We start from the raw sequence: 57671 nt of genomic DNA, 5'->3' as shown, positions 1-57671 counted from the left end.
GTCAAATCTGGTGCAGCTGGCGACGGCGGAACGTTGTCCCGATCCAGCAACCACGAGGCGATCTGGTGGAACAGCGGTCCGGCACTAGCTCCGCCGCCCCCACCATCGAGGACGCCGCGTTCTGGCTCATCCAACATGATCGCAACGACGAAACGTGGATCGTCCACGGGCGCGATGCCTGCGAAGGTGATCCAATAAGCGGAATTGGAATAAGCCCCGGTGTTCGGGTCGACCTTCTGCGCGGTTCCCGTCTTGGCGCTGATGTTATAGCCCTCAATATTGGCGTCCGGCGCGGTGCCGTTGTTGACGCCCGCTGGATCTGCCTGCACCGTAGCGCGGAACATATCAACCACGGCCTCTGCGGTTTCTTTGCTGACTACGCGCGTCTTTTCTGGTTTATCGTCGCTGGTCGAAGCGTCAGTCTTTTTGTCGTTCGCACCGTTGCCGTCATTTCCGTCGTTGCCGTCGGCCGCAGTTCCTGCGCTACCAGCGGCATCGTCGCTATTGTCCTTATCGTTGGCGTTCTTGTCGTCGCGGTCGGATTTGATGATGCGCGGTTCAACCCGTTCACCACCATTAGCCAGCGTTTGGAAAACCGATGCCATCTGCAACGTGGTCCACGACATGCCTTGCCCGATCGGAAGGTTCGCAAACGTCGAACCCGACCATTGTGAGCGCGGTGGCCGCAGCCCTGAGGACTCATTAGGCAACTCGATGCCCGTGGTTTCACCGATCCCGAACTTATTCAGGTATTCGTCGAACTTATCCTGGCCGAGCCTTTCTGCAAGCTGCAGCGTGCCGACGTTGGACGATTTACCGAAAATACCGGCCGTCGTATACGGCAACGGACCATGCGGCCAAGCGTCATTGACCGTGACATCCGCGACCTGGATGCTGCCCGGTACCGTGTGTACCTCATCTGGGGTGGTCAACCCCTCTTCAATCGCAGCAGCTGCCGTAATGATCTTTGCGACGGACCCGGGCTCATAAGGGAAAGAAATCGATCGGTTATCGAAGTGCTTGCCTTCTTCTAATTGCTTTCCGATATCACCATTCGGATCAATGGTATCGGTATTCGCCATCGCCAATACTTCACCCGTTGTGGCATCAAGCACGACAGCTTCGGCTGATTCCGCCAAAGAATTACGCTTGGCCTGCTCCAACTGCTGCTGCACATACGTTTGCAGATCCAAATCCAGCGTCAACTCAATATCTTTGCCGTCGACAGCTGGGGTCTCGTCACGCAAGGTACCGGGAATGACCTGTCCATTGGTGGAGACATCTTCTGTCGATCGGCCGTTAATGCCGGACAGCTTCGAATCACGTGAGGCCTCCAAACCAAACTGGCCGGTGCCATCCATCGAGACCCGCCCAACAACGTTTTCGCCGATCGCGCCGTTAGGATATTGCCGAATATCCTGGTGATCTGCTGCTACACCATGGAATCGCTCGGAAATTTCGGCGGCAACATCCGGGTCCACATTGCGCACGAGCACCTCATACTGAGTGTCCGCGTTGAGCTTATCCAGCAGGTCTTTCGACTTGAGATCCTGCTCATCATCGGAGGCTTCTTCGATAATCTTCGGAATCTCTCGAGACATTTCGCGCAGCGTTGTGCGGACGTACTCATCCTTTTGCTTGTCGTCAAGACGCTCATCAGATTCTAATTGCGCCTGCTCCCGTAGTTCTTTGCGCAGCGTGGTTGGCGAAACAGTCAGCGAGCGCGCCTGCATGGTGTAGGCAATCTGCTTGCCTTCCCGATCCAGCACTGCGCCGCGTCGAGCCGGGTCAACATAAATCCTTGCACGCTGGTCTTCAGCGCGCGCCGATAAATCTGGCCCCCAGACCACCTGCACCCAGGCAAGGCGCCCAGCCAATACCACAGCAAAAACAAGTAATAATGCCGCGATCAACCGCAAGCGCTTATGCATCAGCATGCGCTGCGCTGGTTGCGGCGTGCGCGAAGAACCTGGGCGTGCCGAACCATTCGGACTATGAGGGCCACGCTGCGCAGAAGATGTCACGGCGGAAATGTCACCTTCCTAATTAGCGGAAATTGGGCTGGTACGGCGCCTGTAATGGAGCTTGATTGTCGTGGTTTTCTGGGTTTTCTCCACCTGAGCGAGCCGCATCTGGGTCGCCAGCACCCGATTCGTTCGGGGCTGGTTGCTGGTTGCCTTCCACTTCCGCGGCAGCTCCTTCTGGGGCTTGCGGGGCACCAGCTTGCGGGTACGGAATGCCACGACGGCCTTCCGGAATTGACTCCAGTCGCTCACGCAACTCACCAATGCCGTCTGGATCACTCGAAGCTTGCCCCGGACGAACAGGCTCACCGTTGACATCAATAATAGGACGAGTGTCTGCCGAAGCCGGGCGATCTTCCACAATGTCGCCATTTTCTTCCCGACGCAGGATACCCGGCGACTCCGGAATCTCCAGCCCCTCGTCAACCGCATGCCCTGCGATCTCTGCCGCGGAACGCACGTTTTCCAGATCACGATGCAGCGTTTCTAGTTCGTTGTTCAGCTGGCTTTCTTCCGCGGTCAACACCTGCACACGGAAAGTCTGCTGCGTAGCAATACCTGACAGCCAAATCGCGAAAACGATGCCACCGACCATCATGGCGATAGCGACAATAGACAAGCGGGCGCGCGTCGTCACGCGCTTGACCGGATTTACCCTACGGCCGCGTACGCTAACAACCTGTTGCGAACCCAACCGGTGCGGGCCCTTGCCAGGTTGCGGCGAATTCTGCCGTCCACCGCTGCGCGATGGGCGTGACGGCTCAGCATAACCGACTGCCCCAGCAGCTGCCTGGCCGCTGCGAGCACGGACACCAGCCTGCCGGTTGGCTCGGGTATATTCTGCCCGGCGCGGCAGCGTCGCCGTGCCATTGCTAGAGGAACGATCCGCGGCGCTGCGCTGGCGTTCATCAGTATTGGTATACATCTCTAGACACGACCTTCCGAGTCCACCGCGGATGCGGCTTGTTGATCTTGCTGTGGGTTGTGCTCCGGCAATTTTTCGACAGCGCGCACCCGCACCGACGCTGCGCGTGGATTATCCTCGATTTCTTGCTGGCTAGCTTGTTCCGCCCCGCGAGTAACCACACGGAACTTCGCGGCTGTGCCCGGTAAGTCCATTGGTAGCCCTGCTGGGGTTTTCGACTGCGAAATATCACGGAAATGCGATTTGACTAGGCGGTCTTCCAAGGACTGATAACTCATGAACACCGCTCGGCCGCCATCCCGCAGCAAGCCGGTAATCATTGGCAGCGCGTTTTCGATGGCCGCCAGCTCCTGGTTCACTTCAATGCGCAGCGCTTGAAACGTACGCTTTGCAGGATGACCCCCACTACGACGTGCCGGTGCCGGGATGGTGGCATACAGCAGCTCTACAAGACGCTGGGAGGTCGTAAACGGTTCCTTGTCCCGCTCACGCAGCACCGCAGAGGCGATCTTGCCAGCAAATTTCTCATCGCCATACGTTTTCAAGATACGTGCGAGAGCACCATGCGAATACGTATTGAGGATATCCGCCGCAGTCGTCGGCGCCGAAGCATCCATACGCATATCCAGCGGCGCATCTGCCTTATAAGCGAAACCACGCTCCAGCTGGTCTAGTTGCATCGACGACACACCGAGATCAAACAACGCCCCAGTGATTCCCTGCTGGGCGGCGTCGACAAGAAGTTCAGGATTACCCGCATAACTCGCATCCGCTGCGGCAGCTTCCGAAGCATCCGTTGTGACTGCGGCTAGCTTGTCGCCAAATTCATCAAAACGGCACTGTACCGCGCACACGCGATCCAGGTACGGCTGCAAACGTTGCGTGGCCGAGCGTAAAGCATTCGCATCACGGTCAAGACCGATCACGCGCAACTGGGGAAACTGCTCGAGAAAAAATTCCGTGTGCCCGCCTGCACCCAAGGTGCCGTCGACAAGAATTCCGGTGCCACCCGAAGCTTCGATAGCAGGGGCCAGCAATTCCGCCATCCGCTCACGCATCACTGGGACGTGACCGTGGTCCTGTACCGGCTGCGCCGAACTCGCTTCCGCGGAATTAGCTGCATCAGTTGGGTGTGCCATGGCGACTGTCCTCCCCTCGCGCGATAAACGTCGTGATGATGGGGTGCATACAGGGCTCTGTTCGAGGCAGGTTTCTGATGTCGGGGAAGTACACCAGAGGCATCCGCCTCAAACAGAGTCCTTATACACACTCCGTGCGCTGCCTTAGAGAAGGCCAGCCAGCACTTCGTCAGCGTCGGCTGCGGAATACGCAGCTTCGGTCTGTTCTTGGTATGCGGCCCAGGACTCTTTATCCCAGATCTCGAGAAAATCCACAGAACCTACGACCACGCATTCCTTGGACAGGTTTGCATACTCGCGGTGCGCCGCTGACAAGGTAATACGACCATTGCCGTCCGGACGTTGTTCATCCGCGCTTGCTGCCAAGTTACGAATGAACGCGCGTGCCTCCGGGTTGGTACGTGAGACCGTTGCCGCTTTGCGTGCGCGAGCAGCGAACTCTTCCCGGGGATAGACCGCCAAAGAGTGGTCCTGCCCCTTCGTTACCATAAGCCCACCGGCGAGTTCGTCTCGGAATTTCGCCGGTAGTGTCAGCCGCCCTTTGTCGTCGAGCTTGGGAGTGTATGTGCCGAGAAACATTCTCGGTAACCTCCTGTCACTCAACTCCTCCGGTACACGGGTTTTCTCTGACCGTCACTTCCTTGTTCGTGCATACAGATTCACGCGTCCATGTCTGACATATCTGCGCGTTTACAAGATTGGTCGTGTCGGCTAAGCCCACTGTACCCCACTTTGCCCCACAATCAACCCCAAACACGTCGGCAACACGCGCAACACCGCCAGTATGGGCCTATTCATGCAGGTAGCTGGCATTAAATTGGGTGGGGGAAAATTCCTCAGATGCGCTGTGGACCACCGCTAAAACACCACCATTGTTTCGGGGTTTAGGCAGCCGCAACGCGGAACACAACAAGCCTAAGGGATTTAACTCTGAGGGCTCTGCCAGGGGTTCTAGCTGCGGCTACGGCCTGAGTCACTGCTGCCCGGTCCAGCAACGCAGCCAGCAGACCAGCACCGTGGGGCGAAGTGGGAATGGTGGGGCAAAGTGGAGATTATGGGTGCAGCACCCACGTGGTGGGGCAAAGTGGGGGGGCATGGCCGCAGCACATAGCGAAAACAGTTAGGCACGAGAAAACCCCACGATAACCGTGCAGATCACCATGGGGTTAAGCCCGCGTAACGCTAGAAAACGCTTAATTCTCGTCAAAGCGAGAGCGGAAGCGCTCCTCCATTTTGTCGCCCAAAGTGCGCTTACCATTAGCGGCGTTGTTATTGCGCACAGATTTAGCAGCCTTCGACTTCCCGCGCGAAGAGCCCGAGGAAGAATTCGACAGCGAAGCCGCGGAAAGCTGACTGTTGGAGTTCCCATTACCACGCAACATCCATACACCAGCACCGAACATCACCAAAAACCCGACGATGCTAATGGCGATATACCAAAGGCTAAACTGCGCGGCGGCGGCGCCACCGATGACAGCAACCAGACCGACTACTGCTAGCGCGACGCCACGGAGTGTGAGTCCCCCGCCCTCACCAAAACCAGTGAAGGGCGAATCATCTTCGGAAACTGAAGAGCCAAACTTGGGGTCCTCAGCAAGCAGCGACTCCTCAATCTCACGGAGTGCTTGCTGCTCTTGCTCAGACAGCGACACGGTGGTTCCTCCTGGTGGGGCAATAGGCATCCCATACGGCTTGCCGTCGGCGCGCATGGACACTTCTCACTAGCTTTTCTCTCTAGTTAACGCCCAGACTATCGCTATTGTTCCCGTAATTTCTACTTTTTGCGAGACCTCATCACACCAGATCGCGCCGAGCATCACAGTTGGCGCCATATTAAGCCGCAGTACGTTCCACCAGCGTCTGCGCAGCAACCTCAACGAGAAATTCATCCACTAATTTCAATAATGACATCACCTGCAGCTCCGAGATTTCTGCGCCCAGGCCAAGCCCAATATCCCGGCACACCCTGGAATACGGCTGAAACCGGTGGACCCACTGCTTCCCTGCGGCATCAACCAGCGCTAGCTGCTCCCATGCGCTTGTCGGCTTCCGACGGCGTTTCCCCACCGGAGAAACTGCAACCCGCGCACCAGCCAAACGGAGGCCAGCCCAGTAAGCGAATTCCAGTGCCTGGCTAGCATCACCATCGCGGAGGTAGGCACGCGCCTTACCCATCAGCATTTCCGCGCTTGCTACCAGCTTGCGGTGCCGGGTTAGCGCTGCAGAGTCCACTCGAGCACTGCCTGCCCCAGCACGAGAAATAGTGGCTCCAGAACGGCGCGTACGTGGCTGCATTCCACCCCGGCGCAAGCTGGCAGTGTGGTTAAATTTAGTGGTTGCAGAAATAACTTGTGGCATAGTGTTCAACCTCGCTCTATATTTCGCTGCTACGTCGTTGCTATATCGTGTCGCTGCTACATCGTGTGAAATTGAGACTATGCCCGGCCGCTCACACCCACCCTGCCGGATACGCAAATCTGTTCGAAAGAATATCGCCAACCCCATGAAGATCGAATACCGCCGCCTATCGCCACAGGAATTTTCCCTGCTAGCACCCGAATTAGTCAGCATTTACCTTGCCGCAATGGAGTATTCGCCACACGTCGCAAGCAACCGGATTAAAGCCTGGCGGCGTGACATCTTCCACCCCGGGTTTAGCGCCATCATTGCGGTCGTTGGCGACACGATCATTGGGGTGGCCTACGGCTTTTTGGGCTACCGCGGTTACTGGTGGGACAACCATCTGCGCACGTTTTTAGAACAGGCTGGAACCACCAACAAATACCGCCCGCAACTCAGCAGTTACGCCGAGCTCGCCGAATTGCACGTACTGCCACAAATGCAAGGCCATGGCGTCGGCAAGCGCCTTTTAAGTCGACTGGCCTGGAATATGCCAGCCGATTACCTTTTGCTTTCCACACCAGAAGTCGCAGACGAATCCAACCGGGCATTTGGCTTATACCGCTCACTCGGCTTTCGTGACATCGTCCGCCACGTGCACTATCCAGGTGATCCCCGCGCCTACGCGATCTTATCTGCCCCACTCCCCTTAGCCGATACGTCCAACCAGTAGGCTCACAGGTACTGAAAGCATTGAAAACCAGCCAAGCTCAGCCAAGTCAAACCAGATAACGACGCTGACGCCCTGGCACCGACCACCCCGCAAGGATTTTTCCGTGGCATTCGAATTGCGTGATCAGAACGAGCCATTCTTAGCACTCGAGCAACTTCCCGACGCCGCGCACGGCGCACTCGAAGACTTTTTTGCTTCGCGACGCCGCGAGCTCAGCCACATCGGGGCACCGGTAACACAGGCGATCGACTATCTAGAACGCTTCGTGCTGGACGGCGGAAAACGCATCCGCCCGCTGTATCTCTGGGCGGGTTTCTGCGGCGCCCAGGCGACAGGATTAACCGCAAGCTCCGGCGCAGGCGAAGACCACGATGCTGTGATCCGCGCCGCGGCCTCCCTCGAACTCATCCAGGCCTGTGCGCTTATCCACGACGATATTCTCGATGCCTCCGAAACCCGGCGCGGCAAACCAGCTGTGCACCGGCAGGTCGCTGATACACACGACGCACAAGGCCTGCTCGGTGATGCCGGGCATTTTGGTACCTCAGTGGCGATTTTGCTGGGAGATATGGCACTGGCCTGGGCCGATGACATGTTCCGCGAATCCGGAATTTCCCCACAGGCACTACTTCGCGCGCAGCAACCTTGGCATCATATGCGGCAAGAAGTCATTGGGGGCCAAATGCTTGATATTTCCATCGAAGCTCATGCCGACGAATCCCGCACGCTGGCCGCCAATGTTAATCGCTTCAAAACCGCCGCGTACACGATTGAACGCCCCTTGCACTTGGGCGCGGCAATCGGCGGCGGATCCGAGGAACTCATCACTGCTTTCCGCGGCTATGGCCGGGATATTGGGATTGCCTTCCAGCTTCGCGACGACCTACTGGGTGTATTTGGGGACCCCGAGGTGACCGGCAAACCTGCTGGGGATGATTTACGCGAAGGCAAGCGAACAGAACTGATCGCACTGACGTTGTCGCGGGCCGACGAACGTGACCCACACGCCGCAGCTGATCTCCGACGCCTGTTGGGCACCACGTCCGATCCGGCAGACATCAACCGCATGCGGGAAATCATCACTGCTTCTGGTGCCGTCGATGAAATCGAGCGCGACATCGACCAGCTGCGTGAATCCGGTTTGGCGCAGCTGCGCGCGGTCAGCCTGCGCGACGACGTGCGCGCCAATTTGGAATCACTCGCAATCAAAGCCACGAGGCGTCACAGCTGATGACTGTTCGACTACCCATTCCGCGCCCACTATGGCTCGGGCTAGCAGCGACCGTATTGCTCACGGCCTCGTCATTTGGTGCGGGAGCCGTGCGCAACCGGGGCGGTATCCTCCACGAACTCGGATGGAGCTTTCTTACCTTCGGCCACGCGCGTGGGCTCGCCAGCGTGGTCTACTGGATAGCACTCTTCTTGCTGGTTTTCGCGTGGGCATTGCTCGGACGCCACATCGTCGGCAAGCCGTCGTGCGGTGAGCAAGACACTAAGGCGACACAGCCGGCTACCGCCTCCGTCGGCAAGCATATTGCGGTGTGGGTGGCCCCACTGTTATTAGCAGGTCCCTTGGCCTCCCGTGATGTCTATTCGTATCTGATGCAAGGCGCGATGCTGCGCGACGGCTTCGACCCCTACAACGACGGTGCGGCGGTTAATCCAGGACCATATTTGCTGGAAGTCTCCCACGATTGGCGCAACACCACCACCCCGTATGGGCCGCTACATTTGTGGACCGGTGAGATAATCACCAGCATCGTCGGCGACAATGTCACAGCCGGAATTATAGTTTATAAATTGCTCTCTATCCTGGGCTTTGCCGGAATTGTCTACGCCGTGCCCAGGATCGCCCGCCATGTGGGTGGCAATGCAGAACTCGCATTATGGATGGCTGCGGCAAACCCTGTGATGATCCTGCACCTGATCGGTGGCATGCACAACGAATCCGTGATGGTCGGACTGGTCTCCCTAGGGCTATTGCTGGCGCTGCGGAAAAAATTCCTGCTCGGCATCGCACTGATCGCGGTTGCGGTCTCACTCAAGGCTACCGCGGGCATCGCCCTACCATTCGTGGTGTGGATGATGGTGCGCCACTACACCGCGCTAGACGACCCACTGTGGCGGCGGCTACTCAGCCTACTGGTCACCGGCGTGGTTGCCGTGGCTGAAACCGTTCTCGTGATCGCGGCCGTGACCGTTGCTTCTGGGTCATCGTGGGGCTGGCTGACTGAAATCACCGGAAACTCCAAGGTAGTTAACCCACTGGCCCTGCCGACCCTGGTGACCGACGTGCTCGTCGGCGGGGTGCTCGGTTTAGCCGATATCGAGCTCACGTACAACCAGGTGCTCGCATTAACTCGCACAGTCGGCTCGCTGCTGATGCTGGCTGGGCTCGTCATCGCGTGGCTGGTATTTCGGAAAACCCAGCGCGCAACCGTCCAAGGCATCGTCGCCGCGTACTCGGTTGCCTTTGTGGCCAACTCCGTGACATTGCCCTGGTATTACGCCTCACTGATTTCGCTAGTCGGAGTCGCGCGCCCACCGATGTGGGTGTGGAAGCTGGCAACCGGCGCTTCGGTGTTTATCGGGTTGGGTTTCGCCGCTGGCGGCAACCATCAATTCTACAACCTGGTGTGGGTAGTGGTTACCGGCGCGGTGGCTTGGGCGCTGACGGTGCTGGTGTTCCCTCTTGGTGCGCGGGTCAGTTACCCAGCGGCGCCGGTGCAGCACGATCCGGACAAAATGCAGACGATTACAGAGCCAGTGCCTGCGCGCGGCGAATAACTTCGCGCGCCAAATGCCCGTGCAGCGCATCGATCGGGCGAGACGGCAAAGTCTCATCCGGGGTAAACAAATGCTCGAAAATCTCATCATTGCTGAAACCACCGTCAGAGAGCACAGTGATTATGCCAGCAACGTGCTTGCTGATCGCACCCTTGTCATTGAAAAATGCCGCAGGCACATAGCGCTTGCCCGAAAGTTCCACAGCGATGATGCGCTTGGCCGACAACAAGTCGTGCACCCGCGTGATGCGCAGACCGAGCTTGTCGGCAACCTCCGGAAGCGTCAGCAGCGTCTCGTCGGCAAGCAAAGTAGCTAGCGTTTTTTCGCTCAATTGTTTTTCGTTATCCAACACGCCACTACTCTACTACCAGCGCTCAACCACAGGTGCTCAGCAACCAATGCTCAGATACCTGGACTCTGCTACCTGTATGAAGCCGCAACGCTTATCCAGTCGGACCGCGGAACTCACTGCCCTGCTACACACTTCGCACCGGTTATCAGTCATACTGGAGACCATGACAAGGCTGGAACAAGGCGAGGTGCTGGAAGATCGCTACCGCATAGATCGAGCAATCGCACGCGGCGGCATGTCCACGGTATACCGCTGCCTCGACCTTCGCCTGGGGCGCGCAGTAGCCGCGAAAGTGATGGACGGCGACTACCTGGATGACCCCATCTCACGCGACCGTTTTACCCGGGAAGCACGCGCGATGGCACAACTGCGCCACCCCAATATCCTGGGCGTATACGATTTCTCGTCCGCCGGCGAACACGTCTATCTCATCACCGAGCTGATCACCGGCGGCACCCTCGGCGAGTTACTCGCAGAAACCGGGCCGCTGGATCCCGCCACCGCCACCGTGATGCTGCGATCCGTGTTACAGGGGCTTTCTGTCGCCCACGCGAAACGCTTAGTGCACCGCGATATCAAGCCACACAACGTACTGATCGACGCCGATGGTGGCATTAAACTTGCCGATTTCGGCTTGGTGCGAGCGATGAACAACACGCAAAAAACCTCGAATCAGATCGTCGGCACGGTCTCGTATATTTCGCCGGAGCAGGTCGACGGTGGCCGCATCACGCCCGCGACCGACGTCTATTCCGCGGGGATCGTGCTGTTTGAGCTGCTGACCGGCCAGGTGCCATTCGTTGGTGAGACTTCCCTGGGGCGCGCACTCGCCCGGCTGCACAATGATGTGCCAGCCCCCTCAGATTTGATCGACGGCGTGCCACCGCTCTTCGACGCCTTGGTGGCTTCTGCAACCACCCGCAACCCGGATGAGCGTTTCCGGGATGCCCGAGAATTTTTGGATGCGCTTGACGACGTCGCCAGTGAGCTGCAACTTCCCCATGTTGCCGTGCCAGTACCCGAAAACGCGGCGGCACACCGAGCCGCAGTGCACACACCATTTGCGGAATCTCCCCTGCCGGAAGCAACGGCACACTTGCCTCTCGCCGACGACGAGGATAAACCCGCTGGCATTATCCCAAACAGCTCCGCTAGCCGAGCCCCAAACGGCGTCCCCAACGACAGTGCCTCCAGCGACAACGCGCAACCGCGGGAAACGCTTGCCGACGGCACCGTCGCCGATACCCCAGGAAGACCCACTCCGCCAGCTGCGATGCCCGCAGGTTTCGGTGGCCCGGTAAGCCCAGCCGCGCCACCGGTTGCGCCAGTACCACCGCGGGCGCACAACGAAACACGGCTAGAAGGCCCCTTTGCAGACAAACCGCAGCCTCCGGCTCCACCGGCAGCAGCAAGCCCAGCGCCAAAAGAAAAACCACTCAGCAACCGCTCCACAGTGAAGCTGTTGCTGGTGGTTCTGGGAATGGCCGTGGCAACCGGCGCTGTCGCCGTTGCCAGCTGGTGGTTCGGTTCAGGCGGTTACGGCTATATGCCGCAGCTCTGGCTCTAGCAGAAATTGGTGTTCGCAGCGGTACAGCGCCCGCTAGAGTTGCCTACTACCGGTGAGCAGTAACTGCCGTGTGCCGCGGATTAATTACGCAGCATCTCCGCAACCAAGAAGGCCAGCTCAAGAGACTGCTGAGTATTCAACCGCGGATCCACTTTAGACTCGTAACGGCCAGGAAGATCGATATCCGTGATATCTTCTGCGCCTCCTAGACACTCCGTAACATCTTCGCCAGTCAGCTCGATGTGGATACCACCTGGATGAGTACCCAGTGCGCGGTGTACCTCGAAAAATCCCTGGACTTCATCGATGATCTTGTCGAAGTGTCGGGTCTTATAACCATTCGATGACGTGAACGTGTTGCCGTGCATCGGGTCAGACTGCCACACAACTTTGTGGCCTGATTCTTCCACGGCTTTAATCACACCAGGTAAAACGCTGCGGACTTTGTCGTGTCCCATGCGCGCCACGAAGGTCAGGCGCCCTGGTTCCTTATCCGGATCCAGTTTGTCGGCGTACGCCACGGCTTCTTCCGGCGTGATCGACGGGCCAATTTTGATACCGACCGGGTTGGCAATCAAGGCGCAAAAGTTAACGTGGAAGTCATCCAAACCACGGGTTCGCTCACCAATCCAAACCTGGTGCGCCGAGAGATCGTAGAGTTTGGTCTCATCATTTTCGTCTTTGCCTAAACGCAGCATTCCACGCTCATAATCGACGAGCAAAGCCTCATGCGAACAGTAAATATCGGCGGTTTTCAGGACAGAGTCGTTAACGCCGCACGCGTCCATGAAACGCAGACCACGCGAAATCTCATTCGCCAATGCTTGGTAGCGCGCGCCTGCAGACGATGTAGCAACAAATTTCCGGTTCCACTCATTCAACCGGTGCAAATCAGCAGTTCCGGAGGAGGTCAACGACCGAACCAAGTTCATTGCGGCCGATGAGTTAGCATACGCACGAATCATGCGGGCGGGATCATGGCGGCGGGCTTCTTCCGTCGGCTCCACACCATTAACGATGTCGCCGCGGTAATTCAGCAACCCATTACTGTCGTGATCAGCAGAACGTGGTTTCGCATACTGGCCAGCAATACGTGCAAGCTTGACCACCGGAGTGGACGCACCATATGTCAGGACCACTGCCATTTGCAGCAGGGTTTTGATGTTTCCGCGGATGTGCGGTTCAGTATTGGTCTCAAAAGACTCTGCACAGTCTCCGCCTTGGAGCAAAAAGGCTTCGCCATTAGCAACCTGGGCCAACTGCGATTTCAAGGAATAAACCTCAGGTGGCAGCACAATCGGTGGAACCGATTCCAGAATCTTCCGTACGTTATCTGCTTGGGCGCGATCCCACGACGGCTGCTGACCGGCTGGACGAGCAATTACATCTTCAAACCGCTCACGGATGCCATCCGGCAGCGGTGGAAGATCAGGGAGTACTTCTTTGGGGATATCTACTGTCCAACTCACACTTCCATTAAAGCAGAAGCACTGGAAAACGGCTAAGATATGATTCTTTGCACACGATTCTCGCGATCCAACGCGGCCACGTTCTGGCATACTTTAAACTTTTCCAAGTTGTGCCGTGCGTCGACAAGCGCGTCATGGTTACCCTTTGGCACATCCGGCAGTTTTGGCCGTCCCACCATTTCCCACAGCTGCTTTAGCTCGTGGGTGAAGCGCGGGAGATTTTGTGGTAAGCCACTCATATCACCCCACAGTTGCACCAGCACAACATGGTCATATGCACCTACCCAAGCCCACAAGTCAGGCCGCCCGTCGGTAGTGAGAAATCGCAGGACTTCTCGACGGATTTGTGCATTCGACTTCCACACCGACGCAGAACGCGGGGGCAATTTATTCAACACATTCTTGCGCACCCAAGCATTGGCGCGGTGCGGATCAAATTCTGTCGATACTGCGTAGTATTCCTCGCCGCGTTCGGAAACAATGCCGATCGAGACTAACTGAATTGTATTGCCGTCTTCGATAAATTCGGTGTCGTAAAAATAGCGCACGTTAAGCCCAATGTCTTCCTAAATCGACGGCAATGTTGTGAATACAAAGTTGTGGATATGAGATTGTGAGTGCGAAATTGTGCCTGTGAAATTGTGCCCGTGAACGGCAGATCTCATCACTCAGCAACGTTTTCCGACCGCACCGATCTAGCCCCACGCTTGTCAGCGACGACGCAATGGCACGAATAACAGCAAGACGATAAGCAGAACTGAGATAGGTCCGACGACAGTGGCATCCACACCAATTGACGCCAAAACCACGTAACCGATGATGGCCATCGTGACCGCGACCAGCCGGAAGATGGTGAGTTTATCCACGATATGCTTCCTTCTTTCTTAGCATGCTGCGCACTCGGCAGTGATACTACTCCCAGCGACGATCTTACTCGCGGCGCAGCAACGCCGACAATGGGGGCGGATACAGCAACCATCGTAGAGAGCGGATACGCGTGAGATATTTCAATAACGCCCCCGCTGCCAAGGCACCGAGCACGGCGCACACACACCAAAAATAAGTGTTACCCAAGGGAAAACTACCGAATCGGCTAATTTCATCCAGCTCCACATCCACAACCCAGAGGCGTTGATAGTGGAACATAGCCATAATGCCGAAGTGATGGCCGACGTAGAGCGGCAAAGTATTGCGTCCAAGTTTGAGCAGGACCACGCTCACACGAGGAAGCGCGGTCAGCACAACAGACAGCACAATAGCAGCTGGGAGGGACAACGCGTGCTGAACAATGCGCAAGAGTAGATCAAGTTCAAAATCACCAAACTCAATGATCCCCGGACCGTCCCAATAGATCGTGGAGCTGCGCATACTTCCCCATATCTCGGCACCAATATAGCCCATGAGGTACGCCGCGGTAACCCCGATAACAACCGGCACACGTTTGGCGTGCGCCGTAAATCGATGCACCGAGGCAGAAAAGTACGCAGCAAAAACAAATACGGGAAGATAGATGACCGATTTCGCGATCAGATGCCAATGCTCATGAAATGGCAACAACGCAGCGGGGATGAGAAAAGATACCAGAACAGCTGCCCACCCAGGCAAAGAACGCAGCAACCACAGGACGATATTGAACAAGATCAACGCGTATAAAAACCAGATCATCGTAGACCCAGAGACAAGCTGCAGCAGAAAATAAGTCGCGGGCGGCCACGCGGAATCATAGTCATGCATGACAATTACCTGGAAGGCAGCCAGCTCGAGTGGCACCCAAATAACATAGGGAACCAAAAGGAACCAAAGGCGGTGGGCGAAAAGTTGCCAGAAGCTATATCTGAATATTTTCGCAGCAAAAAGTCCGCTGACTAAGAAAAACAGCGGCATCCGTAAGGGGTCGAGAAATTCATTTGCTTGCGAAAGCCAGGTATCGCGAGCCTCGGGAATCGCCAGCGAAACATGGAGGACGATAACGCCCAAAATTGAGATTCCCCGGGCGATATCGGGCCACTTCAGTCGCTGCTTAGCCACTATCCTCCTGCCGCTGAATCACGCGCGGTTGGGTTCGGTACCCTCTGGATACCCATTGCCTGCCTGCAAGGAATCCTTCACTTCCGATGCGTAACGATCGACATATTCGGTACCGGTAAGCTCCGCCAGTTCGCGCATCACAAAGTCCGTAAATTCCCGCATTGTCTGATGGTCTTCCGGGTTCAGCCCGTGCTCATCTGCCCATTTATGCGGCGAAATCGCCTTACCAAAACGCACACCAACTCTGGCAGGACGTGGGATCCACGAACCGATGGGGTTGGCTTGTGCGGTATTGATCATCGCCACGGGAATCACGTCGACGTTCGTGGCCATCGCAATCCGCGCCATACCGGTGCGACCCCGGTAGATACGACCATCAGGGCTACGCGTACCTTCTGGGTAGATGCCAAGAATATCATCGCGAGCAAAAACAGTTTTTGCGGTATCGATCAGCGCATCACCGGCATCTTTTGCGGTGCGGTCGATGGGAACCTGTCCCACGGACGTAAAGAAAAATCGTTGGATAGCCCCGACAAATCCGGTTCCAGTGAAATATTCTTTTTTGGCCGGGAATGTGAGCTGACGCGGGCATATCAGTGGGAGGTAAAACGAGTCCATCACTGCCTGATGGTTGGACACGAACATAGCTGAGCCTTGACGTGGAACGTTGTCCAAGCCTTCGGTGAATGGACGATTCCATACCCGCAGCCAGGGGCCGATAAGCACGTACTTAAAAAAACGGTACCAGCCATTGTTCATGCCCTTGGTGTTTGTCCTCGCCACAGCTCGGATCCAGCCTTTCTAGCTAGTTTTCGCGGATTCTTCAGCATATCGTGATAAATGTGCCACCCCAACCATACCCGCCGCGGACCCTAGTTTTGCAATAGAAACCTGCGGGTGTGGCCGATGGGTTGCTGCGACCATGGACTCCCCCATCACCTCGTGGGCGCGAGGCAAAAACAGGTCATGATTACCCACTACACCGCCACCAAGAACAATCAATTCGGGATCGATGACATCTGCGACAAAAGACAAACCAATACCGAGCCAGCGAGCAAATTCCGCGACCACCGCTTGCCCCAACGGATCACCTTTGCGCGCAGCAGCCATAATTTCTTCGCCGGTAGAAGCGGTATGCAATAAAGAGCTGCGGCGATACTCAGGGCATTCGTCGGCAAGCTCTAACACGGTATCAGCCAGTGCCGTCCCCGAAGCATAGCGCTCTAAACATCCACGCTTGCCGCAGGAACACTTACGTCCACCAGGGACAACTGTGACATGACCGAATTCTGGGGCCATGCCAAAGGACCCGCGAAAAATCTCGCCTTGGTGCATGATGGTCGCGCCTATTCCAGTACCGACAGAAAAATAAACCCACGTTTCTGTCTCCTGTGCCTGCCCAAATACGTATTCACCCCACGCAGCGGAATTGGCGTCGTGTTCTAGGCGAACCGGGATTCCCAGGCGTTGAGTCATAATGTCGCGGACTGGAGCTTCGCGCCAGGGTAAATGCGGCGCAAATCGCACCTTGGTGCATTCAGGGTCCAGGAAACCCGCAACGGCAAGACCAACAGCGGAGATCTCATGGCGGTCCCGCAAAGTATCAACCAGGGCCACCAGCTTGTCGACGAGCACGCCTTCGCTGTTTGGAGTCAACGTTGCAGCGCGGTCCAATATCTGTCCTTGCGCGTCGACGACGGCGGCACGCATATTTGTGCCACCAATATCTACGCCGATCGTCAAGGAATTTGAGGCAATTGACATAACCATCTCACTATACTCCATCCATTTGGCGAAGCCGCGTTACGGACGGCAATCTTCCGATATGCTGGCGCCCTATCGCAACACAGAGAACCCGCGTCTTCTTAGAAGACGCGGGTTCAAAGCTGTGAAATGACCGCCGTTAAGTAGTTATTAACTAGTAGCGGGAAGCTCCAGTGATCGGCATGGAATCATACGGAACGACTTGGACGGGAACACCATACGTAGAGGCGTGCACTACCTTGCCGTCACCGATGTACATGCCGACGTGAGTCGTACCAGGGTAATAGCCGATGATGTCGCCAGGTTGCAGAGCATTGAGTGATACAGGGGTTCCTCCGGACAATTGTGCCTGCGAGGTACGCGGTATGCTCTTGCCTTGCTGTTGATAGGCCCAATGCATCAAGCCAGAACAGTCGAAAGAATCAGGGCCTGCCGCACCCCAGTTGTATGGCATTCCGAGCCGAGTCAATGCTGCCCCGGATGCTCCAGATCCTGCAACGCTCAACAGAGCTTCGCCGGCAGCCGCGAGGTCTACCGAGCCGCCACCGCCGAGAGCTGTGCGCTCCTCATCGCTCAGAGCGTTAACACGAGCTTCCAACTCGGCAATCTCAGATTCCAACGCGTCACGCTGTTCTTGCAGCTTCCCGCGCTGGAATTCCAAATCAGTTTTGTGGAAAATTGCTTCTTGCAGCTTAGCGTTGGCCTTGCTGGCACTACGAGCGGATGTTTTCACTTCATCCTGCAGCCGTTGGATCTCATCGGTAGCGCCACGAGACAAAGAATTCAGGAACGCTTGCCGATCAATCATTTCCTGCGGGCTTCCCGAGGCCAACACAGCTGAGGCGTCATCAATGGAAGTTCCGGTCTGCTTTGCTTGCGCAATCCGGTCTACTGTCTGTTGCAGTGCTTGGCGTGCATCCGCCGCCTGAGCCGCTTTCGCAGCGGCGTCGGCGCTAAGGGAATCAAGCTGCGCGACGCGCGAGGAGCGCTCCTCTAGGACGCCCTCAAGGTTTTTCAACTCTTCGTGCTTCCGGGAAAGCTCGAATCCCTTAGTTTCAATGTCGTGCTTGACGATTTCAATGTCGTCCGCAGAAGCAAAAGGTGCACTTAATGCGCCTCCACCGACGATAAGGGCGGAAGCAGTTGCGATGGCTAGGAAGCGCTGGCGCGACCGGAAAGCACTAGAAATCATGCGTTGAGTAACTTTCTTGATGAAGCGAGTAGACCAACGGCAATACTAGCGCTATGCACAGCGCAATGGCTAGTCCTGCCTGCTACTTAGAAACGAACGGCTGAGTGGATTGGCTGGAAGTGCAGTGGGCGCTCGCCAACCGGGCTACCGGCGTTCAAGGCGTCAATGATGGTGCCGTGGCCGGTATAGATACCGACGTGCGAAGCACCACCGTAGTACGCAATGATGTCTCCAGGTTGCAACGCGTCCAGGGACACCGGAGTTCCGCCTGCAGCCTGTGCCTGCGAGGTACGAGGGATGTTTACGCCTGCCTGCTGGTATGCCCAGCTAGTGAGACCCGAGCAGTCGAAAGAGCTAGGACCTGCAGCACCCCAGGCATATGGACTACCGACTGCCGAGCGTGCCGCATCAACGATTTGCTGCCCTTTCGAACTCACAGCATTCTGCGCAACCTGAACTGGGTTGTTTGCTTGTGGAGCTGGAGCCGGGGCGTTGTTCAGGAACTCCTGAGCACCAGGGATGTTCTCAACACCAGGAACATCGACAGTGAAGTTAGTGTTCGGGATGGTGAACTCGGCAGCAGTTGCCATTCCTGGCGCCATGACGGTGGATCCGACAACAACAGCGGATGCAGCAGCTACACGACGTTTGGTGGACAGGTTCTGCTTACGGTGTTTAGCCACGAAATATTCTCCAAAATCGGTTGAGTGTGCACTACAGTTTTCGTAGTTTCTGCTCAGAGCACCTTCGGCCTCAAAGTTGAGAGCTGGATGCCTGACTTAATGTCACAGATAGGTTACGAAATGACAACAAACGTTGTCGAATCGAGAGCCGGAATTACAGCCGTTACCGACTTGTTATCTACACGTTGCAAGATCGACATCATAAAAGATCTGATTACATGCGAACGAAACAGACGAAGAAGCAAAGAGAAAAATAACGGACTTACCAGGCATTTTCTGAAGAAGAGGCAAGTCAAAACAATCCAACCACCGGCAGAGAGAAGGCCCACAAGTGCCGAAAATTTAATTGAAGTGACTTTACTCATATTCCTACCGATAGCGATAAAATCTTCCCATTTGTGCACCATCAGCAACTTTTCCATAGTGCTGTAGGTAGAACTTCCGTGGAGCAGAACTGGACCGTCTCGAAATGTGTTAGCTGCGGTAATTTCGTCTCGACGTGGATTAAGCCCAGACAGGCGAGACGCAGCGCCTGTGTGGTTGGTTGGCGACCGAGGGACTCTGTAGAAAGATGGGTGCGCACAACTCGATACCGCATAGACGCGAGACACCCCGCCCCTAGGGATCCTAGGGGCGGGGTGGGTTCAGTGCACTAGGCGGTTCGCCTAGCCGGGTTAGCTCCGCCGGGAACTATAAAGCCATCTCAGTTAGTCGTCGAGATGTCCGTTACGGCGATCAGCCTCACGGTTGGCCTCGTTGAGACGACGAAGCATCTCTGCTTCCTCTTCGTGATTGTCATGCTCGATGCGACGCTTGCGTTCAGCAACGTCATCCGGGTCCGGGCTGAAGACACCAGGCGCGTTTTGATCTGCATAGCCAAGCTTGTTCAATTGCTTTGGAACAGCGGCACCAGCGTACTCCAGCGGGATTGGGTGACCATGCTCGTCTACAGGACCCAGCGGCTGGTGTACTTCAATAAACGCACCGTTAGGCAGCTGCTTAATGGTACCGGTCTCGATACCGTGTTCAAGTACCTCGCGGTCAGAGCGCTGCAAGGAAACGCAGATGCGGTAAGTCAGGAAGTAAACCAGTGGAGGAAGCACCACCAGGCCGATACGACCAAACCAAGTCATTGCATTCAGCGAGATGTTGAAGAAGTGCGCGACGTGGTCGTTACCACCGGAGATAGTGACCAACAAGAAGAACGTGATAGCCATGGCACCGATAGCCGTACGAGCTGGGACGTCGCGAGGACGCTGCAGAAGATTGTGGTGGGCATCGTCTCCCGTGGCCTTCTTCTCTAGAGCTGGGTAGGCAAACAGCAAGATGACCATGACACCACACATGAGTGCAACCCAGAATGCGGATGGGATCGTGTAACCACCGATGTATAGCTCCCAAGCGGGCATAATACGTGCCACACCGTCGGTCCAGAGCATGTAAACGTCCGGCTGCGAGCCTGCAGAAACCTGCGATGGGTTGTACGGGCCAATGGTCCAGAAACCGTTGATGGTCAACAAACCAGACATCAAGGCCAATACACCGGCGACGATCAAGCCCATACCGATGGCCTTAGTTGCAAACACCGGCATGATACGTACGCCAACGACGTTGTTCTCAGTGCGTCCAGGTCCTGGCAACTGCGTGTGCTTCTGGTACCAGACCAGCATCAGGTGGGCAGCGATCAGTGCCAAGATAATTCCCGGAATGATCAACACATGCAGGATATAGAACCTATCCAACATCAGTTCAGATGGAAAGTCGCCGTCGAAGATTGCCCAGTGAATCCAGGTGCCAATGATTGGGACACCAAGAATGATGGCGGACATGATGCGCAGGCCGACACCAGACAGCAAGTCATCCGGCAGGGAGTACCCCATGAACCCTTCGACCATGCCCAGCATGATGAGCGCACAACCGATGATCCAGTTCGCTTCACGAGGGCGACGGAACGCGCCGGTAAAGAACACGCGAAGCATGTGCGCGACCATAGACATCATGAACATCAACGCTGCCCAGTGGTGCATCTGGCGTACAAACAGTCCACCGCGCACTTCGAATGAAATATCCAACGCCGTCGCGTAAGCGCGAGACATCTCGACACCGTTGAGCGGCAGATAACCGCCATCGTAGATAACTTTGGTAATTGACGGGTCGAAGAACAACGTCAGGTAAACGCCTGTCAGCAACAAAATAATGAAGCTGTACAGTGCGATCTCACCCAACATGAACGACCAGTGGGTTGGAAAGACTTTATTGATCTGGGTGCGGACCATCCCAGAGATCGTGTAACGCGAATCGACGTTGTCCGCAATCTGTCCAAGTTTATTGCTCATTAGGATTCACGCTCCCAGAAAGCCGGGCCAACTGGCTCGATGAAGTTACCGCGAGCGATGAGGTAGCCCTCTTCGTCAACGGTGATGGGCAACTGTGGCAGGGCACGAGCCGCAGGTCCGAAAACTGGCTTTGCATATTGCATTGCGTCGAACTGCGACTGGTGACACGGGCACAGAATGCGGTTGGTCTGAGCCTCGAAAAGCGAGGTAGGACAACCGACGTGGGTACAAATCTTTGAATACGCGTAGTAATCGCCGTAATGGAAGTCTTCCTGATTCTCCCGTTCGACAACCGCCTTGGCGTCGTCGTGGCGAAGACGAATCAGCATTACTGCGTTGCGTGGTCCGTGAATTGAGTGCATATGGTTTTCATATACATCACGCTGTGGATCATAACGATCACCATCGTTGACATCGTTTTCAGCCAATGGGAATACGGTTTCCATCGCTGCCGCAGACAAATCTTCGGGACGGACACGGACAAGGCGAGAAACACCTTTGGTCTCCCAGTGGTTTCCAGATTGGCCTTCATGGTGTTCGGCAATCGCACCGGTGTCACGCGCCAAGTAAAGCTTTACGCCCTGATCGTGAAGAGTCCACCCGGAGGTCCACAAAGTTCCATCGCCGTTGTAGTTCATCTCATGGCGAACAGCCCAGGGGTTGCGAATCGCACCGCCCAGCGGAGCAATGACAACGAGACCTGCCAGAATTCCTGCTCCACCAAGCAGACCCTGCAATGCTTTTCGACGACCAAGAGTCGAGGTTTGCCATGCGTCGTTGAGCAAAGCGGTCACCGTCTGACGATCAACTTCGTCCGAAGGGCCGTCGTGCCGGTTTTGCACTGCAATTTCTTCTGGCACCATCTTTTTGACGATCATTACCACACCAATGCCGAGACACAGGATGGCAAGACCAGAAGTAAGACCAAGTAATGGCGTGTATACGGCGTGCAGGAACTGACCGGATTCGCCGTGTCCCTTGTAGCCCCATGGCCAGAACAGGTAGACGCCAAGGAAGGCGATTGCAGCAATGATGGCTATGCCGAAGAAGATGCCGACCGATATCGATGCGCGCTTCTCTGCAGGGTCGTTCTCGACCGGGAACCGTTCTTTACGATATGCGACGGTAACTTCATCGAGTTCCGTACCGAGTTGAGCCAATTCATCCTGGCTCATTCCCCGGAGCTCTTGTTCCGTGTAATTCTTTTTCTCGTTCGACATTAGGTACGCGATCCAATCCACATAGCTGCACCAACCAGAGCGGTGATGCCGATGATCCACATGGCCAAGCCTTCAGCAACCGGGCCCAATCCACCTACAGACCAACCACCGGACGAAGGCGACTCTTTCGCGTCTTTAATAAACGCGATAATGTCGGCCTTTTCGTCGTGGGTCAACTGCCGTTCAGAGAACTTAGGCATATTCTGCGGGCCAGTGAGCATAGCCTGATAGATCTCTTGCTCGTTGGCAGGGTCCAAAGGAGGCGCATACTTACCGGACGACAACGCGCCGCCACGGCCTGTGAAGTTGTGGCAGGATGCACAGTTCATACGGAACAACTCCGAACCGCGCGCCACATCTTCAGGCTGAATTTGGCCGTTGTACGAAGAACCGCGAAGTTCCTCCATCGCGATAGTGCCGTCGTCGTTGTATACGAGGTCAGGTCCCCCACCGTTAGCTGCTACGTACGCGGCCAAAGCAAGAGTTTGCTGCTCGGTATAACGCGGCGTTTTTCGCTCTGCCTGTGCATCGTTGGACATCATAGGCATACGACCTGAATGCACCTGGAAGTAAACGGAGCCTTCGCCAACGCCAATCAATGACGGCCCACGGTCAGGAACGCCCTGAAGGTTGGTGCCGTGACAAGTAATACAGGCAACTTCGTAGATGTCCTTACCTTCTTGAATCAAGGCTTGATCATCACGTTGTGCGGTAGCGACTTGCGCTTCCGGGGTCAAAGCGCTGGCAAGAATACCGGCGCCGGTGAGCCCCACAGACAATGCAGCTGCGCCGGCGAGCGTCCGACGCATCTTGCGTTTACGGCGCGAAGCGCCCGCTTTGCCGACAGTCGGATTTTCCCGCTGCGGCTCTGTGTTCGGGTTGGTATCCATCATTTCCCTTTAAAATGTCGAGAACGGAAAGTGAAGGGCTGTAGACCGTAATACGGCTAGCTACGGCCTACTGAACGAGGTAAATAACGATAAAGACGCCGATCCAGATGACGTCAACGAAGTGCCAGTAATACGAGACTGCCATCGCAGCGGTTGCCTGAGCAGGGGTGAACTTTGACTTCCAAACCCTAGCCAAAACAATGGCGAAAGCAATAAGACCTGCAGTCACGTGGAGCATGTGGAAACCAGTGATGATGAAGAACACCGATCCAAATACACTGGCCTGAATGGTCACGCCATGCGAGATCATCTCGTAATACTCGAATGCAACCATGCCCAGGAACACAACGCCCAAGGCAATAGTCACGGTGTACCACAGACGAAGCTTAAATACGTCGCCTTTCTCAGCCGCGAATACACCGAATTGCGAAGTAACAGACGAGGTAATAAGGATGGCTGTAATGATCGCGCCATAAATCACGTTGAGGTGATGGGTCTGCTCACTCCAGTCTCCCGCCTGTCCGTTAGCTCGCGATGTAAACCACATCGCAAACAATCCGGCGAAGAACATCAATTCCTGCGACAGGAACACAATCGTGCCGACGCTGACCATGTTTGGCCGGTTCAGCGACACGACACGTTGTGGTGCTGTCATTCCTGGGTTAGTTACTGCGCTCGTCACGCTCATTAGTATGCACCGTCCTTTCCTGAATTTCATCTCAACTCTCACCCATTTTCCCAGGTCACGTTAAGGCGACAGCCTGGGTGACTTACCGACGGGGGTAGCTAAAATACCCATGAAAATTTGGGAACTTTTTCTCGCTTTTTCCGACTACCTTTATTGGCAGGTCACTGGGCAATTATCCCCCATCGTATGCACTTCTCCACCGAAAGCTATATCCACACATAACTCAAATCGGGGGTAATAGGCCACCGTCCCAACCCCCAAACGTGCCGCAACTCACAGCATGAAAACCGAGCTAAAATGCCTGATCATACTTTTGTATGCCCCTAAAATTGCGCGAACTTATTCATGATCAAAACCCGTTGGAACTCTTGATTTGATTTCGTCACTGGACGATAAGCGAGTGCCAAGATAGTAGCCTGCCGGTTCATTAAAGCGCGATACCCCAGACAGCAAAAGCGCCCCACCCGTTCCTTTAACGGAACAGCTGAGGCGCTTAAACGGAGGCCGTGAAAGCACTGTCGAACTAGTGCTTTTCCTTTGGAAGTCCGTATTGCAGGCTCAACATAGTGCAGGCCCAGATAAGCATGACGCCACCGACCAGAATCAGCCAATAGTACATGAAAATCACGCCGAGACCGAAGACGAAGATAGCAATCGACATCCAGAATGGCCACATCGAGCCTGGCGAGAAGAAGCCAAGAACGCCGGCAGAATCAGAGATCTCTGCTTCTTCCCAGTCTTCCGGCAAGACGTCAGCTCGGGATTCAGTCACATGCAGATAGACGCCGAGCATGATGGCCATCAACGCAGCCAACAGCAGCGGAACGCCACCTGCCCAATCGTATCGGTGCATCCAGCCGTCGTCTTCGATCCACACGGTGCCGAAGACGTAGACCACTCCGGAGATTCCGAGGAAGACGGCGATTGCGTAGAACAGTTTCGCACTAGCGCGCATGTCTGTATTCTCCTTTGGTTTTACAGAGCGGTATTTGGATCCGCAGCGTTATCGCCATCGGCGGTTTCACGAGCGGAGTTGAATGGCTTGGTGGAGGTAGCGTAAGGAGCTTCACCGATCGACGCCAGAGCCTCTGAGTTAGGAGCGTCTGGGTTTGCAAGGCGGAATTCCATGTAGTCGGCAAACTTCTCTGGAGATACTGCACGAATCTCGAAGTTCATCATCGCGTGGTATGTACCGCACATTTCGGCACAGCGTCCAACAAAGGCACCTTCTTCTTGAATTTCTTCAATTTGGAATGCGCGTTCCTGCTGGTTGTTTTCTGGGTGTGAGTACACATCGCGTTTGAAGAGGAACTCCGGCACCCAGAATGAGTGGGACACGTCGCCGGAAGCCAGACGGAATTCGATTGCGGTGTTGGTAGGCAGAACCAATACTGGAATCTCATCCGTAGTACCCAAAGTCTCAATCTCGTTGTAATTCAGGTACGAATTGTCTCCGCTAGAACGACCATGCACTGGGTTGGCATTCTTCATATCTTCAGGGTCGTGCTGCGATTTTTCAGCAATCGCGGTGCGTTCTTCGTCTTCACCGTCGTAGTCCTGGCCATTTGGCGTGAAATTTCCGCCAACTTCGGCGTAGCCGAACTTCCAGTTCCATTGGAAAGCTGTAACGTCTACCGCAACCTCAGGCTCTTTGTCGTTGGCGACGACTTTCTGCTGCACCTGAACGGTAAAGAAGAACAAAGCCATCACGATGATGACCGGGATAATCGTCAAAACTAGTTCGACCGGAACGTTGTACTGCAGCTGTCGTGGGAACTCCCCCCGACCTTTCTTTTTGGCACGCTTGGCACTCCAACGGAAAATAGCCGTCAAGAACAACGCCCACATGATAATTCCGATAAACCAGGCCAGTACCCAGATCCAGATCCAAAAGTTGAACATGGAGTTCGCCTCTGGGGTAACTCCCTCTGGCCAACCCATGTGCAGGAAATTTGAGGCCGCGGCTGGCGGCTCGACGTCACAAGCGGCCAAACCGACCGTTGCGAGACCTAAGACGCCGCCAAGACCCAATTTCCGGCGCAAGCTGCGTTCATTACGCTGTCCCACGTGTGTTCTGCCTTTCTTTGCACACAATTGTCTGCCTACTGTTATAAGCATTCCTATTTAAGCAGCATAACTCAAATGCGCCGCATTCTTATCAGTTTCGCAGCAGCCTTACTCGAGTAAACACGCTAGCCTTCTGCAGGGATCGCTTCATTTCACTTACTTACGGGGTATGTGCTGCACAACGGGCACCTTTTAGGCAGTCCTAGACAGCGGACTTTACCCGTTTCTATATTTTTTATAATCCAGCTCACATTAAAAGGGCTTGGTATCATCCCAAAGTTTCACTCACTTTGAGGTAAACGGATAAGCCCATGTTGATTGCACACGCCTTCGTAGCAACTTTCGCCGGATGATTAACCGCTTAATCACTGTGGGCCGTAAAGTAGTCGGGGCACTACACCACCCAGAGGAGAAATTAACAATGTGTGGACTTCTCGCTATGTTGACGGCGCGTGGCGACGCTACTTCTTATGTCTCTGCAATGGAGGATGCACTTCCCTGCATGCGTCACCGCGGTCCCGATGCCGCAGGAACGTGGAATGATGATCATGCGGTATTCGGATTCAATCGTCTTTCTATTATCGACTTAGAACATTCCCATCAACCACTCCGTTGGGGCCCAGAAGACGAGCCCGAACGATACGCGATGACTTTCAACGGGGAAATCTACAACTACGTAGAATTGCGGGCAGAGCTGCAGGAAGCAGGTTATAGCTTCAATACCTCCGGTGATGGAGAACCGATTGTGGTCGGTTTCCATCATTGGGGCCCAGCCGTTGTAGAGCACCTTCGTGGCATGTTCGCCATCGCTATCTGGGATACACAAAGCCAGCAGATGTTCGTCGCGCGGGACCAATTTGGTATCAAGCCATTGTTCTACGCTACGACGCCCGCGGGCACGGTCTTTGCATCGGAAAAGAAATCAATCCTGGAGCTGGCCGACGCTATCGGTCTAGGCCTGGATCTTGACCGGCGGGCAATTGAGCACTACGTCGACCTCCAATACGTGCCGGAACCTGAATCCCTACACGCTAATATCAGGCGTCTGGAGTCTGGTTGCACCGCTACTATATCGCCGGCTGGCGAGGTAAAAGCTGAGCGTTATTTCCGTCCGCGGTTCCGCACCAAGCCTGTTCCTGCAGGACAGGAACAGCAATTATTTGATCGCATCGCGCACGCGCTGGAGGATTCCGTCGAAAAGCATATGCGGGCCGACGTTACGGTTGGTTCTTTCCTTTCCGGCGGCATCGATTCCACGGCGATCGCTGCGTTAGCAAAACGCCACAACCCTAACCTGCTGACGTTCACCACTGGTTTTGAACGCGAAGGTTATTCAGAAGTCGACGTCGCTGCGGAATCTGCGGAGGCCATCGGTGCAGAGCACATTGTCAAAGTGGTCAGCCCAGAGGAATACGCCGACGCTATTCCGAAGATCATGTGGTACTTGGATGACCCCGTTGCTGACCCATCCTTAGTCCCGTTGCACTTTGTCGCTGCCGAAGCTCGCAAACACGTCAAGGTTGTGCTTTCAGGTGAGGGAGCTGACGAGCTCTTTGGTGGTTACACCATCTACAAGGAACCACTTTCCCTCGCACCATTTGAGAAAGTACCAGGACCACTGCGTCGTGGACTGGGCGTCCTATCCCGCGTATTGCCCGACGGCATGAAGGGGAAGTCTCTGCTCGAACGAGGTTCGATGACTATGGAAGAGCGCTATTACGGCAACGCGCGTTCTTTCAATTTCGAACAGATGCAGCGAGTCATCCCTTGGGCACGGAAAGATTGGGATCACCGCGATGTCACGAAGGATATCTACGCGAAATCAGAAGATATGGATCCAGTCGCGCGAATGCAGCACTTGGATTTATTTACCTGGATGCGCGGCGACATCCTGGTAAAGGCCGACAAGATCAATATGGCGAATTCGCTTGAGCTACGCGTGCCTTTTTTGGATAAGGAAGTTTTCCGCGTGGCCGAAACCATCCCACACCAGCTCAAAATCAGTCACGGCACAACGAAATATGCGTTGCGCAAAGCCATGGAACAGATCGTTCCCCCGCACGTTTTGCACCGCAAGAAGCTCGGCTTCCCGGTTCCGATGCGGCATTGGTTGGCTGGAGACGAACTGCACGGTTGGGCGCAAGACCAAATCAAGGCTTCGCAGACTGACGACATCTTCGACAAAAACGCCGTCCTGGACATGCTGCAGGAACACCGCGCTGGCCAATCTGACCACTCCCGACGTTTGTGGACAGTACTGGCGTTCATGATTTGGCACGGCATTTTCGTCGAAAAGCGCATTGACCCGGAAATCGAACAGCGAGACTACCCAGTGCGGCTATAGCCCAAGACGGTTAGAGCATCATTTGCGAGCACTAACCCACGCAAAAGACCCTGAATCCACGGTTTACACCGGGATTCAGGGTCTTCTAGTATTTCTCAGCCCAGTCACGAGCATCTAGCGTGTGGCTCATCGCTCGCGCAATAGCTAACTGGTCACAGCGGCGAGATGGCCGCAAAGCTCGGTGCTCAACTGTGTTTGGCGCTAGTTGTGCTTGGGGTTAGTTGAACGAGTCGCCACAAGCGCAGGAGCCACCGGCATTCGGGTTATCGATGGTAAAACCCTGCTGTTCGATGGTGTCGGCAAAGTCGATCTTCGCGCCCATCAAGTATGGCACCGACATCTTGTCGACGACCAAGTTAATGCCGCCGACTTCATCGATCTTATCGCCGTCAAGTTCGCGGTCATCGAAATACAGTTGGTAGCGCAGGCCTGCACAGCCGCCTGGCTGCACTGCGATGCGCAGGGACAGGTCCGTGCGGCCTTCCTGCTCCAGCAAAGACTTAGCTTTTTCAGCCGCGGCGTCAGTCAGGATGACGCCAGTCGACGAAGTAGGGGCGGTCATAATAGTTCTCCTTCATGGTGAACGCTTGTTTTGCCGTTAGTCTACTCCCCTTTTTCCGATGCCGAAACCCGCCATGAATTACCCTGTGCTCATTGTTGTTACTGGCTGGCAAAGTTGTACCCTGTAAAACTGTGAAACTACCGTGGCAAAAACCTCAGCAGAATGAAGCCAGCGAATCCGCCGACTCCGCTTCCAGCACAGACGGTGCCGGTTCGCGAGATCGGTCTGTCTCAGCTCGGTCCAACTCAGCCCAGCCTGAATCAGCCGAGTCTGGGGCACACCAATCTGAACAGCCGGATTTGCCCAAGGGTTATACCCCGAAAAAGAACAAACCCACTCCTTCCCGTAAGGAGCAGGAGATTCGGCGCGGGGTACGGCGCGACCCCAACGGTGCGTCACCGGCACAGGCTCGGCAGCGTCGCAAAGAGTTAAAGAAGTCCATGTCCAAACAGGAATGGAAGGACTACAAGCGCGAAGAACGCCGAGAAAGCATGCGTCGACGCAAAGAACAGCAAGAACGTATGGATGCTGGCGATGAGCGTTATCTTTTAGCCCGCGATATCGGTCCGGTTCGCCGCTACGCACGCGACTGGGTGGACTCGCGCGCATTTTTAACCAACTGGGTCATGCTTATCGCACTCATCATTTTGGGTGCGACGCTGTTGGGCGGAATCAACCCTTACGTTGCAAATATCATCTCGTTGATCGGCATGGTCGTCATCGTTATTCTTGCTATCGAGGGCGTCATCTTGGGCAAGCGCTGCAATAATGCGGTGCGCAAGAAATTCCCCGACACCACTGAAACCGGCCTTCGTTTGGGCTTTTATGCGTATTCGCGTGCTACTCAACCACGCAAGTGGCGTTCACCAAAGCCACAGGTTGAACGCGGCGCAAAAGTTTAAAGCTTCGGCTTAAAGTAACTGTTTAAATTAACGGCAACGAGGTAGCTGCACCATGGTTTCTGACGCAGAGTTTGCACGTCCCGCTGAGGTGGATGCGCAAGCCGCAACCGCAGTCATCGCCGCAATGTCGTCGACTGAGCGGGGGCGGAGTTTCGGTCGGCTTACCGACGCTGCGGCATTCATGGCCGCCTGCCAGGGCAAAGTACCTGCAGAGCCGTTGCGCCAGCCGCGGGTCGTGATTTTCTACGCGCACGATGACGCTAGCGCAAACTCAGCCAAGGACATCGCTGCCGGTTCTGCGCCGGTCGCCACACTGGCGCGTACGCACGGGGCAGGGGTCCGCGTCGAAGAAATCCCCGCCGGTGAGTCCGCATTGCAGTTCGGCAGTGCCATTGCCGATTCCGAAATCGATGCCGGAGCAGATTTATTAATCCCGGGTGAGCTGGGCGAAGGGTTTTCTACCGAAGCAGCGGCGCTATTCGGCGCGCTAACGAAGACTGAGCCAGTTGCTCTCGCCAGCCTGGAGACATCGCTGACTACGCAACAATGGCAATGCGATGTCACAGCTATCCGCGACCTTATGTTTCGGTGCCGCACTGCGCACGCGGCACCACTGGAGCTACTCACTAAGTCTGGTTCGCCAGCAGCCCAGGCCTTGGTCGGCTTCGTATTGCAGGCAGCTGCTCGCAGAACACCAGTGCTTGTCGACGGCTGCTTGGCGACGGTGTGCGGCTTGGTGGCAGAAAAGATTGCTCCCGGCACCAGAGCGTGGTTGTATTCGAGCCAGCTCTCGCCCGAACCTGCGCACATTCAGGCAGTGCAGAAACTTGAGCTCACTCCCCTGCTGGCATTTGATCTCACCACGGGGCAGGGAACCGGTGGTGTGCTTGCCCTTTCGGCTCTTAATGCCGCAATTGAGCTTGTCAGCGACGAAGTGTACGCAATCACCGAAGCGATCAACGCACAAAACGACGACACTTAAGCCAATTTGTGGAGCCAGCCGTGCTCATCAGCAACTTCACCGCGCTGAATCCCGGTCAGTTTCTCGCGCAGGCGCATGGTGATCTCACCCGATTCCCCACCACCGATGGTGAAAGTATCGCGGTTGGTTTTCACTGTTCCAATCGGAGTGATTACCGCTGCGGTACCGCAGGCGAAAGCCTCAGTCATGGCGCCACTGTTCGCGGCTTGCCGCCACTCTTCCAAAGTAATGGTCTTTTCCACAACCTCAATGCCCATCTCACGCGCGAGCTGCAGGATAGAGTTTCGAGTCACTCCCGGCAGAATCGTGCCAGACAGCTCTGGGGTCACCAGTTTGCCGTCGATGATGAACATGACGTTCATTCCGCCCATTTCTTCGACTTTGTGCCGGTTGGCTGCATCTAAGAAAACCACCTGGTCGCAGTCGTGTGCACTCGCTTCTTGTTGTGCCACCAACGATGCGGCATAGTTGCCCGCAAATTTCGCGGCTCCAGTACCACCGGGTGCCGCGCGGACATAATCCTCAGAAATCCACACCGACACCGGCTTCACGCCGCCTGGGAAATACGCTCCCACCGGCGATGCAATAACTAAAAAGCGATAGCTCTGCGAAGGGGCTACTCCCAATCCCACCTCGGTGGCGATCAAAAACGGGCGCAGGTAAAGCGAGCCCTCTCCCCCGCCAGCCGGCACCCAGTCTTTGTCAACGGCGACGAGTTCTTCCAATGCCTGGACAAACAAATCTTCTGGGATTTCGGGCATTGCCATACGCTGGGCGGAATTGGCGATCCGTTGGGCGTTTTTGTCAGGCCGGAAGGTAACAACCGTGTCATCTTTGTGCCGGTACGCCTTGATTCCTTCAAAAATGGCTTGCCCGTAGTGGAACACGGTGGTTGCCGGGTCCAAGGTCAATGGTGCATATGGCGTGACCTCGAGATTGTGCCAACCCTGTTCAGCATTCCAGTCTGCGACCACCATGTGGTCGGTGAATTTTTTCCCAAACGCTGGGTTTGCGAGAATCTCTTCACGCTCAGCTTGCGGGGTCGGGTTTTCGTTGCGGGTTACTGCAAATTCGAAGTCGGTCATGGTAGCTAATGTACCCGCTGCCTGAATTAAAAGAGATACAGGGCACACAAGCCGCAGCATGCACCGCTAAATCTCGCTAGGCTGGTATGGCCTGAAACCGATTTGCACAAGCAATGTATTACGCGAGAAAGGAAAATATGGCTGACAAAAAGTTTGAGCTTCCAGCCCGCGGAAAAATTAGCACGGTTGAGCTAAATAAGAAGTTGCCGAAGAAGTCTGACGGCTTGGTCGTGGGCGTATTCCATGACGATAACGCGGTGGAGGCTGTCGAGACTGCTTGGCTCGGTGGAAGCCTGTTGCGCGAGGTCAACGACGCTTTGGCGACCGTCAAGGCAAAGGGTACAGCGAACGAGATCACTCGCTTGCCAGCTCCGAAGAAGCTAGATGCCGACGTCATCGTTGCGGTGGGTTTGGGCTCCCGCGACAAGCTTGACGACGAGGTGCTGCGTCGCGCCGCTGGCAGCGTATCCCGCGCGGTCAAGGACTTGGATTCCGTTGCAGTAGCGCTGTCCGACGACCGTGAGCAGCTGGCACCGGTCGTCGAAGGCCTGATTTTGGGCAGCTATTCCTACCCAGGCATCCGTGGAAGCAAGGACGATGGCGTCGACAAGCCAGAGGATAAGAAAAACAAGTCCGACAAGGACCCCGCCGCTTTCACTGTGCTTGGTGATCCGAAGAAAGATGCAGAGATCTTCCGCTTCGCACAGGTCGGCGCAGAATCGGTTTGCTTGGCTCGCGATTTCGTCAATGTGCCGTCCAGCCACAAATTCCCGGAATCTTATGCCTCGTTTATTCGCGGTTTCGCCGAGGACGCCGGTCTCAAAGTTGAGGTTTTGGACGAAAAGCAGCTGGAGAAAGAAGGCTTCGGCGGCATCTTGGCGGTAGGCCAAGGTTCTGTTCGTCCGCCACGCTTGGTCCGCCTACACCACCGCCCACGCAAAGCGAAGAAGAAAGTCGCGCTGGTTGGTAAGGGTATTACCTTTGATACCGGCGGTATCTCTCTCAAGCCAGGAGCTGGCATGGGCGACATGATCATGGATATGGGCGGCTCTGCTGCCGTTGTTGCTGCCACCGTCGCCGCCGCGAAACTTGATATCAACGTGGAGCTGACCACCACGGTTCCGTTGGCAGAAAACATGCCATCCGGCAACGCGATCCGCCCTGGTGATGTCATCACTCACTACGGTGGCATCACCTCGGAAATCCTCAACACCGACGCCGAGGGCCGCATCGTGCTTGCCGACGCCATCGCACGGGCCAGCGAGGATAAGCCAGACTACCTGGTCGAAGCAGCAACTCTGACCGGCCACCAGATGCTGGCACTGGGTAAGCAGACTTACGGCGTGATGGGCAGCGACGAATTGCGTGATCGCATTGCGGAGCTAGGCCGCACCGTCGGCGAAAAAGCTTGGGCAATGGCGCTGTTGGAAGAACACGCAGAAGCCATCAAGACCCCAGCCGCCGATATCCGCAATATCTCGGAAGACCGTTGGGGCGGCATGCAGTTCGCCGGCACTTACCTTTCCCAGTTCGTCGGCGCAGGCATCGAATGGGCACACCTTGATATCGCGGGACCCGCCTGGGCGGCTAGTGCTTCTGGCTATACAGCCAAGCGCGCGACCGGTGTGCCAGTGCGTACGTTGGTAGCTTGGTTAAACGAGGTTGCTAGCTAAGCACAGAACATCACGCACCGAGCATTAAGCTCCGAGCATCAAGCATCGCCGTTGCGCTGCTCCCATTGTTTGCGGCGCTCGGCTTGCTCTCGGCGCTTGCGCAGGATCCGTTCACGTTTCATTCGCTCGCGCATACGCTGTGGATATCCGGTTTCCTCGACGTCGTAAATTGGAACGTCGAGTGCCCGAGCCACAGCGTCTATTCCTTTTGGCCCTCCGATGCGGCGGCGAATGTAGTCGCCGGTGTCGTCGACAAGCACGATCGACATCTCGTTAACCACAGTTTCCGGCTCCACGAAACCTTCCACCATTCCGCGTCCGCTGACCCAAGAGACCAGTTCTGCGCGGTCTTTGTCACGGATGGTATCGCCCGGAGCGCGAGGGGGCTTGAGCTGTGATTTCGTAGAGTTCCGACGGAATAGGTTAAACACGGTTCACAATTCTAGGGGTAATGCACAAATGTGCGTGTTGACTCATTACACGAAGCACCGTTGATGGCGGTAGGCTGGGATGGCGTAGCTTCTATTTACTAACGACTTTAGAGGAGTCTCTCACACATGTCGCACTCCGTAGAGATGCCCGAGCTGGGCGAATCAGTCACCGAAGGCACCATTACTCAGTGGTTGAAATCCGTCGGCGACACCGTCGAAGCCGATGAGCCTTTGCTTGAGGTTTCCACTGACAAGGTGGACACTGAAGTCCCTTCCCCGGTCTCGGGTACGATCCTCGAGATCAAAGCGGAAGAAGACGACACTGTAGAGGTTGGCGACGTCATTGCCATTATTGGTGATGCGGACGAAGCCGCAGATTCCGACGATTCTGACTCCGACGACGCCGCTGATGCAGATGAGGCCGACGCTGCCGATGACTCCGCATCTGAGGACAAAGCAGACAAGTCCGACAAGAAGTCGGAGAAGAAATCCGGCGGCTCCGGCAAGACCACCGATGTGGAAATGCCAGAACTCGGCGAATCCGTCACCGAAGGCACCATCACCCAGTGGCTGAAATCCGTGGGCGACACCGTCGAAGTAGACGAACCACTACTAGAGGTTTCCACCGACAAGGTTGACACCGAAGTTCCATCCCCAGTAGCTGGCACCATCGTCGAAATCCTTGCCGACGAAGACGACACCGTCGAAGTTGGCGAGGTTATTGTCCGCGTCGGCGACGACAACGCCGCAGCTGGCTCGGATGACTCCGATGACGCTGACGATGCTGATGACTCGGCGGCTGACAACAAGTCCGCAGAGTCCGAGGACAAAGCAGACAAGTCCGACAAGAAGTCGGAGAAGAAATCCGGCGGCTCCGGCAAGACCACCGATGTGGAAATGCCAGAACTCGGCGAATCCGTCACCGAAGGCACCATCACCCAGTGGCTGAAATCCGTGGGCGACACCGTCGAAGTAGACGAACCACTGCTTGAAGTCTCCACCGACAAGGTTGACACCGAAGTTCCATCCCCAGTAGCTGGCACCATCGTCGAAATCCTCGCCGACGAAGACGACACCGTCGAAGTTGGCGAGGTTATTGTCCGCGTCGGCGACGACAACGCCGCAGCTAACTCAGATGACTCCGATGACACTGACGACTCCCCATCTGAGGACAAAGAGGACAAGTCCAACAAGAAGGAATCTGCTTCCGAGAAGAAGGCGGAGAAGAAGTCCGAGGACAAGGAAGAAGCCAACAAGTCTGAGCCGAAGAAGGAACAGTCCAAGGATTCCGGCAAGAAGAACTCCGGCAAGGTTCCTTACGTCACCCCACTGGTACGTAAGTTGGCTGACAAGCACGGCGTCGACTTGAACTCCTTGGAAGGCACCGGCGTTGGCGGACGCATCCGCAAGCAAGACGTCATCGCTGCTGTCGAAGGTGGTTCCGCTGACTCTTCTGCTCAGGATAAGGATGCCGAGAAGACTTCCGGCAAGGACGCCAAGAAATCCGGTTCGAACTGGTCGACCAAGTCTGTCGATCCCGAAAAGGCGGAGCTGCGTGGTACGACGCAGAAGGTTAACCGCATCCGTCAGATCACTGCACAGAAGATGGTGGAAGCACTGCAGATTTCTGCACAGCTGACCCACGTGCAGGAAATCGACATGACCGCGGTATCCAACCTGCGCAAGGCCAACAAGCAGGCGTTTGCTGACAAGCACGGCGCGAAGCTGACCTTCCTGCCGTTCTTCGTTAAGGCCACCGTGGAAGCCTTGGTCTCTCACCCGAACGTGAATGCTTCGTACAACGCAGATACGAAGGAGATGACTTACCACGCAGACGTCAATGTCGCCATCGCGGTAGATACTCCGAAGGGTCTGCTGACTCCAGTCATCAAGAAGGCCCAGGAGAAATCCTTGCCAGAGATCGCTGCAGAGATCGTCGAGCTGGCAGATCGAGCACGCAACAACAAGCTGAAGCCAAACGATCTCACCGGCGCTACCTTCACCGTCACCAACATCGGTTCGGAAGGCGCGCTTCTGGACACCCCAATCCTGGTGCCACCACAGGCCGGTATTTTGGGCACCGCGGTCATCGAGAAGCGCCCAGTCGTCGTCACAGAAGACGGCCAGGATGCCATCGCAATCCGTCAGATGTGCTACCTGCCATTCACCTACGACCACCAGGTGGTCGACGGTGCGGATGCAGGTCGCTTCATCACCACCATCAAGGACCGTCTCGAGACTGCGGATTTCGAATCCGATCTGGAGCTATAAGCTAGCCCGCTAGCCCAACACCGGGTCTTCCCAGCACCGCGTTTCCAGCTACTTTCACTGGCAACGCGGCGGGAAGGCCCGGTTTTCTCATTATGAGCCAACTCACGTAACATAACGGTCATCATGTTAACCGCGGTCACACGGTGACGTGATGTAGAACAACTCAAGCACCCACCAGTGTTCGGTGGAACGTGAGAGACGACCGCCAAGAAGCCAAAAGAGGAACGTATGCGTATCAGCGATTGGTTAAGAGTTGGCTTAGGCATGTTCGTCGTCGCCTTCGGCGCGAATGCCTTCGCCCCATTGATGGTTTCCTACCGTCTAGAAGCAGATCTTAGCGACGGTCAGGTGACGGCTTTCCTCGCGATCTACATCGTTGGTCTTATTCCCGCGCTCATCATCGGCGGCCCCATGTCCGATACCTACGGGCGCCGCGCACTCATTCGTCCAGCGCTAACCTTTTCCTTCATTGGATCCGCTGTGCTCGCGCTCGGTGCATTCGGCCCGGCTATATTCATCGGCGCAGGCCGATTCATTACGGGCTTGGCGACGGGTCTGGTGATGGCTTCGGGTGCTGCCTGGTTGAAGCAGCTTTCTGATGGCCCAGCGATCCAAGGTGCACGTCGGGCCACCATCGCTTTGACATCCGGTTTCGCTGGCGGCCCGCTGGTCGCTGGCATTGTTGCAGAATTCCTGCCGAAACCAGACTTGAGCCCGTATCTGCTGCACTTGGTTCTTGCAGCCATCATCACCCCTTTGGTCTGGAACACCCCAACAGTGCCGACTGAGGGCACGGGCAAGGGTAAGTTGCTGGCTAGCCAGGTGAAAACGTCACGTTTCTGGCTCACGCTGGGTTTGTCTGGCCCGTGGGTTTTCGGTGCTGCATCGACCGCATTCGCTGTCAACACACGCTTGCTCGAAGCGCAGATGGATCACCCAGTCGTCTACACCGGATCCATCGCTTGTTTGGCCATGGTTTTCGGGAACATTATCCAGCGATATGTCGGCGGCTCTCGCACCTACCCTCCTGCGGTTTATGGCTTGTCGCTGATTATCGTCGGTATGCTGTGTTCGATCTGCGTGGCCATTTGGCAAGATTCCATGGTCGGTGTCGTCTTTGGCCTGCTCGCGACTATTCCGCTGGGCTTTGCCTACGGCATCCTGATGTCATCAGGATTGCAAGAAGCACAGCGGCTCGCACCGGACGATGAGCTCGGTGCGGCCAGTGCCTCGTTCTACTCGCTGACCTATATCGGGTTTACCTTCCCGTTTATCATTTCGATTCTGGGGCCAGCAATTGGCTACATCACGTGTTTTTTGTTTGGTATCGCGATGGCGCTATTCACCATCTTCATGGTGCTGCGTTTCGACGGCCGGTTTTTCAAAAAATCCCGTCGCTTCCCACAGCGGACATAGTCCACATCCCGTATCCACATCTCGCGTCCACGTCCCCCATCCACAACCCGCGCCCACAGCCCCGCTGTCTTCGGGGCGCGTTAAAATGTGCACCATGACTGCTCCACGCGCCCCGTTTTTTCCTGCTGATCGTTCTATCCGTGCCAACGAGGACCTCGAGGTCCAGAACCTTGGCACCATTGACTACCAAGAGGCGTGGGATCTACAGGCGAAACTAGCCAAGCAACGCGCCGACGACGAAATCCCAGATCAACTACTGTTTCTGGAGCATCCCGATGTCTATACTGCGGGCAAACGCACCCAACCGTCGGATATGCCCACTAACGGATTACCGACAATCAAGGTGGATCGCGGCGGCCGCATCACTTGGCATGGCCGCGGACAGTTGGTGGTCTATCCCATCATCAAACTTGCGGAACCAGTCGATGTGGTGGATTACGTGCGCCGCCTAGAAGAAGCCATCATTGACGCGCTGACAAAATTCGGCACAAAGAAAGTTGGCCGGATGGAAGGCCGTTCCGGCGTGTGGGTTCCGCATAGTGTACGCGCCGTCGACAAGAATGCTTCCGAACGTGACCGCAAAATCGCGGCTTTGGGCATTCGCGTCACCCGTGGTGTGACAATGCATGGCCTCTCATTGAACTGCAATAACTCGCTAGAATTCTACGACCATATCGTCGCTTGCGGCATCGACGACGCCGATGTCACGACATTATCGCTGGAGCACGGCCGGGATGTGACCACCGCGGAGATGATCCCGCTTTTACACAAATCTTTAGTGCATGCTCTGGCTGGGGATTTGGCTGTCAGCGATCACGATTTGGATACCTCGCGGGTGGGCGACTCGCCACAGTAATCCGCCCCAAAACCCCTCCGCAAACGCTGTATTACAGCGTGCTGGTAAGAACAAACTACTAGGCGTAGGCTGGGGCATTATGAGTGTCACCCCCGAAGGGCGCAAACTGCTGCGCATTGAAAAGCGGAACGCAGAAAATCCTATCGAGAAAAAGCCACGCTGGATCCGCAACCAGGTCCGCAACGGCCCAGAATACAAAGACATGAAAGCCAAGGTCGCTGGCGCCGGTTTGCACACCGTGTGCCAGGAGGCCGGCTGCCCCAATATCCACGAATGTTGGGAATCGCGTGAGGCCACGTTCCTGATTGGCGGCGACCTGTGTACCCGTCGCTGCGACTTCTGCGATATTAAAACCGGCAAGCCAGGGCTGCTTGATACCGATGAGCCGCGTCGCGTTGCAGAAAATATTCGCGAGATGGATCTCAACTACACCACCGTCACTGGCGTTACCCGTGACGACCTGAAGGATGAGGGCGCCTGGCTGTACGCGGAAATCGTGCGCAAGATCCGGGAGCTCAACCCGAATACGGGAATTGAGAACCTTACCCCGGACTTTTCTGGCAAGCCTGATCTGCTGCAAGAAGTTTTTGAGGCTGAGCCGGAGGTCTTCGCGCACAACCTGGAAACCGTTCCGCGCATCTTCAAGCGCATCCGTCCAGCATTCCGCTATGACCGTTCGCTGGATGTAATCCGCCAGGCCCATGATTACGGTCTGATTACCAAATCGAACCTGATTCTGGGTATGGGCGAAACCGAGCAAGAGGTCCTGGATACCCTGCAGGATTTGCGCGATGCCGGTACCGACATCATCACCATCACACAGTATTTGCGGCCGGGACCGCTATTCCACCCGATTGACCGCTGGGTACGCCCAGAAGAATTCGTGGAGCATTCCAAGGCTGCCCGCGAAATGGGTTACGGCGCTGTTATGGCTGGTCCGCTGGTGCGTTCGTCCTACCGCGCAGGCAAGCTCTACGTGCAGGCAATGCAGGCGCGTGGGCGTGAATTACCAGAGCGCCTGTCACATCTGCAGGAAACTTCGCAGGGCCCAACGGCACAGGAAGCATCCTCGCTGTTGAGCAAGTATGGCGCGTCAGAGGCGACTCCGGTAACGACTCGCTAGAGTTCGAACGTGCAACGCGCTTCGGGAATCTGCCCGGAGCGCGTTTTCTTATGAGCACTTATTATTATGAGTGCTGACGATGTTTTAGAAATCGGTTGACTACCCCTTAAAGTGAGAGACATGGCAAAAGACGATAAGGCGAAGCTCAAAGCCCAAAAACGTGAGGCAAAACAAGCCAAGAAAGCGCAGCGCAAGCAAACGCGGTCGCAAATGTGGCAGGCCTTCAACATGCAGCGCAAAGATGATAAAGCGCTGATTCCTTTGATGCTGCTGGCGGTTATTGGCATCGCCGTGCTGTTTTTCTTGCTCGGCATGTTGTGGGGCGGCCAATGGTTCATGCTGCCGGTCGGCATCGTGCTGGGTGCCGTCGTCGCCATGTGGATTTTCACCCGCCGTCTGCAATCATCGATGTACAAGCGCGTTGAGGATCAGCCTGGCGCCGCTGGTTGGACCCTGGACAACCTGCGTAATACCTTCGGCATCATTTGGTTTACCAAGCAGGGCGTCGGCATGACTCGCCAGCAGGATTTGCTGCACCGCGTCGTCGGCAACCCGGGTGTGGTTTTCGTTGGTGAAGGTAACCCCAAGCGCTTGGAGAAACTCGTCGACAAAGAACGCCGCCGCATTGACCGGATCGCCGGTGGTGTGCCAGTACATGTGGTCTACACCGGCACCGGGGAAAACCAGGTTCCGCTGGGCAAGCTACAGCGTAAACTGCTGAAGTTGCCACGCAATTACAGTAAAACCGAGGTATACGATATCAACGCGCGTATCGAGGCCATGGATTCAGCAGCCGGACCAGGCGCTGGCATGCCGAAAGGCCCACTGCCGCAACAGGCGCAGAACCCTTCCGGCATGAACCGCCGTATGCGCCGCATGAATGCCAAAAAGGGCAAATAAGCACCATTAATTCGTGCGAATAACTGCGGTTCCAGTCGCGCGGTCGTGCATGCCACGGCCGTCGGAATCGACCATCACCGCCGGGAAGAAACAGGCGGTGAGCAACGTACGCACGACAGCGCGCCACAAGCCGACGCGTTCTTCCGCGTCCACCCGGGCCACGCCCATCCCCAGCAGCATCATGCCTGGGGTGCGCGCGAACAGCCAGCCAAAAATTATGCCGATGGCAATCCACAACAGGTAATTCCAGGTAGTGGTAGCACCCTGGCTGATATCAGCACTGCCGAGCCCGTAACGAAGGCCGAATGCTAGTGCAAGCGCCACAAACCAATCAATGAGCACGGCTAATGCACGCTTGCCCACCGGCGCTAGCGAGCCGCGCCCGTTTTTCGGCATACCAAGTTTTTCACCGGGCCACCGACTTGGTGAATTCGGATCTTCATTTTCACCGGGAATTGCTGGTCCATCCAGCCAGCTTCGCTTATTCTCCGCCATGCTCTCTAATCTACAAGCCGGGGTTAGGGCAGCGAAACCAGAGGGATGATGCCGTTAATCTCGCGGGATCCGTTGATAGATTTCCTGCGCCATGGCAGCTTGCCCGGCAGCTGTCGGATGATACGGAAACGATCCCGTCGCCGTCCCCGAAAGATCGACCCAACGCTGCTCTGGTTCGGCACAAACTGTATGCTTGTCGGCCTCGGCAGGCAGCACGAACTGCACGTCGTGCGCCTGCGCCGCTTGTGCGACAGCCTGGTTGAGCTGCTGGATGACAGTTTGTAGCCAGGTGCGGTCAGGCCCGGAAATGGCGGCAATTTCGGCGCAGTCGTCCAATGCACCAAGCAAGGGAAGATAACCCGTGGCGATAATCTGCGCTTCGGGTGCCCGGGAACGGATCTCAGCAAAAATTTCGTGTAGTCGGTCTTCCACCACACGGGTTTCGTGTTCAACCTTCCGGTCCATATAGGCGCCGCAGTTGGAAGGTTCGGCGGTCTCGAGGGCGTGCTGTGCGCACCACACCATTTCTCCGAAGCCAATGTCGTTACCACCAATGGTCAATGTCACCAGATCGACGGTTCTGTCGGTTGCGCCGTCGTCTGTCTCGCTTAAAGCGTGCAACTGCGCGGGCACTTCTACCCCACCGGCGTCGCGGGTTGCGGTGAGGTTGTCGATGATCGCGCCTTGGCAACTACGATCAATAACGGTATTTGCAGCAAGCAGATCACCGAGCACAGCGGGATAATTATCTGGTGAACGCCGACAAAAATCTGCCGCCAGATCACCGGAATCGTCGGCTCCGGCACGCGAGGCCATCGCGGCATAGGAATCCCCGAGTGCCACATAGGTATCAATAGCCGGTTCAGAAGCTGGTTCAGTACCTGGTTCAGAAGCCGCTTCAGAGCCATCGTCGTTGTCCACACCGGCACTGCATGCGCTAAGTACTAGCCCACTGCTGAGCAACAACGCGGGCACGGCGCGGCGCCATTTCCGAGTCAGGGTCTGGGCCTGAAGCTCGTTCTGGTTCTGCGTATGGCGCTGTGCTTGAGGCGCGGGAACATCGTCGGCATTTTTCGCACGCAATCGCCGCGGCGCATTAACCATTGCGCTTGTTAAACCCGAGACGGGGCCGAAAACGAGCGGGATTTTTCATCTGTGCCACAGCATCGGCAATCACCATCCGGTGCCGGGCAGATAATGATTGTGGCAAATGCGCCACCGAGCACCATTGCACGTCCACGGACTCGTCGTCGGCAACGCGTGGCTGCTGATCGTATGCGCCCACCAACCGCGCGGAAATTGCAGTATCCATAAATTGGCACACATCCCCATTCGGGTACGTCACCGGACCCACTGCCCCAGATCCCAGCAATGCCACGGGCTCGATATCTAACCCAGTTTCTTCCTTGACCTCGCGCACGGCGGTGTCATGGGGTTGTTCACCCGGTTCACAAATGCCACCAATGGGAGTCCAATCTCCACTATCGGCCCGTTGGACCAGCAGAACCGTCGGCACCTCCCAAATGGGGGCATCAGCCGGGACTTCGCGGATGACGACGGTAGTCGTCGCAGGAATCCACAGGGGTGCCGAACCGATATGTTTGCGCAGTTCCGTAATAAATTCCGGGATAGCCATATCTGCATTCTAGCGGGAGCAGACAACCCAGCTCTCCTGCAAGCACAACTCGACATTGCCTATTACGGCGCTGCCTACCACTGCGTTGTCTACCACGTGGTGGTCGTCGTTGCGGCTTGCGGGACAATGCTGCCAATAATGCGCTGAAATTCCGTCGCCGGGGTATATGACACACTGATGTCCCCGTTGTTTCCATCCACAGGTTCATCCCCGTTGCACTGGTGCGCCGCCTGCTGTGTCGTAGTGCCGGAGACTAAGCCAACGATGACTTGCTCGCCGTTAAGCTCGGCATACACTGGGCCACCAGAATCACCCGTGGTCGCGCACAGAGCAGCGCGGGCGGACCTGGCATCCAGCACCGAACCGTCATGGGTATTCAATTTGCCCAACGCCTGCGCCGCGGTCGTGTCCCCACACGTGATTCCAGTGATACGGCCGTTTTTACACACGTGCTCCGGCAAGAAGTCCAGCCGATCGGCAATCGCGGTTGCCATCGGGTTTAGCGCTGCTTCGGATCCACCGGCCACGCTGGCATCATAGGCATTGGCATTAAGCTCAATGATTGCGATATCCAAATCGGAAGAATCCACAGTGTAGAGGTCAGAGTAGATAAAAGACCCTATCGGTTCTGCTGGCCACTGGAAACGGTTATTTGCCTGCCCCGCCCACACGAGATCGCCTTCCCGCCCACAATGAGAAGCAGTAATCGCATAGCCCGTGCCTGCTTCATCGGTAAAAGAATAGGCAACGGTGCAGATATTGTAATGAAACTGCTCGCCGGGCTGGGGTACGTGCGTAGAAATATCAATCGGTGCGCCCGGCGCTAAAGGGGATTGTGTTGGGTGAATGATCCGGGTCTGCGATTGCGGTTCTTGCCCAAGGCGTTGTTGATCCGCCCCCGTGAGGGCATCAGCGCGCGGCGGTGGTGCAGGTAAAGAGCGCGGTTGCGCTGGATCAAACTCAGCAGCCATATCCGCGCCCTCCGGGAAGCCATCCGCGGCCGAGCCACCGCTAGGATCGCCCTCCCCGAACGCGGAGATTCCAGTACTGGTGCAGGCAGAAACAAACAGCAACACAGCGCACATCACCGCTAATACCCCGGTGCGGCTGTGGCTAGTGCCACCGACGCTGCTATAGCCAGAGCCAGCGTCGGCCTGCTGTTTCTGCCCAATCATAGCTACAGAGTATAGCCACAACCGGTGCTGATTACCGCACGTTGGTTTCTGCGATGGAACTGCGGATATAGTCTTTGACCTTGTCAGCATCATTATCAAGGTCCGCGACGTGGCGTCCGGCATCCATAATTCCGGCAAACCGCTGCGGCATATCCGGGGCAGTTCCCAGGGCCTCTTTGATAGTGTCGGCGAATTTCACCGGCAAGGCTGTTTCCAGACAGACCACCGGGCTGGTGACGTCGTGTTCGGCTACGGCATCCCAGGCCACCTTGATGCCATCAGCGGTGTGCGGATCCACCAACACTTCATGGTCTTTATGTACCTGGACGATCGTCGCCAAGCGGTCCGCGTGCAGCGAGCGCCCGGAGACGAACCCGAACTCATCGCGCGCACGCGCCAGCAGGTCGTCGGCAAGCGCAAAACCACCATCCTTGATGCGGTGGCCGAACAGGTCTGCCACCTGGGCGGCATCGCGATCCAGCAAGTCCGCAATGAAACGCTCGAAATTCGACGCGCGGGAAATATCCATCGACGGCGAGGAAGTCTCGTGGGTATCCGCGGCAGAGCGCGGCCGGTATTGCCCGGTGCGGAAAAACTCGTCCAGCACGTCGTTTTCATTCGTGGCGACGATCAGCCGGTCGATTGGCAACCCCATTTGGCGTGCGATGTGCCCTGCACAAATATCGCCGAAGTTGCCCGTCGGCACGCTAAACGAGACCTTCTGCGAATAATCACCGGTGGCGTCGGTGACTTTGATCCAGCAGGAAACGTAATACACGATCTGCGCCAGCAGTCGCGCCCAGTTAATCGAATTCACCGCGCCGATGCGGTAATCGCGCTTGAAAGCCTCATCCGCGCTGACGGCCTTGACGACGTCCTGGCAATCATCGAAGACACCATCGAGGGCAATATTGAAAATATTCTCATCGTCTAACCCAAACATCTGCGCCTGCTGGAACGGCGTCATCCGTCCTTTCGGCGTCAGCATAAACACACGGATACCTTGCCGCCCACGCATGGCGTATTCCGCTGATGAGCCGGTATCGCCGGAAGTCGCGCCCAGAATATTCAACGTGGTGTCGCGGCGCGCCAATTCGTATTCGAAAAGCTCGCCGAGCAGCTGCATAGCCATGTCTTTAAACGCTGCGGTTGGGCCTTCAGACAAGTGGCCGATATAAAACTGCTCATCCAGCTTGGTCACCGGCACGATTTCTTCGTGGGCGAATTTCTCGGTGCTATAGGCCCTGTGCGCCATGGCTTCGAGCTCGTCGGCAGGAATATCGTCGACGAACAACTTCAGGATTTCTGCTGCCAGCCCGGCGTATCCGTGGGTGCGCGAGGTCTCCCGGAGTTCTGCTAATTTCTCTGCGCCGAGATGCGGGTAGCTCGTCGGCAAATAGAGCCCGCCGTCAGCGGCAAGGCCACCGAGTAAGATGTCGGTAAATTGTGCGGGTTGGGCCTGGGTATCACGAGTCGAAATATAATCCACGGGTTTCATCTTAGCGTCTACCTACAATGGCTCGTATGGAAAATCGCGCCAAATCAGCTTCTCAGACTGCCACTGCTGCCCCGCACCCACGTGATGTGGTGACCCGCCGGGCGCTGCTGGTGTGGGTAGGTGGCGTGGCCTGCTATATCGTCGCGATTACCGGGCGGACGTCATTTGGCGTGGCCAGCGTGGATGCGATTGAGCGCTTTCAGGTGGATGCTTCGCGCATCGCGGTCTTCGCTGCTGTCCAGCTTGGGGTGTATGCGTTGGCGCAGATTCCAACAGGGTTAGGCATCGACAAGTTTGGCCCACGGGCGATGGTGATTGTCGGCGCGGTAGTCATGGGACTCGGGCAATTCATTTTGGCCTTGACGACATCATATCCGCTGGCTATTGGCGCGCGGGTGCTGATCGGCGCGGGGGATGCTTCGGCTTTTCTGGCGGTCATGCGGCTTCTGCCCTATTGGTTCCCACTGCGCAAAACTCCATTATTTACGCAGTTGACGGGCGCGATTGGGCAGACTGGCCAGTTTATTTCCGCGGTACCGTTTTTGGCCCTGCTGGGTGCTGCCGGTTGGACGGCATCGTTTGTCACTCTGGGCGCGGCGAGCATATTAATCGCCGGGCTGGCTGGACTCGCGATTAAGGATCTTCCCGACGTCGATCGCCACACTATGGGGCAAGGCTCAAAGGTCAAAGATGCAGCGTCGATGAAAAATGCAGCTCCGAAAGACGACGCGTCGCCAGATACCAACATTGCTTCCCTGGCCGCCCGGATTCGTGCGCTCGTGCGCACTCCAGTGGCATGGCAAGGGTTTTTCATGCACTACTCGTGCCTGATGTTCCAGCTGGTGTTTTTGATGATGTGGGGATTTCCTTTAATCACTCTCGGCATGGGGTTAAGTTCCGAACAAGCCGGTGCAGTCTTAGCCATCAACACCGTCGTTACGGTTGCTTCCGGTCCCCTGCACGGCATGTTTTCGGCGCGCTTGGGAGCTACCCGACATTGGGCCGTCGTAGTGTTTTCCACCACGATTGTGCTTACTTGGGTGGTGTTTTTCGCTACCGGCACTCCACGTGGGATGGCGGCAATCGTTGTGGTGAATGTGGTTGTTGCACTGTGTGCCGCATCAGCGAATTACGGTTTTGATAATGTCCGTGAGGGTGTCTCGCGAGAGACCGTCGCGACGGCTACGGGGCTGGCGAATATGGGTGGTTTTCTTTCCGGTATGGCGGCATCACAGGGAATCGGCATTGTCTTGGATATTTCTGCCGATGGTGCCGCATATAGTTGGACGGATTTTCAACTCGCTGCACTTGCTGGTGGCAGCGTGTGGGCGGTGGGTATTGCTGGCTTATTCTGCGCTACGGCTTGGCGAACACGCGAGATTCAACGCGTGCGTTCGGGTGGCACTGCGGCTCCTGCTGGTTCTGCTGCTGCAGCGGCTTCAAAGGGCAACAGCACTGCGACACAGCACGGTCTGGTGATCCACGAAGCAACCACACCGGAACCGGAAAACCGCACTGATTAGTCTGAGCTGGGTGATTCCAGTGGTTCGCCGTCAATGGGATAATTCGAAATAGCACTAAGCGGGGCGTCGATAAGCCCTAAATCGAAGGCATAGAGAACCCGATCGCGGTCAACATAAGAAATATCGCCGCGCTCGATGGCATCATGCAAAATATTCTCGAGCATAACCCGCATAGCGGCACGGTTCTCGTGGTCTACTTGAAGCACGATTTCGGGCCAATTATCTGGATTCATATAGTCCGCAGAAATGCCAAGAATTGAAGCGAGTTCTGCCAACCGCTGACCATAAATCTGCGGGGAAATTTCTGATTTTGGGGCGGCCGCAATACTACTGCCTGCCGCTGCCTGATCTTCGAATGGATGCGGTTGATCATCAAGCATCGAGCCAACGGTTTGCTCGTTATGCTTGTCCGAGCTATTGATCACCATCGGGACAACGAAAACACCGGCGAGCACTATCACCAAGCCAAGCGCACCGTAAATCCACCAGGTGCGTGATGCCTTGTGCGTGTTAGTTGTCGGTTTCGACATGTCGGCTATCTCTTCCTTATACGCGCTATTCCAGTTATGACGCTTATCGGGGTTAGCATAACCAGGTTATGTGATTTTCACAGTAGATAAACCTGTCAATATGCTATGCGTCTCACATAACTAGCACCCCAAAACTAGTGGCGCGGTGGATTCCGCCGCCCGGATAGAATGTCGCCGAGCGAGCGCATCGCCGCATCCCCAATGTGCTGCGTCACTGGGTTGTTGTTGACGGTGCGCGTTACGCGATCGAAGATGCCAGACCATTCCCCACCATCACGCGGGTGTGTAAACCGGACATGCTGATTTTCTTGCCGACGATGAGCATCTGCATCATTCCGGGCGTCGGCATAATCGACATCATCAAGGTCATCGACATCATCACTGTGGAGTCGTTCGGCCTTCCGAGCCCGTTCGTTGTTTTGGATCTCCGCGACTTTGCTTGCACTCATGCCGTCGCTATCGACCCGGACATGACGGGAATCCTCATCAAATTCCACATACGTATCGCTGGCGATTCCGATGTGCTCTGCCATCGCGACCAATTCTTGCAGGTCCGCCAGCGTGGCATTGTCAACGTTGAATGAGAGTGACAGTCCCATAATCATTTCCTTTCGCCGCCAAAGGTTGGTGTGCCATCGAGTTTATCCACATTCGGCTCTGCGCATTCAGTCATATTCATAAGAATCGGGTTCACCCCAGAAAACTTGATCCACCACTCGACGCGCATGGCGGGTTGCCTTCAGATAAGCCTCAAGAAATTCCTGGTTGTCTTCCGGTGCCCACCCGGCCACACCGGCAACTTGTGCCAGATGATTGCCGGGCTGCGGCAGTTGATCCACACGTTTGCCGCGTACTAATACCAGTGCATTGCGGGCATTCGTCGCCATTAACCAAGCTTCGCGTAACTGCTCGGTTTCATTGTCCGTCAAAATCTCGCAGTCTCGCAATGCATCGAGTGCGTCCAATGTCGACGGGGTGCGTAGCTCATGGTGCTGCGCAGCGTGCATCATGATCAACAGCTGCACGGTCCATTCCACGTCGGTCAGCCCACCGCGGCCAAGCTTCGTGTGCGTATTGCGATCTGCCCCACGAGGCAAGCGTTCGTTATCTACACGTGCTTTGATTCGCCGAATCTCACGGATCGTCGATTTAGAGATCCCACTGGCCGGATAACGGAAATCATTGATCATCTCGATAAACGCCGCACCGACTTCCGCATCACCTGCCACCACGTTGGCCCGCAACAGCGCCTGGATTTCCCAGGATTCTCCCCATTGCGAGTAGTAGCGCCGGTAAGACGCAATGCTGCGCACCACTGCCCCGCTTCGGCCCTCCGGGCGCAGCCCCAAGTCCACCTCCAGCGGCGGATCACCAGAGGGTTTCGCCAGGCGTGCGCGAAGCTTGTCGACGATCTTTTTCGCCCAGTTCATGGCCTCGGTTTCGTCTTCGCCCGCGGTGGGTTCAGCCACCATGAGCACGTCTGCGTCTGAGCCAAAGCCAAGCTCTTGACCACCCAGGCGGCCCATGCCGATCACCGCGATGCGCGCCGGTGGTTCTTCGCGGTCGAGTTCTCGCAGGCTGGCACGGACTTCTGCACGAATTGCGGCTTCCAGCACCGCATCCCAAATCAGTGACAGCTCTCGACACACGCGCTCGACCGGCATGAAACCAAGTTGATCCGCCGATGCGATCCGGGCCAGCTCCACGCGTCGTAAAGAGCGCGCTACCGCCACTGCTTTGTCTGGGTCAGCGTGGCGTTTCGACGAGTTCACCAAGGACTTCGACACTTGCTGTGGGTTGGTCTCCAGGAATTTCGGGCCGTTCGCGCCATCGGATAGCAACTTGACGGTATCGGGCGCGTTGATGATCAACTCCGCTGTGTACGGCGAATTACCCAGGATTGACATCAGCCGCTTGCCGACGATTCCTTCATCGCGCAGCATGCGCAAAAACCAGGAACGATCAAAGGCGGCATCCGAAAGTTTGCGGTAATTAAGTAGGCCAGCATCGGGGTCGGCGGTATTTGCAAGCCATTCCATCAGCCCGGGTAGCAGAATCGATTGGATACGCGCTTTGCGTGAGGTACCGGATGCCAACTTGGTGAGGTGATCGAACGCGCGACCAGGATGCCGGTAGCCCAACGCAGAAAGCTGTAGTTTCGCGGCCGCTGGCGAAAGCTTGAGTTCTTCGGCCGACATAGAAGCCACAGAATCCAACAATGGCCGGTAAAACAACCGTGAGTGCAGCTCGGAAATACGCACACGGACTTTGCGCAAGTGGTTAACCATCAAGTCATACGATGATTTTGAGCCATGCGCATCAAACCCGGCAGCGCGTGCCAGCCAGCGCAGCGCGTCGGTGTCATCGTCTGCTGGCATAGTGTGGGTGCGCCGAAAACGCTGCAATTGCAGGCGGTGTTCCAGCAAGCGCAAAAACTCATACGCTTCGATGAGCTGCCAGGAATCCTCGCGGCCGATATAACCGGAAGACTTCAATGCCTCGAGCGCTTCGACGGTGGATAGCACCCGCAGGCGTTCATCAGACCGGCCATGGACGAGTTGCAACAGCTGTACAGCAAATTCGACATCCCGCATGCCACCGGTGCCGAGTTTTAATTCGCGGGTCCGCATGTCTTTGGGCACGTTAGCGAGTACACGCCGACGCATCGCTTGGACGTCTTCGACGAAGGAGTCACGCTCCGATGCCGTCCACACCATCGGACGGATTGCGTCTTCGTAGCGGTGGCCCAGAGGTAGGTAACCGGTTTGGGCGCGGGCTTTCAGCAGTGCTTGAAATTCCCAGGTTTCGGCCCAGCGCCGGTAGTACTTGATATGCGATTCCAGGGTGCGCACCAACGCGCCGGATTTGCCTTCTGGGCGCAGGTTGGGGTCTACCTCGAAAAATGCGGCCGAGCCGATGCGGTTGAACTCAGCAGCCAAGCGCGTGGCTTTGTTGCTGGCGGGTGCGGCAACAAAAATGACATCGACGTCGGAGATGTAGTTCAGCTCCTGCGCGCCGCACTTGCCCATCGCGATAACCGCTAGCCGGGCGTCAACCGGCTTCGGGGGCTTGTTTTTTGTGGTGTTCTTCGTGGTGCTCTTTGTGGTCACCGCACCTGATTCGGTAGCGCCACCAACGCACGGGCCATAGACCTCAGCCACCGCAACCGCGAGTGCCGCGGTCAATGCAGCATCAGCCAAATCAGACAGCGCACCGGTAATCGTGCTAAACAACAGCTTCGGTTGCGGTTCGGTTTGGCCTTTGCGCGCAAAATAGCTCCCAGCCAGATCATGCGCGGCGATTCGCAGCATCAACGTGCGGTAGGCATCACGCAACGCACAGGTAGCATCGCTACCGGTCATCGCCGCGCGGTAGGTACCAGGCGTCGACAAGTCAGAGCTAGCCGGGTCGGGCGCATCGTCGTTGTCAGGCTCGGCACCGGAACCTGTATTAGAACCTGCACCAGCTGTTGTGCCGGGTCCGGAATCAGAATCAGCGTCCGAGTCCGCGAAATCAGCAACCTGAGCCCCCACTGCCTGCAGCATTTGCTGGAACATCTCAGATTTTTCCGGCAGGGGCTTGAGAAGTTCTTTCCACGTCTCCGGGTGGGCCGCCACATGATCGCCCAATAGCGTGGACCCACCCAACAAAGCGAAAAATCGTACTCGTAATGCTTCGTCTTCGCACAGCTGGGTGGTTAATTCTGCGCCGTCATCATCCAGGTTTCCGGCCATGCGAATGAGCGTATTCAGCGCGAGGTCCTGGTCAGATGCCGCAGCCAGGCACCACAGCAATGCGGTGTGTTCGGGCTTATTCCAACCAAGCCAGGAGATGTCTTCGCTGGCTTTTGGGCTAGATAACCCAAGGGTGGCAGTCGATGGGATAGATGGTCGGTTCGAACTCACAGTAATGCTCAGCTCTTTGGAATATGTGGTTGGCGGTGTCGGTGAGCGCGGTGTCACCACACGATGACCCAGGTGCTAGCACCGGGCACGGTAAAAAGCGTTGATGGGCCGAACGCTAATAATTCAAGTTATTGTGCAGCTCAAAGGAAGTAATTTGCTGTTGATAATTGCGGAATTCCTCCCATTTAGAACGCAAGAAGAATTCGAAGACGTTTTCGCCCAATACTTCCGCCATGAACTCGGAGTTTTCTAGTTTGCGCAGCGCGTGGTCCAACGAATTTGGCAAATCGATATAGCCCATCGCGCGACGCTCACGACGGGTAAGTTCCTGCACATTGTCCTCGGCAGGTTCACCGAGTTGATAATTTTCGCGGATTCCGCGCAAACCAGCAGCCAACAGCACCGAATACGCCAAATACGGGTTGGCCGAAGAATCCAAACTGCGGATTTCCACGCGGCGCGATTCAGGTTTGTTCAGCCGGTAGGTTGGCACCCGCACCATGGCAGATCGGTTCGATACTCCCCAGGTGGCAGCGCCGGGAGCTTCGTTGCCAAACATCAAGCGCTTGTAAGAATTGACCCATTGGTTGGTCACCGCGGTCAGCTCTGGTGCGTGGTGCAAAATTCCGGCGATAAATTGTTTCGCGGTCGTTGACAAGCAGAATTCATCGTCCGGATCGTGGAAGGCGTTGGAATCGCCTTCGAACAATGACAGGTGGGTGTGCATGCCAGAACCGGTCCAATCTTTGTGTGGCTTCGGCATAAACGTAGCCCGCGCGCCCTGCTGCTGTGCCACCTTTTTGATCAGGTAGCGGAAGGTCATGATGTTATCCGACATCGTCAACGCATCGGTGTGGCGCAAGTCGATTTCTTGCTGGCCCGGGCTGGTTTCGTGGTGCGAAAATTCGGTAACAATACCGACGTTTTCTAGAATCTGAATGGCGGTACGACGAAACTCTGGCGCCAGATTCATCGTTGATTGGTCAAAATAACCGCCGTTATCGGTCGGGCGCAGATCCGCTTCATCGTCGGTCTGCTGCAGCAAATAAAATTCGATTTCCGGTCCAATCATGCAGGTAAATCCGTCATCGGCGGCTTCTTCTACCTGGCGGCGCAAAATATTCCGTGGGTCTACCACCGAGGGACTACCGTCGGGTTGGACAATATCGCAGAACATGCGCGCAGTCAGCAAAGAGTCATTGCCGCTTTCCGAGGGCATGATTTTAAACGTGGAAGGATCCGGCATCGCGATGGTGTCAGACTCCGCGACGCGAGAGAACCCTTCTACCGAGGAACCGTCGAAACCGACGCCTTCTTCAAATGCGTTTTCCAGCTCTGCCGGTGACATATCCACGGATTTCAGGGCGCCGGTGATATCGGTAAACCAGAGGCGGATAAAACGCACGTCGCGTTCCTCGACGGTGCGCAAGACGTAATCGTGTTGACTGTTCATGGTGCCCAGTCTAGGCAACCGCGATCACATTGGCGCCGTGCTGGGATTATTTTTCCCAATCCGCAGGCTGACCCCAGTCGTCTTCGTCGTCTTCTGCCTGGTCAGCGGCGTCGTTACGCTTTTGTGCAATTTCGAATGCGTTTTCGGCTAATTCTTTGCTGTCGTATGGCCCCATGCGGTTATTCCACCCTGCCACCTTGCCTTTTGTGACTTCCCCGGTGGAGGGATTGAAAAACCATTGTTCGTCTGCGTGTGCCATGCTGTGCTCCTTGCTGACTTTTCTGTTGATCACCCGGGCGATTTACCACCTGCGCGCCATGCACCGACGGCGCCCCAGGTCGGACCGTTGCGATGCGAGTGCCGCGACGGTGGATTGGGCAGTTTCAGTATAAATCTGGCTACCCACCAGCACAGCTAAACAGGTAAAATTGCCCGAGATTACTGACTTCGTTCGCGAGCACCGAGCTATTTCTAAGCCATTCCCGAGCCATTTCCGAGCTATTTCAAGGAGTTTTCTTCGCCCATGCCCCAAGCGCCCCAGATGGATAACTTCGCTGATGATGCTTCTTCCACAGATGCTGCAAAAACCGACACGGCAAAAACCGACGCCACTCTTAACGCCGCCGTAACCGACACCACCGCCCTGACAACAGCCACAACCCGCTGGCACGCTGAACTCTACGGTGTTGCGCCCGTTTTTCTTGCGCACGCTCCGGCAACGTGGTCAGTGATCGGCGAGCACGTGGACCACGCTGGCGGCGTCGTCGTCATGAGTCTGGCTGGCCAACGCGCCGCAGTGTCGGTCTCTCCCCGCGAGGACCACAAGTTTGTGGTGCATTTCCGGCGGGACTCGCTTGCCGACGCCCGGAGCACCGGTGAACCAGCCAGCGAGGAAGATTCCACCACGGTAGAAGAGATCGCCACGCTGTTTTCCCAGCAACAGCCGGACGTGGACGATTCGGGCAAGCCCACCACCCCGCCACTCCCCCGTGGGGGGTTAGTACACCGCTTGGGCGGCATCGTGTGGATGATGATGCAGCGCCAGCTGCTATCGCGGGATACCAGCGGCATGAATATCACGGTCGTTTCTGCGATCACCCCGAATTCCGGCCTGGGTGAATATGCCGCCATCGATTCTGCTTTAGCCTTAGCTTTGCAATCCGATGCACCGGATGTCGACGAGGCGCCGTTGCGCGCGCGTCTTGCGGAAGTCTGCGCGCAAGCTGGCGAATTATTCTCATCTACGGTGACTCTGCGGGCTCGTTATTCGGCAGCGCTGCGTGGCGCTGGTGCTGGCACCGGTTCCAACGCTGGCTCGAGTGCTGGCTCGAGGTCTGGCTCTGGTGCTGGCGCGCAAGTATCAGTGCTTGATTACGCCGATGGTTCGCTGACCAAGGCCGTGCATCCGGTTGGCCGCGAGCTGGCTGCATTTGCGGTCACGGTGCCACAGGACGTGAGCACTAACGAGGACACCAGCACCGGAGATACAAACGCTGGAAACACCAGCCCCGGAGACGATTCGGAAACCACAGCGGCGACCGGGCAATCCGATGAGATCCGCACCAGGAACCGATTCGTCGATTCCGCCCGCCAGGCTTTCGGTGCACAGTCCTTGCGGCTGCTTCCCGACGCCCCGGCACGCGTGACCCAGTGGTTGTCTGCGGTCCACCAAGTGCACGGCACGGACGGGGTCCCGGAGTTGCATGAATCACGCACCTGGTTGGATTTCCACGCTGCAGAAACTGAACGTGCGCAGCTATTCGCGCATGCGATTCGTTCCCAGCGTGCTCGTGATATTTGGCCACTGTTGCGGGATTCGCAGCAGGCACTGCAGGATGATTACACGCTGGATGCGTCCATGGAGCTGGCACAGTTATGCCAGGTACGCGGTGCGATCGGCGCGCGGGCGGCTGCTGCGGGAACCTCGAAAGCGGTCATCGCCTACGTCGACAAGAAAAAGGCTGAGAACTTTGCGCATGACTTGGTGGCCGACGGGCTCGTCGTCACGCGGCTAATTCCTGGAGATATCGCGCAGCTCGGTTAATGCTGGATCCGTAAGACCCGGTTAGGTGGGTGAATGAGCCAGCCTATAAGCCGGATTCTGTCCCGCACCAGTGCGGTGCGTGGGCGATCATCCATCTGGGCCAGCCATTGCTGGTGGCCTCAAGCAGCTACCTTCGAACTTGGGCGAGCAGCCCTCAAACATTCGAGCAGGCGCGCAGCGTGGCGCGCCGTGATGCCTTGCTCCCGATGGGGTTTACCTAGCCACGCCAGTCACCTGACATGCTGGTGCGCTCTTACCGCACCCTTTCACCCTCACCGCCGGGCACGCCGCGACGAATCGCGATATACCCGGTGGCGGTCTACTTTCTGTTGCACTTGCCCGCAGGTTGCCCTGGGTTGCTGTTAGCAACCACCGTGCTCTGTGGAGTCCGGACTTTCCTCGACTTTCACTTGCGCCCAACAGCTGTCGGCGCAGTTTGTCAGCCGCGATCGCCCGGCCGGCTCATTCACTCGCTCCATCTTCGTCGATAGCCGCGCACCTGTGCAAATGTGCTGGAACACTCTGCAAGGCGCTTAGTCGTAACGGATGACTTTTCGTCCATCGATGCTACCGTCGTGCAGCTGTTTGAACACGTCGTTGACATCGTGAATGCTGCATTCGGTGACATCTGGTTTCACCTTGCCGCGCGCATAAAAATCAATGGCCTCGGCCAGGTCTTGACGCGTGCCGACGAGCGAGCCACGAATTGTCAGCCCCTTCAGCACGATGTCGAAGATGGACGCCGGGAATTCCCCTGATGGCAGGCCATTGAACACAATGGTTCCGCCGCGTTTAGCCATCTCGATGGCTTGCCCGAAAGCATCCGGGTGCACCGCAGTCACCAGCACTCCGTGGCTGCCACCGTCAGTAAAGTCCTGCACCGCCTGTACCGGGTCAACTTCGCTGGCGTTCACGGTAAATTCTGCGCCGTGGCGCTTGGCCAGCTCCAGTTTGGAATCGGAAATATCAACGGCGATAACCCGCATGCCCATCGCGTCGGCGTATTGCACCGCCAGGTGTCCCAGGCCGCCGATACCGGAGATGACGACGTATTGACCGGGCTTAGTCTCGGTCATTTTCAGACCTTTGTATACGGTCACGCCTGCACATAGGATCGGTGCGACTTCTACCGGGTCGCTGCCTTCCGGGATGCGTGCGCAGTAGCGTGTGTCAACGAGCATATATTCGCCGAAGCTTCCGTCGACGGTATAGCCGCCGTACTCTGCTTTCACGCAGCGGGTCTCCCAGCCAGTTAAGCATGATTCGCATTCGCCGCACGTCGACCAGAGCCAGGCGTTGCCGACAAGGTCGCCTTCTTTCACGAACTGTTCACCCGGCCCAAGCTTGACGACGCGCCCTACTCCCTCGTGTCCGGGGATAAACGGTGGTTCTGGTTTTACGGGCCAGTCACCTTCTGCAGCGTGCAGGTCGGTGTGACAAATCCCGGATGCCTCGAGTTTCACGAGTGCTTGGTGCTCGCCGGGTTCTGGGAGTTTTTCTGCACGTACGGTGACGTTGGGGCCGAATTCTTCCACGACTGCTGCCGTGAATTCCTTCGGCGGTTGTGTGGACTGTGCGGTTCTGGTTGGTGTAGTCATTGCTTCTCCTCCTCTGGTTGGTGAGCTCAAGCAATGAGCTCTGGTTAATGAGCAAGCTGTTGAATTTCAGTATAGAAACAAAATAATAAAATGTGAAGCAAATCACTTATTGGGTATTGTTTTCATTTCGCTGCGCACCTGTCCTGCCATCAAGAGTGGCTGTACCTAACGCCCTCGGCGGCTTATAAGGCTCACCAACGAGGGGTTAGTACAAGCCGAACACGGTGCACACGGTGGAGGCAGTAAGCGAAAGAAAGGCAGCGGCAAAAACTGTAGCCGCTGCTTATCGAGTTCCCGGCACTAGCTGCGTAAAAACTAAGCTTGCATCACCGTCAGCGCAGGTGCGCGGTTTCGTTCACGCTGAGCACCGCGGATGCCACCGGCGAGTTCTCGTCATAAAACTTGACGACGCCAATGCTGGCGAGATCCAAAAACAGGTGACTAAACGTCGCTGGCCCAGCGTTCAACGCTTGGCGGGTCAACGATTTAATCGGATTAACGTGACTGACCACCGCAATCGTTTTACCAGGGTGCTTGGCCACGAGTTGTTTCCGGAATTCCCGTACGCGGCGGTGCACCTGTGCGAGTGATTCCCCCGCTGGCGGTGCTAGCGACGCATCCGTAATCCAGGCATCGTGCAGCTCGGCATCGTCATCCTGGGCCTGCTGGAAGGTCAGCCCTTCCCAGTCGCCAAAATCCGCCTCGATCAACGCGTCGTGCGTTTCTACCTGGGCACCGGTTTTCTCCGCGATCTTTTTCGCCGTCACCTGACAGCGCTGCAGTGGCGAGGAGACCACCAGGTCAATCTCACCGCGTTCGGCCACGGCGGCAGCCGAAGCCTCTGCTTGTTGCATGCCGGTCTCGGTCAGCTCAATATCGCTGTGCCCGCAGTACCGGTGCTCAGCGGAGTAGACCGTTTGCCCGTGCCGCACCAGAATCAACGTGGTCGGCTGGCAGGTCGCGCCCGTCCACGAGGCATGCGAGCCGGTGCTATTTTTCGCAGCGCCAGCATCCGCGCCGGCGGCAGTATCAACAGCGTCAGAATCATCGCCAGTATCATCGCCG

General features: G+C 56.3%; 51 protein-coding genes and 1 other RNA gene (2 of these 52 cut by a window edge). 15 read left to right on the top strand and 37 right to left on the bottom strand.

All coding sequences use genetic code 11. From position 1 onward, the window contains the following. From B142_RS0105235 to B142_RS11975, 6 genes are all read right to left on the bottom strand, one after another. Window positions 1-1931 carry the 5' portion of a peptidoglycan D,D-transpeptidase FtsI family protein gene (locus B142_RS0105235; protein ID WP_039733860.1) on the bottom strand. It extends 16 nt beyond the left edge of the window, so the window shows 1931 of its 1947 coding nt (coding positions 1-1931); the start codon lies at window positions 1929-1931; its stop codon lies beyond the left edge, outside the window. A 115-nt stretch (window positions 1932-2046) separates the two neighbouring features. Further along, entirely contained in the window at window positions 2047-2949 is a 903-nt protein-coding gene (gene ftsL, locus B142_RS12890) for a cell division protein FtsL (RefSeq protein ID WP_018120496.1), read from the bottom strand. A 2-nt stretch (window positions 2950-2951) separates the two neighbouring features. Beyond that, complete coding sequence (gene rsmH, locus B142_RS0105225) at window positions 2952-4088, bottom strand: 16S rRNA (cytosine(1402)-N(4))-methyltransferase RsmH (RefSeq protein WP_018120495.1); 1137 nt, start codon at window positions 4086-4088, stop codon at window positions 2952-2954. Window positions 4089-4232: 144 nt separating this feature from the next. Then, window positions 4233-4667, bottom strand: coding sequence for a division/cell wall cluster transcriptional repressor MraZ (mraZ, locus tag B142_RS0105220; RefSeq protein ID WP_018120494.1), 435 nt, complete (start codon window positions 4665-4667; stop codon window positions 4233-4235). A gap of 614 nt (window positions 4668-5281) precedes the next feature. Next, complete coding sequence (locus B142_RS0105215) at window positions 5282-5740, bottom strand: DUF3040 domain-containing protein (RefSeq protein ID WP_026167861.1); 459 nt, start codon at window positions 5738-5740, stop codon at window positions 5282-5284. Window positions 5741-5921: 181 nt separating this feature from the next. Next, a complete protein-coding gene (locus tag B142_RS11975; RefSeq protein WP_018120492.1) occupies window positions 5922-6446 on the bottom strand; it encodes an SAV_6107 family HEPN domain-containing protein in 525 nt (174 codons plus the stop codon). 145 nt (window positions 6447-6591) lie between these two features. Between B142_RS11975 and B142_RS0105205 the strand changes: the two genes are divergently transcribed. From B142_RS0105205 to B142_RS0105195, 3 genes are all read left to right on the top strand, one after another. Continuing rightward, window positions 6592-7161, top strand: a complete 570-nt coding sequence (locus B142_RS0105205) for a GNAT family N-acetyltransferase (RefSeq protein ID WP_018120491.1) — start codon at window positions 6592-6594, stop codon at window positions 7159-7161. A gap of 103 nt (window positions 7162-7264) precedes the next feature. Then, window positions 7265-8392 carry a polyprenyl synthetase family protein gene (locus B142_RS0105200; RefSeq protein WP_018120490.1) on the top strand — a complete coding sequence of 376 codons (1128 nt, stop codon included), beginning with the start codon at window positions 7265-7267 and terminating at the stop codon, window positions 8390-8392. Further along, window positions 8392-9948 (top strand): alpha-(1->6)-mannopyranosyltransferase A, encoded by a 1557-nt coding sequence (locus B142_RS0105195; protein ID WP_018120489.1) that lies wholly within the window; start codon window positions 8392-8394, stop codon window positions 9946-9948. Before B142_RS0105200 ends, B142_RS0105195 begins: the two co-directional genes overlap by 1 nt. Here the strand turns inward: B142_RS0105195 and B142_RS0105190 are convergent. Beyond that, a complete protein-coding gene (locus B142_RS0105190; protein ID WP_018120488.1) occupies window positions 9917-10300 on the bottom strand; it encodes an Rv2175c family DNA-binding protein in 384 nt (127 codons plus the stop codon). The genes B142_RS0105195 and B142_RS0105190 overlap by 32 nt on opposite strands. Window positions 10301-10463: 163 nt before the next feature. Here B142_RS0105190 and B142_RS14170 point away from each other — a divergent pair, with 163 nt between their 5' ends. Next, complete coding sequence (locus tag B142_RS14170; protein WP_018120487.1) at window positions 10464-11867, top strand: protein kinase domain-containing protein; 1404 nt, start codon at window positions 10464-10466, stop codon at window positions 11865-11867. 80 nt (window positions 11868-11947) lie between these two features. Here the strand turns inward: B142_RS14170 and B142_RS0105180 are convergent, their stop codons facing one another. From B142_RS0105180 to ctaC, 14 genes are all read right to left on the bottom strand, one after another. Further along, window positions 11948-13336, bottom strand: a complete 1389-nt coding sequence (locus tag B142_RS0105180) for a class II 3-deoxy-7-phosphoheptulonate synthase (protein ID WP_018120486.1) — start codon at window positions 13334-13336, stop codon at window positions 11948-11950. 32 nt (window positions 13337-13368) lie between these two features. After that, a complete protein-coding gene (locus B142_RS0105175) occupies window positions 13369-13884 on the bottom strand; it encodes a polyadenylate-specific 3'-exoribonuclease AS (RefSeq protein WP_018120485.1) in 516 nt (171 codons plus the stop codon). 162 nt (window positions 13885-14046) lie between these two features. Next, window positions 14047-14202 carry a hypothetical protein gene (locus B142_RS13525; protein ID WP_018120484.1) on the bottom strand — a complete coding sequence of 52 codons (156 nt, stop codon included), beginning with the start codon at window positions 14200-14202 and terminating at the stop codon, window positions 14047-14049. A gap of 64 nt (window positions 14203-14266) precedes the next feature. Continuing rightward, a complete protein-coding gene (locus B142_RS11970; RefSeq protein WP_018120483.1) occupies window positions 14267-15364 on the bottom strand; it encodes an acyltransferase family protein in 1098 nt (365 codons plus the stop codon). Between the two features lie 18 nt (window positions 15365-15382). Then, window positions 15383-16123: a lysophospholipid acyltransferase family protein gene (locus tag B142_RS0105160; RefSeq protein ID WP_018120482.1), complete on the bottom strand. Its 741-nt coding sequence runs from the start codon at window positions 16121-16123 to the stop codon at window positions 15383-15385. A 42-nt stretch (window positions 16124-16165) separates the two neighbouring features. After that, window positions 16166-17128 carry an ROK family protein gene (locus tag B142_RS0105155; protein ID WP_026167859.1) on the bottom strand — a complete coding sequence of 321 codons (963 nt, stop codon included), beginning with the start codon at window positions 17126-17128 and terminating at the stop codon, window positions 16166-16168. Window positions 17129-17282: 154 nt separating this feature from the next. After that, the gene (locus B142_RS0105150; protein WP_018120480.1) at window positions 17283-18320 is read right to left on the bottom strand and encodes a C40 family peptidase; all 1038 of its coding nucleotides are present in this window, start codon (window positions 18318-18320) and stop codon (window positions 17283-17285) included. Between the two features lie 86 nt (window positions 18321-18406). Next, a complete protein-coding gene (locus B142_RS0105145; RefSeq protein WP_018120479.1) occupies window positions 18407-19003 on the bottom strand; it encodes a C40 family peptidase in 597 nt (198 codons plus the stop codon). 707 nt (window positions 19004-19710) lie between these two features. Continuing rightward, window positions 19711-21339, bottom strand: a complete 1629-nt coding sequence (gene qcrB, locus B142_RS0105135; protein ID WP_018120477.1) for a cytochrome bc1 complex cytochrome b subunit — start codon at window positions 21337-21339, stop codon at window positions 19711-19713. Continuing rightward, on the bottom strand, window positions 21339-22559 hold the full coding sequence (qcrA, locus tag B142_RS0105130) for a cytochrome bc1 complex Rieske iron-sulfur subunit (RefSeq protein WP_018120476.1): 1221 nt from the start codon (window positions 22557-22559) through the stop codon (window positions 21339-21341). The genes qcrB and qcrA overlap by 1 nt, the downstream gene beginning before the upstream one ends. Beyond that, the gene (gene qcrC / locus B142_RS0105125; RefSeq protein WP_065420329.1) at window positions 22559-23452 is read right to left on the bottom strand and encodes a cytochrome bc1 complex diheme cytochrome c subunit; all 894 of its coding nucleotides are present in this window, start codon (window positions 23450-23452) and stop codon (window positions 22559-22561) included. The genes qcrA and qcrC overlap by 1 nt, the downstream gene beginning before the upstream one ends. 64 nt (window positions 23453-23516) lie before the next feature. Beyond that, the gene (gene ctaE / locus B142_RS0105120; RefSeq protein WP_026167858.1) at window positions 23517-24131 is read right to left on the bottom strand and encodes an aa3-type cytochrome oxidase subunit III; all 615 of its coding nucleotides are present in this window, start codon (window positions 24129-24131) and stop codon (window positions 23517-23519) included. 529 nt (window positions 24132-24660) lie between these two features. Beyond that, entirely contained in the window at window positions 24661-25092 is a 432-nt protein-coding gene (gene ctaF, locus B142_RS0105115) for an aa3-type cytochrome oxidase subunit IV (RefSeq protein ID WP_018120473.1), read from the bottom strand. Between the two features lie 20 nt (window positions 25093-25112). Continuing rightward, a complete protein-coding gene (gene ctaC, locus B142_RS0105110) occupies window positions 25113-26204 on the bottom strand; it encodes an aa3-type cytochrome oxidase subunit II (RefSeq protein ID WP_018120472.1) in 1092 nt (363 codons plus the stop codon). Between the two features lie 421 nt (window positions 26205-26625). On the opposite strand from ctaC, the gene asnB reads away from it, so the two are divergent. Next, window positions 26626-28548 carry an asparagine synthase (glutamine-hydrolyzing) gene (asnB, locus tag B142_RS0105105; protein ID WP_026167857.1) on the top strand — a complete coding sequence of 641 codons (1923 nt, stop codon included), beginning with the start codon at window positions 26626-26628 and terminating at the stop codon, window positions 28546-28548. 217 nt (window positions 28549-28765) lie between these two features. On the opposite strand, the gene B142_RS0105100 is transcribed toward asnB, so the two are convergent. Then, window positions 28766-29110: a HesB/IscA family protein gene (locus tag B142_RS0105100; RefSeq protein WP_018120470.1), complete on the bottom strand. Its 345-nt coding sequence runs from the start codon at window positions 29108-29110 to the stop codon at window positions 28766-28768. A gap of 131 nt (window positions 29111-29241) precedes the next feature. Here B142_RS0105100 and B142_RS0105095 point away from each other — a divergent pair, with 131 nt between their 5' ends. Continuing rightward, a complete protein-coding gene (locus B142_RS0105095; protein WP_018120469.1) occupies window positions 29242-30012 on the top strand; it encodes a DUF3043 domain-containing protein in 771 nt (256 codons plus the stop codon). A gap of 52 nt (window positions 30013-30064) precedes the next feature. Further along, a complete protein-coding gene (locus tag B142_RS0105090; protein WP_018120468.1) occupies window positions 30065-30994 on the top strand; it encodes a nicotinate-nucleotide--dimethylbenzimidazole phosphoribosyltransferase in 930 nt (309 codons plus the stop codon). On the opposite strand, the gene B142_RS0105085 is transcribed toward B142_RS0105090, so the two are convergent. Beyond that, window positions 30991-32079 (bottom strand): branched-chain amino acid aminotransferase, encoded by a 1089-nt coding sequence (locus tag B142_RS0105085; protein ID WP_018120467.1) that lies wholly within the window; start codon window positions 32077-32079, stop codon window positions 30991-30993. The two genes, B142_RS0105090 and B142_RS0105085, sit on opposite strands and share 4 nt — an antisense overlap. 137 nt (window positions 32080-32216) lie before the next feature. Between B142_RS0105085 and B142_RS0105080 the strand changes: the two genes are divergently transcribed. Beyond that, window positions 32217-33752 (top strand): leucyl aminopeptidase, encoded by a 1536-nt coding sequence (locus tag B142_RS0105080; RefSeq protein ID WP_018120466.1) that lies wholly within the window; start codon window positions 32217-32219, stop codon window positions 33750-33752. A gap of 38 nt (window positions 33753-33790) precedes the next feature. Here B142_RS0105080 and B142_RS0105075 read toward each other — a convergent pair whose 3' ends face one another. After that, window positions 33791-34183, bottom strand: a complete 393-nt coding sequence (locus B142_RS0105075) for a hypothetical protein (protein ID WP_018120465.1) — start codon at window positions 34181-34183, stop codon at window positions 33791-33793. Window positions 34184-34309: 126 nt separating this feature from the next. On the opposite strand from B142_RS0105075, the gene sucB reads away from it, so the two are divergent. The 5 genes from sucB to B142_RS0105050 all read left to right on the top strand — a co-directional run bounded on the left by sucB (window position 34310) and on the right by B142_RS0105050 (window position 40749). Continuing rightward, on the top strand, window positions 34310-36454 hold the full coding sequence (gene sucB, locus B142_RS0105070; protein ID WP_018120464.1) for a 2-oxoglutarate dehydrogenase, E2 component, dihydrolipoamide succinyltransferase: 2145 nt from the start codon (window positions 34310-34312) through the stop codon (window positions 36452-36454). A gap of 228 nt (window positions 36455-36682) precedes the next feature. Beyond that, complete coding sequence (locus tag B142_RS0105065; protein WP_155860938.1) at window positions 36683-37870, top strand: MFS transporter; 1188 nt, start codon at window positions 36683-36685, stop codon at window positions 37868-37870. Window positions 37871-37964: 94 nt separating this feature from the next. Continuing rightward, entirely contained in the window at window positions 37965-38726 is a 762-nt protein-coding gene (gene lipB, locus B142_RS0105060; protein ID WP_018120462.1) for a lipoyl(octanoyl) transferase LipB, read from the top strand. Between the two features lie 79 nt (window positions 38727-38805). Beyond that, window positions 38806-39849 carry a lipoyl synthase gene (lipA, locus tag B142_RS0105055; protein WP_018120461.1) on the top strand — a complete coding sequence of 348 codons (1044 nt, stop codon included), beginning with the start codon at window positions 38806-38808 and terminating at the stop codon, window positions 39847-39849. Window positions 39850-39969: 120 nt separating this feature from the next. After that, window positions 39970-40749, top strand: coding sequence for a DUF4191 domain-containing protein (locus tag B142_RS0105050; protein ID WP_018120460.1), 780 nt, complete (start codon window positions 39970-39972; stop codon window positions 40747-40749). A gap of 6 nt (window positions 40750-40755) precedes the next feature. Here the strand turns inward: B142_RS0105050 and B142_RS0105045 are convergent, their stop codons facing one another. The 5 genes from B142_RS0105045 to thrC all read right to left on the bottom strand — a co-directional run bounded on the left by B142_RS0105045 (window position 40756) and on the right by thrC (window position 45544). Next, window positions 40756-41244 carry an RDD family protein gene (locus B142_RS0105045; protein WP_018120459.1) on the bottom strand — a complete coding sequence of 163 codons (489 nt, stop codon included), beginning with the start codon at window positions 41242-41244 and terminating at the stop codon, window positions 40756-40758. Between the two features lie 54 nt (window positions 41245-41298). Then, window positions 41299-42348: an SGNH/GDSL hydrolase family protein gene (locus B142_RS0105040; RefSeq protein ID WP_018120458.1), complete on the bottom strand. Its 1050-nt coding sequence runs from the start codon at window positions 42346-42348 to the stop codon at window positions 41299-41301. Beyond that, window positions 42341-42880 (bottom strand): NUDIX hydrolase, encoded by a 540-nt coding sequence (locus tag B142_RS0105035; protein ID WP_018120457.1) that lies wholly within the window; start codon window positions 42878-42880, stop codon window positions 42341-42343. Before B142_RS0105035 ends, B142_RS0105040 begins: the two co-directional genes overlap by 8 nt. 89 nt (window positions 42881-42969) lie before the next feature. Continuing rightward, the gene (locus tag B142_RS11965; protein ID WP_018120456.1) at window positions 42970-44055 is read right to left on the bottom strand and encodes a trypsin-like serine protease; all 1086 of its coding nucleotides are present in this window, start codon (window positions 44053-44055) and stop codon (window positions 42970-42972) included. Window positions 44056-44086: 31 nt separating this feature from the next. Further along, the gene (thrC, locus tag B142_RS0105025; RefSeq protein WP_026167855.1) at window positions 44087-45544 is read right to left on the bottom strand and encodes a threonine synthase; all 1458 of its coding nucleotides are present in this window, start codon (window positions 45542-45544) and stop codon (window positions 44087-44089) included. Window positions 45545-45579: 35 nt separating this feature from the next. Here thrC and B142_RS0105020 point away from each other — a divergent pair, with 35 nt between their 5' ends. Further along, complete coding sequence (locus B142_RS0105020) at window positions 45580-47076, top strand: MFS transporter (RefSeq protein ID WP_018120454.1); 1497 nt, start codon at window positions 45580-45582, stop codon at window positions 47074-47076. Here B142_RS0105020 and B142_RS0105015 read toward each other — a convergent pair. From B142_RS0105015 to B142_RS0104995, 5 genes are all read right to left on the bottom strand, one after another. Beyond that, on the bottom strand, window positions 47073-47606 hold the full coding sequence (locus B142_RS0105015) for a hypothetical protein (protein ID WP_018120453.1): 534 nt from the start codon (window positions 47604-47606) through the stop codon (window positions 47073-47075). The genes B142_RS0105020 and B142_RS0105015 overlap by 4 nt on opposite strands. Window positions 47607-47740: 134 nt before the next feature. Continuing rightward, a complete protein-coding gene (locus tag B142_RS0105010; RefSeq protein WP_018120452.1) occupies window positions 47741-48205 on the bottom strand; it encodes a hypothetical protein in 465 nt (154 codons plus the stop codon). A gap of 66 nt (window positions 48206-48271) precedes the next feature. Beyond that, window positions 48272-51511, bottom strand: coding sequence for a bifunctional [glutamine synthetase] adenylyltransferase/[glutamine synthetase]-adenylyl-L-tyrosine phosphorylase (locus tag B142_RS0105005; protein WP_018120451.1), 3240 nt, complete (start codon window positions 51509-51511; stop codon window positions 48272-48274). Window positions 51512-51626: 115 nt separating this feature from the next. Beyond that, window positions 51627-52964 (bottom strand): type I glutamate--ammonia ligase, encoded by a 1338-nt coding sequence (glnA, locus tag B142_RS0105000; protein WP_018120450.1) that lies wholly within the window; start codon window positions 52962-52964, stop codon window positions 51627-51629. 46 nt (window positions 52965-53010) lie between these two features. Beyond that, window positions 53011-53223, bottom strand: coding sequence for a hypothetical protein (locus tag B142_RS0104995; protein WP_018120449.1), 213 nt, complete (start codon window positions 53221-53223; stop codon window positions 53011-53013). A gap of 264 nt (window positions 53224-53487) precedes the next feature. Between B142_RS0104995 and B142_RS0104990 the strand changes: the two genes are divergently transcribed. After that, window positions 53488-55008: a galactokinase family protein gene (locus tag B142_RS0104990; RefSeq protein WP_236658173.1), complete on the top strand. Its 1521-nt coding sequence runs from the start codon at window positions 53488-53490 to the stop codon at window positions 55006-55008. 30 nt (window positions 55009-55038) lie between these two features. Here B142_RS0104990 and rnpB read toward each other — a convergent pair. The 3 genes from rnpB to B142_RS0104980 all read right to left on the bottom strand — a co-directional run. After that, window positions 55039-55473: RNase P RNA component class A (gene rnpB, locus B142_RS12895), an RNA gene on the bottom strand. 68 nt (window positions 55474-55541) lie between these two features. Further along, window positions 55542-56606, bottom strand: a complete 1065-nt coding sequence (adhP, locus tag B142_RS0104985) for an alcohol dehydrogenase AdhP (protein ID WP_018120447.1) — start codon at window positions 56604-56606, stop codon at window positions 55542-55544. A gap of 332 nt (window positions 56607-56938) precedes the next feature. After that, window positions 56939-57671, bottom strand: the 3' portion of a protein-coding gene (locus B142_RS0104980) for a bifunctional RNase H/acid phosphatase (RefSeq protein ID WP_018120446.1). Its footprint extends 434 nt past the window's final position; the window shows 733 of its 1167 coding nt (coding positions 435-1167); its start codon lies off the right edge, out of view — the gene reads right to left on this strand; the stop codon is at window positions 56939-56941.

This window comes from Corynebacterium propinquum DSM 44285, from assembly GCF_000375525.1.
In the GTDB taxonomy this organism is placed as follows: Bacteria; Actinomycetota; Actinomycetes; order Mycobacteriales; family Mycobacteriaceae; genus Corynebacterium; species Corynebacterium propinquum.
Note: the sequence above shows the minus strand (reverse complement) of the source record. Positions and strands in the feature narration are given on the sequence as shown.

What these genes read in the sequence shown, in the direction of transcription:
- B142_RS0105195 (WP_018120489.1), top strand. Translation starts at nt 8,392, where the DNA reads ATGACTGTTCGACTACCCATTCCGCGCCCACTATGGCTCGGGCTAGCA.
- B142_RS0105045 (WP_018120459.1), bottom strand. Translation starts at nt 41,244, where the DNA reads ATGGCGGAGAATAAGCGAAGCTGGCTGGATGGACCAGCAATTCCCGGT.
- B142_RS14170 (WP_018120487.1), top strand. Translation starts at nt 10,464, where the DNA reads ATGACAAGGCTGGAACAAGGCGAGGTGCTGGAAGATCGCTACCGCATA.
- B142_RS0105205 (WP_018120491.1), top strand. Translation starts at nt 6,592, where the DNA reads ATGAAGATCGAATACCGCCGCCTATCGCCACAGGAATTTTCCCTGCTA.
- qcrC (WP_065420329.1), bottom strand. Translation starts at nt 23,452, where the DNA reads ATGATGGATACCAACCCGAACACAGAGCCGCAGCGGGAAAATCCGACT.
- mraZ (WP_018120494.1), bottom strand. Translation starts at nt 4,667, where the DNA reads ATGTTTCTCGGCACATACACTCCCAAGCTCGACGACAAAGGGCGGCTG.
- lipA (WP_018120461.1), top strand. Translation starts at nt 38,806, where the DNA reads ATGAGTGTCACCCCCGAAGGGCGCAAACTGCTGCGCATTGAAAAGCGG.
- B142_RS0105015 (WP_018120453.1), bottom strand. Translation starts at nt 47,606, where the DNA reads ATGTCGAAACCGACAACTAACACGCACAAGGCATCACGCACCTGGTGG.
- B142_RS11975 (WP_018120492.1), bottom strand. Translation starts at nt 6,446, where the DNA reads ATGCCACAAGTTATTTCTGCAACCACTAAATTTAACCACACTGCCAGC.
- B142_RS0105080 (WP_018120466.1), top strand. Translation starts at nt 32,217, where the DNA reads ATGGCTGACAAAAAGTTTGAGCTTCCAGCCCGCGGAAAAATTAGCACG.
- lipB (WP_018120462.1), top strand. Translation starts at nt 37,965, where the DNA reads ATGACTGCTCCACGCGCCCCGTTTTTTCCTGCTGATCGTTCTATCCGT.
- B142_RS0105065 (WP_155860938.1), top strand. Translation starts at nt 36,683, where the DNA reads ATGCGTATCAGCGATTGGTTAAGAGTTGGCTTAGGCATGTTCGTCGTC.
- B142_RS0105050 (WP_018120460.1), top strand. Translation starts at nt 39,970, where the DNA reads ATGGCAAAAGACGATAAGGCGAAGCTCAAAGCCCAAAAACGTGAGGCA.
- B142_RS0104995 (WP_018120449.1), bottom strand. Translation starts at nt 53,223, where the DNA reads ATGGCACACGCAGACGAACAATGGTTTTTCAATCCCTCCACCGGGGAA.
- rsmH (WP_018120495.1), bottom strand. Translation starts at nt 4,088, where the DNA reads ATGGCACACCCAACTGATGCAGCTAATTCCGCGGAAGCGAGTTCGGCG.
- qcrA (WP_018120476.1), bottom strand. Translation starts at nt 22,559, where the DNA reads ATGTCGAACGAGAAAAAGAATTACACGGAACAAGAGCTCCGGGGAATG.
- B142_RS0105100 (WP_018120470.1), bottom strand. Translation starts at nt 29,110, where the DNA reads ATGACCGCCCCTACTTCGTCGACTGGCGTCATCCTGACTGACGCCGCG.
- B142_RS0105090 (WP_018120468.1), top strand. Translation starts at nt 30,065, where the DNA reads ATGGTTTCTGACGCAGAGTTTGCACGTCCCGCTGAGGTGGATGCGCAA.
- B142_RS0105040 (WP_018120458.1), bottom strand. Translation starts at nt 42,348, where the DNA reads ATGGTTAATGCGCCGCGGCGATTGCGTGCGAAAAATGCCGACGATGTT.
- B142_RS0105085 (WP_018120467.1), bottom strand. Translation starts at nt 32,079, where the DNA reads ATGACCGACTTCGAATTTGCAGTAACCCGCAACGAAAACCCGACCCCG.
- sucB (WP_018120464.1), top strand. Translation starts at nt 34,310, where the DNA reads ATGTCGCACTCCGTAGAGATGCCCGAGCTGGGCGAATCAGTCACCGAA.
- qcrB (WP_018120477.1), bottom strand. Translation starts at nt 21,339, where the DNA reads ATGAGCAATAAACTTGGACAGATTGCGGACAACGTCGATTCGCGTTAC.
- B142_RS0105150 (WP_018120480.1), bottom strand. Translation starts at nt 18,320, where the DNA reads ATGATTTCTAGTGCTTTCCGGTCGCGCCAGCGCTTCCTAGCCATCGCA.
- asnB (WP_026167857.1), top strand. Translation starts at nt 26,626, where the DNA reads ATGTGTGGACTTCTCGCTATGTTGACGGCGCGTGGCGACGCTACTTCT.
- glnA (WP_018120450.1), bottom strand. Translation starts at nt 52,964, where the DNA reads ATGAACAGTCAACACGATTACGTCTTGCGCACCGTCGAGGAACGCGAC.
- B142_RS0105155 (WP_026167859.1), bottom strand. Translation starts at nt 17,128, where the DNA reads ATGTCAATTGCCTCAAATTCCTTGACGATCGGCGTAGATATTGGTGGC.
- adhP (WP_018120447.1), bottom strand. Translation starts at nt 56,606, where the DNA reads ATGACTACACCAACCAGAACCGCACAGTCCACACAACCGCCGAAGGAA.
- B142_RS0104990 (WP_236658173.1), top strand. Translation starts at nt 53,488, where the DNA reads ATGCCCCAAGCGCCCCAGATGGATAACTTCGCTGATGATGCTTCTTCC.
- B142_RS0105010 (WP_018120452.1), bottom strand. Translation starts at nt 48,205, where the DNA reads ATGGGACTGTCACTCTCATTCAACGTTGACAATGCCACGCTGGCGGAC.
- B142_RS0105035 (WP_018120457.1), bottom strand. Translation starts at nt 42,880, where the DNA reads ATGGCTATCCCGGAATTTATTACGGAACTGCGCAAACATATCGGTTCG.
- B142_RS0105020 (WP_018120454.1), top strand. Translation starts at nt 45,580, where the DNA reads ATGGAAAATCGCGCCAAATCAGCTTCTCAGACTGCCACTGCTGCCCCG.
- B142_RS11965 (WP_018120456.1), bottom strand. Translation starts at nt 44,055, where the DNA reads ATGATTGGGCAGAAACAGCAGGCCGACGCTGGCTCTGGCTATAGCAGC.
- B142_RS0105160 (WP_018120482.1), bottom strand. Translation starts at nt 16,123, where the DNA reads ATGAACAATGGCTGGTACCGTTTTTTTAAGTACGTGCTTATCGGCCCC.
- ftsL (WP_018120496.1), bottom strand. Translation starts at nt 2,949, where the DNA reads ATGTATACCAATACTGATGAACGCCAGCGCAGCGCCGCGGATCGTTCC.
- ctaF (WP_018120473.1), bottom strand. Translation starts at nt 25,092, where the DNA reads ATGCGCGCTAGTGCGAAACTGTTCTACGCAATCGCCGTCTTCCTCGGA.